We start from the raw sequence: 51812 nt of genomic DNA on the forward strand, positions 1-51812 counted from the left end.
GGATACAAATTTATCTGCCGTTTGTTTTGCTGAATGATGGCTTGCAACTGAAATCAAACTTTCGGTCGCATTCGCATAACCTGAAGCAAAAAATGATAAAGCTAATAGTGAAATAATTTTTTTCATGTGCATTTCCCTTTATGTGTCAGTGAGTTTTCTTGAACACTTAATCAAGTGAAAGATAAATTAGCACGGAAGATAAAGCATTCCCAAACACATATTCAACCAATGTGAGCTAGATTCGCACTCAATCGTTGCAACTGAGATGGATCTGCAATACCAAATCGTAGCGCATCTTGCTCATCGGTTAATCGAACATAAACAGCATTTTTACAAAGCAGCTGGTAAATCAATGCAGCATTTTCATTAAAAACAGTCACAAACAAGGCATTCGCTTTAATGTTAGAGGAAGGTAGTTGTTTCTTTAACAATTCAATCATTTTATGGCTTTGAATTTGTAGACGCTTGGTTTGTTGTTTTTGCCAACTTTTATCTTTTAACGCAAGCTCTGCCACATATAAGGCAGGACCATTAATAGACCAAGGCCCAATATTATCTTGGATTGTTTCACACCATGCTTTACTGCTACAAACAAAACCAATACGTAAACCAGCAAGGCCAAAAAACTTACCAAATGAACGTAACACAATCACATTGGCAGTATTATTTAAATGCGTGACAAAGCTAAATTCAGCTTCAAATATATCTGCAAAGGCTTCATCAACAACTAATAGAGCATGCTGTTCTTCACAGTATTTCTGTAGCTCAATAAGCTGTGTAATTGAAAAAGTATCGGTTAATGGGTTATTAGGATTAATCACCACCACCACACTGTTTTTCTCAATAAAGGTGGGCAGTTCCTCTTGATAAAAATGAAGTTGATAATCGCCTTTAAACCAGGCTTGCTGATGCTCTTTATAACCTACCTTTGGTAAATATACATGCTTTTGGGACCTTGAGTGTTCACTGTTCACTTTTTCATTCCAAAGCGCAGGTAACTTTTCAATTAATTGCTGGCTGCCAGCGACAGGCCAACAATATTCAGCTTGATAATAAGCTTTAGCAGCAGCAATTAAGCTGCTAGAAATAGTAGGAAGATCTTGCCAAATTTTATTGGGTATTTCAGGAATAGGATAACTAAAAGGTGCGATGCCCGTAGAAAGATCTAACCAGTCTTGTTCAGGTATTTGATATTGTTTTGCAACACGAGCTAATTGCCCACCATGTATAATTGCCACGCGTTTAATAACCTTTTATAAATTAAATATAGTAAGAGAAAAGCTGGAAGATGAAAACAACCATTAACCAAAGTAATACCGCTTGCTTGACTAAGGTTAAACTCGCTTTGATATGCTTGCTTTGTACAGCCTCCCCTTCTCCTAATTGTGGAGAATCGACGTTTTTCCCGAAGTAAATTGCACGGCCGCCTAAGCAAACATTTAACACAGTAGCACCAGAGGCCATTACCCAGCCACCATTATGGCTTTTGTAGTTTTTACTTTGTTGGTAAGCGTTAACTAAAGCTTGTTTGCCTGTTCTTTTAAAGAGACCAATCACCACAAATAGCAAGGCAGTTATTTTTCCGCTAACAAAACCTAACAAGTCATCCATTCGAGCACTGAATTTACCAAAGTAATTAAACTGCTCATTTCGATAACCCCACATTGCATCTAGCGTATTACTTAATCTATGTATGATAACTAATGGAGCGCCACCAAGCACAAAGTAAATAAGCGTTGCTGTCACACCATCGTGTCCATTTTCTAGCATAGACTCTGTAGTGGCTCTACTAATCGCCTGTTGATCTAATTCACTCGTATCGCGACTTACAATATAAGAACAATAATGACGCGCCTGATCTAAGTTATTTTCAGCTAAAGGTTGGTAAATTTGCATACCGTGTAAATTTAAACTGTTTAAAGCAACCGCCCAATAAACAATATAAATATTAAGCACTAACAATACAAAACTAGGCAAAATAAGCATTAACCACATATAAAGTAATGGTAGCGGCATTATTAAGACACACCAAGCCAATATTCCACTTAAAAAGCGACGGATTTTTGAACCTTGGTTTAATTTTTGTTCAATAAATTGAGCAATATTCCCAAACAAAATTAAAGGATGAAAACGCCTTGGTTCGCCAATAAAATGGTCAATAATTAACGCAAAAACTAAAGTGAGTAATATCATCATAAAACCATCATCATAAAACTATTACCTTTAAATAAGGAACTGCTGTAAAACATGGTCATAAACAATAGCGATAATCTCACCATTTTGATAATCATACCCAGTTGCAGTCTGTTTTTGTTGTTTTAAGTCAGCCATAAAACAACGTAAAATTTCACCATGAGCAATGATTAAATAAGTTTCATCTCCAACGTTTTTTTCAAGCAGATCCTTTAAAGCAACCTGGAAACGGGTAAGAGATTGGATCGCGCTTTCACCTTGATCTGGTTTGCACTCTGTTATTTGAGAAGTCATTTCCGCATATTTGCTATCTGTATTTACCTCAGAAATTAACTTTCCTTGCCAACAACCAAAATGACGCTCTTCAAAACCAGTTACTTTTTTAACGTTCAATTGTAGCTTTTCAGCACATAACTCGGCGGTTTGTAAGGCTCGACCTAGTGGTGAACTTAATACTTGTGTTATTTTTAATTGTCTACATTGCTCACCTAATAACACAGCTTGCTGCTTACCAAGATCTGTTAATGGGCTGTCCAGTTGGCCTTGAATACGACGCTCAATATTCCACTCTGTTTGGCCGTGGCGAGCAAGATAAAAGGTACTTTTTTTATTCAATGTAAACTCTTTTTTGAATGACAAAATAAAACCTAGGTCGATCATTTATCCAACCTAGGTTTTTAGCTAAATGAAAGATTTAACTAAGGTTTCTTATTTACGATGCGCTAATGCTTCGCCTTGCACACCATTCTCAATACGGTCACTTTCTTCATCTAATAACCATTGTGGGAATTGACTCATAAAGCAATTACAAATACCTTCACCAATCATGGTTCTTGGCCCTAGAGGATGTGCAATATGTTTATACACACCATGACTATGTGGCTCTACATTTTCCTGAGAATGATCGTGTGAATGGTCATGCGAGTGAGAATGTCCGTGTGCATGATCATGTGAATGGCTATGTTCATGGGAATGCTCGTGATCATGAGAGTGGCTATGATCATGTACATCTGGTGCTTGGAATTCAGCATGATGATGATGAATTTCAACTTCACCGGCAGCTAAACGGCGCTTAAAAGTAGACATTAAATCTTCATCTACTATTTTGTTATCCATAATATCGCGAACACGTACTTCAAAAGCATCAATCACTTTATCGTGGTCACGTAAATAAGGCGTATTGATAAACTCAACGTCAGGATTTTCCTTTGCCACTTTATCAATGTAACCAGAAATACGTTTAATTAAACGTCCAGTAAAAAGGAAATAAGGCGCAACCACAATGCGTTTATAATCGAGTTTTAATAGTTTTTCTAAGCCCACACCCACTGAAGGATAAGTGACACCAGAATAAACCGTATCAGCCCAACCAAATCCCATATTTTCACTCACTATACGCGTTAACTTCGCTGCTTCTGCATTCGCTTCGGTATCCGATGTACCACGACCAACCACAACCAACATGGTATCGTATAATTCCGCTGGTGGATTATCAGCATCTAATCCTAGTGATTCATAAATACGCGCTTCAAAAGCTTTGATCATTGGATCTTGTAAGCCTAATTCTTTACCGTAAGTGACCTGTAGACCTTCGTTCTTTTCTTCAAAAGTCGTTAATACAGAAGGGATATCATTTTTAGCATGCGTTGCTGCAAACAACATACCGGGTACCGCATAAATATGATTAACGCCTTGGTCGATTAAGCTATTTAATCCCATATGAATATTCGGTGCAGAATACTCTAAAAAGCCGTATTCGACAGGTAATTCAGGAAAACGTTTTCTTAGTCCTTCTGCAACTAAGGCAAACTCCACTTCTGCGTCTTTATCTCGGCTACCATGACCACAAATCATGATCCCTTTTTTAGTTTCTGTATTCATCTTTCTCTCTTTATTAGTAATGTTTAAAATTTTTCGCACAAAAAATTTAATGTAATCAATTTATTTATAAAGTTGTTTCAACTTCCTGCCATGTATTTTCAAACAGGAAACTTTCAACTTCAGCGGCTTTCGCCCAATTTTGCTCAATCAGCATAGGTTTCTCATAAAACTGCTCAACATGCCCAATGCATAAAAGTGCAATAGGTCTGCTGTCTTCTGGCATATTTAATAGGTTTGCTAATTCGATAGGGTCAAATAATGAAACCCAACCTAATCCAATACCTTCAGCTCTTGCGGCGAGCCACATATTTTGAATCGCACAGGCAACCGAAGCGAGATCCATATCTGGCATGGTTCGACGACCAAACAAATGTTTTTCTCGGCCTTCTGGTAACGCTACCACTATCAATTCGGCGCACTCGGAAATACCTTCTACTTTTAGTTTTAAAAAATCATTTTTACGTTGATTCAATAAATCAGCGGTAATGTTACGTTCCGTTTCCACTAGCGTTTTAATTGCTGCCCTTAATGTATTATCCGTAATGCGAATAAATCGCCATGGCTGCATTAATCCAACACTTGGCGCTTGGTTGGCAACGGTTAACAAACGCATTAACAAACCATCTTCAAGGGCTTCATTAGTGAAGTGGCGCATGTCGCGACGCTCTTTAATAACGCGATAAACGGCTTGTTTTTCTGATTCACTATAACTATGCTGACTTTTCATGTTTGCTTCTTATTTTGCTTCTTGCATTTCATCACACTGCAATAACAGATCTTGCAACTTTTCTTTATATTCTTCAGGGGCTTGCCACAAACCACGTTGTGCAGCTTCCATTAAACGCTCAGCCATTTCTTCCATGATTTGTGGATTATTATCTTTTAAAAATTGCTGATTAACTTGATCAAACAATAGCGTGTCAGTCACTTGTTCGTATTGATAATCCGCAATCAAATCCGTGGTCGCATCATAAGCAAAAAGATAATCAACGGTTGCGCCCATTTCAAAAGCGCCTTTATACCCATGTTCACGCATTCCTTCAATCCATTTTGGATTTAAAACACGAGAACGGATCACGCGATTTAATTCTTCTTTTAAAGTACGTATCACCGGCTTACTTGGATTACTATGATCGCTATGATAAATCGTTGGTGCTTTACCTGAATACACTTGCGCCGCGTTACTCATTCCACCTTGAAATTGATAATAATCGTCTGAATCTAATAAATCATGTTCACGGTTATCTTGGTTTTGCACCACGACTTCGATATTACTCAGTTGATGTAAAAAGGCGTCTTTGGCTTGCACACCATCTTTATCACTGTTGCCGTAAGCGTAACCGCCCCAATTTAGATAAGCTTCTGCTAAATCACTTTTCTCTTCCCAACAACGTTCATCAATCAAACCTTGTAAACCTGCGCCATAAGCGCCGGGTTTGGAGCCAAACACACGATAACTGGCTTCACGTTTAGCATCACCAATTGCCATGCCATCGGCAATCAATTGTGCTTCTCGTTGTTTAATATTTTGTTGAATTAAATTGCCATTGCCCGGTTCATTGAGTTCACTAATCGCAACCACTGCCGCATCAAAAAGTGCCATCACATTAGCAAAAGCATCTCGGAAAAAACCAGAAATTCTTAAGGTCACATCCACTCTTGGACGATTCAGTAATTGGAATGGGATAATTTCAAAATCCACCACGCGATTACTGCCTTGCGCCCAAATCGGTTTAACGCCCATCAATGCAAAAGCTTGCGCGATATCATCTCCGCCAGTACGCATGGTTGCCGTTCCCCAAACCGATAAACCGAGTTGTTTCGGATAGTCACCATGCTCTTGTAAATGACGATGAATCAATGCTTCAGCCGATTGCTGACCTAACACCCAAGCCGCTTTCGAAGGAATGGCACGATTATCAACAGAGTAAAAGTTTCGCCCCGTTGGTAAGGTATCTAATCGACCTCGTGTTGGCGCGCCACTTGGTCCCGCTTCAATAAACTTGCCATCTAAACCATCAATAATGGCGCTTAATTCGTTTTTAACACTTTGATTTAACGCGGCTTGAATGGTTGATTTTGCATAGGTTAACAATGCTTGTGTTGCTGGGTAAGCACTGAGTTCAATAAGATCGTTATCGTTAAGTAAAAAGTGTTCAACCCATTCTAATGCTAACAACTCTAAACGCTCACGCGTATCCGCATGCGTTCGCCATAGGGTTTCACTTACCTTTATTAATAACTCAGGCTTTTCACCACACCATTGTTCGCGAGTCGCTTCTAAAGGGTCAAAAGGTTGATCATTTACCCTTAGTGAAAAATCTCTTATTAATGCGTGTAAAACACCTTGATTTATAACGCCTTCGCCACGCGGTAAACGTAATAAAGCAATCAGCGTATTCGCCACTTTATGAGGTTCAGGTAATTGCCCAAGAATATGTAAACCATGACGAATTTGTGCTTCTTTAATATCACAAAGATAAGTATCTAACTCTTCCAACACTTGGTTATCGTCTTCACGCGCAGCTTCATTTAATTCATCAAGAATATGGGTATCTTGTACTTTCTCTAATATTTGGTCGCGTAACCATACTTCTCGACGTACATCTAAACCTTGTGCTTGGTAATATTCATCGACTAATCCTTCAAGTTCAGCTAATTCACCGTAAGTTTCAGCACGGGTCATCGGTGGCATTAAGTGGTCAATGATCACCGCTTGCGTGCGTCTTTTTGCTTGCGCGCCTTCGCCGGGATCATTAACTATAAAAGGATAAAAATGTGGCATTGGCCCCAAGACTGCATCTGGCCAACATTCGTTAGAAAGCGCTAGACCTTTCCCCGGTAGCCATTCTAAATTGCCGTGTTTCCCCACATGAATAACGGCGTTGACTTGATAAGTAAAACGTAGCCAAAAATAGAAGGCTAAATAATTGTGCGGCGGCACTAAATCGGGGTCATGATAATTAGCTAATAAATCGATATTAAAACCACGAGCAGGTTGAATCCCAACAAAGGTTTCACCTAAACGGATCCCCGAGATCATTAAACGTCCATCTCGACATTTAATATCATCTTCAGGTTTGCCCCAACGCTTAGTAATAGCTTGTTGACTCACTAACGGTAAATCAGCAAAAGCTTTTTTATAATCACTTAATGACAAACTCTGCCAACAGGCTAAATAGTGTAAAGTATTAGGATTATTAGTCACTGATTCTAATAAGGTTTCAATCAGTTGATTGCCGTTTTCAGGCACCACATCAATGGGATAACCCGCGTCCTTTAAGGCATTTAAAATATTCACAGTGGAATTAGGCGTATCTAATCCAACACCATTGCCGATGCGCCCATCTTTGGTTGGATAATTAGCTAAAATTAACGCGATACGTTTGTTTTTATTATCAGTAATTGAAAGCTGAATATATTTTTTAGCCAACTCAATCACAAACAAAGCGCGCTCGTGATGTAATTGATATTGTACTAATGAAATTTGTGTTTTTTCATCAAAAAAGGCTTCGGTTTTGAAGCTAATAGCGCGGGTTAATACTTTGCCATCCATCTCAGGTAACACCACCTGCATAGCAATATCACGGCTTCGTAAACCTTGTTTGTAATCCGTCCAATCCTCTAACGTACTACTAGAAAGTACTAGCTGTAAAATAGGAATATCAACGGTAAATAAACGCTTAAAACTATTCGGTTGAGAACTTAACCCAGGACTACTGACTGTATTTGCAGCAAAGCCTGTGCTGTTTAAAATCAAACGGCAATCATGCTCACTTAAAAGTTGGTTCACCACACTCATGGCTTGTTCATCTTTTAAGGAACTAATCACTATCGGTAATGGGTTTAAACCGTTCGCTGACATTAATTCGATAAACTGGTCGAACATTTCACAGTTGGCCGATTGTAAATGGCTACGATAAAAGATCAGTGCAACAACACTTTGCTCTTTTCTCCATTTTGCACTGGTTGATTGTTGGTTATAAAACTGCGCAACAGGCAAAAACTGTGGATCATTAGCTTCAAATTCTGCTTCAAAGTAAAGTTGATTCAAATAAGTAAAAAGTTGTGCGCTGTTATCAAGTCCACCAGCACGTAAATAGCGCCAGACTTGATGTTGGATTTGTTCGGATACAGTTGATAATTCAATTAACTCAGGGTCAACATTATCATCACCGGGGACTAAAATAAGGGTTCGATTCGGTTTTGCTTTTGACCAACGAACTAGGCCTTCTACGCCATATTGCCAGTAGGATTTTCCGCCTAATAACGACACAACAACCACTTCCGCTTGCTCTAAGACTTTATCTTCATAAAGATCAAAAGCCGCAGGTTTTAATAAGTTGGTCCAATTAACTAAGCGCGTTTCAACAAATCCATTACGTTCATTTATTTGTTGAAAACCAGCTGAAAGCGCCGTTAATTGGCTATCAGCAGCACTGAATACAACTAAAGGAGCTGGCGATTGTGCTAAATCGACAATGCCCTCTTCTTCAATAAATCCACCCGGTTGTGCCGCTAATAGATGCATCTTTTATTAAACCTCAGCGCTTTTTAAAATAGCGGTCACAGCAGCTTCGTCTAAGCCTTTACCAATTAATACTAATTCTGTTTTTGGTGTTTCAGTTGATTCCCATAAGCGATCAAAATGTACTTCTAAACGTTTACCAACGGCTTGTAATACTTGACGCATTGGTTTATTTGCAACGGCAGCAAACCCTTTGATACGGAATAAGTTAAATTCGTTTAATAGTTTTTCAACGCTTACCTTTAACTTGTCTGCATCAACAGTACCCAAACTAATCACCATTGAATCGAAATGGTCATGAGCATGGTCGTGATGTGCACCGTGAGCATGATGATGATCGTGATGGTTATGGACTTTATCAATAGTTTTTTCAGTGCCTGCATTAATACCGATTAATACTTCAAGTGGCACATCACCATTATTGATATAAGCGGTTTTCACCGAACTTGGTAAGCGTTTTTGCACAACTGCTTTAACGCGAGCTTGTTCTTCTTCGTTCAGTAAATCACTTTTACTTACTACCACTAAATCAGCTGAGTTAAGTTGGTCATCTAATAACTCTTGTAAGCTTGGATCGTGATCTAAGCTTTCATCTGCAGCACGTTGCTTTAAAACTTTATCTTCATCCGCAGCAAAGCGACCTGCAGCAATAGCAGGGCCATCAACCACAGTAATTACAGCATCGACAGTGCAATATTCTTTAATACCCGGCCAGTTAAAGGCTTGTACTAACGGTTTTGGTAATGCCAAACCTGATGTTTCAATTAAGATATGGTCAATTTGATCACGACGTTCAACCAGTTTTTCCATCACAGGTAAAAACTCTTCTTCAACGGTGCAACAAATACAGCCATTCGCTAACTCATAAATACCGTCTTCACCGCCGACTAATTCTGCGGCTTCGTCTTCACATTCAAGGGGACAAGTACGTAACAATTCTGAATCAATATCTAACTCACCAAATTCATTCATGATCACGGCAATACGTTTGCCTTTGGCTTTTTTAAGCAAGTTAGCTAATAAGGTTGTTTTACCGCTACCAAGAAAACCAGTAACAACCGTCGTTGGAATTTTATTTAATGAAACGTTCTTATTTGATGCTGTCATTTTTGACCTCTAATTCTTCAATGGAAAGTGTATTTTTACGACGACGGAAAATATTGGGTTTATCTTTTTTGTACAGATACGAATCTTCGAAATTGGTGGTATCTAAAACATGACCAACCAAAATAAGCGCCGTTAACTTAAAGCCTTTTGCTTCTACTTTTTCAGCAATATCAGCGAGTGTGCCAGTGACTTTATCTTGGTCAGGCCATGAACTGCGGTAACAAACAGCAACTGGACAATCTTCACCGTAATGTGGAATTAACTCAGCTACAATTTTACGGATCTTAGTGATCCCTAAATGAATAGCTAAAGTCGCGCCACTTTGTGCAAGTTGCGGTAGACGTTCACGCTCAGGGAAAGGTGTTTTACCTTCATAACGCGTCATGATCACCGTTTGCGAAACACCAGACAGTGTTAGCTCTTTACCTAAATATGCAGCAGACGCCGCCGTTGCACTTACTCCAGGAATCACTTCATAGTCGATACCATGTTTCTCTAAACGGCGAATTTGCTCAGCAATCGCGCCATATAATGCAGGATCACCACACTGTAAACGCGCTACATCTTTGCCCGCTTTTGATGCCTCAACAAAATAGGCTTCCATTTCATCAAGATTGATTTTTGCAGTATCAACGATCAACTCTGCACTATCTTCAACATCTTGCAATGTTTGACGTGGAATCAATGAACCTGCATATAGCACAACTGGACATTGCTTTAATAAACGCGCCCCTTTAATGGTCATCAATTCAGGATCACCCGGCCCTGCGCCAATAAAATAAACTTTCATAATAATTCCTTTACAATTATTTCAATTCACTAAGCCAAAAATAAATTATGGCTAAGCAATTCACGCGAGTTCAAGGCGAAAGCACGGAGCTAGGTTTACCTAGTGAGTACTTTCAACGCAGAAATCGCTTGAAGGGCGACGCTATAATTTCTTTTTATAGCCGCGAGGTGTATACACCCAATGCTTTTGGCCGTTAACAATATGTTTTGATTCGCTATTACCTACGCTCACTAAGGTAAACATATCCACGTCTTTTGCATCCAACTCATCTAAACGGATAATACGGATCGTTTCATCCTCACGAGTCAATTGACGCCCTAATAAAACTGGCGTTGATGCTGGGCGATACTTTAGTAATACATCGCGCGCATGGTTTAACTGCCAATCACGCTTTTTAGACACAGGATTATAGAAAGAGATAACAAAGTCCCCTTCGCCGGCGCTATGAATACGCTTATCAATAGTTTCCCAAGGCGTTAATAGATCCGATAAACTCACGGTACAAAAATCATGACCTAACATTGCACCAATACGGCTTGCACCTGCTTGCATCGCAGAAATTCCCGGTACGACATCGATCTCAACATCTAACCATTCAGGATGATCTTCAAGCCCTTGAAGTTGTCTATCAAGCAATTCAAACACCAGTGTTGCCATGGCATAAATACCGATATCACCACTTGAAATAAGTGATGTCGTTTTACCGCTTGCAGCTAGATCTAAGGCTAAACGAGCACGACCAATCTCTTCACCTAATGGCAAATCGTGATGTACTTTGTTATTGCACGGCTCACCTAATAGATCTAAATAGAGACCATAAGCCACTAAATCAGTACTTTCTTGCACTGCTTTTAATGCTTTTGGCGCGACTAAATCAGCATTACCTGGTCCCATACCCACAACAAAAAGTTGTTTTTTATTACTCATTTTATTCCCTATTTATTCTTTAATTTTATTGCGCATAGGAACGTGCGATTGCACACGTCGCCTGCTTATTCTTATGTTTATTCAGCAATAGTTCACTGCTGTTATTGGTTATCTGTTGTGCTTGATATAAAGCCGCTGATTCAGCAACCCCATATACACCAACAGTTTTAAAAATATAATCAGACTTAGTTGATAAACGTGCTTCCATCTCACCTAAGGCGTTTGCGTCGAAGGTTAAAAAGGGTTTATGCAACGATTTAGCGAGTGCCATTAACCCCACTTCATCAGCTTTAATATCAATACTGCAAATCGCACTAATATCATCGAATGTTAAACCAGCTTTTAATAAACACTCATCTAACAATGTTTGTAAAACTGCTTCAGGACAATTGCGTTCGCACCCCATACCCACTACATAAACAGGTTTTAAATAGCTATTCGCTGTCGTGATCACTAATTGATTTTCAAGTAACTCTGATACTTGTCGAGCAAACTCATTGGCACCGCCTTCATGACCCGACAACAGAGGAATAACAAACTTACCCATTTCATCTAAGACTAATACAGCTGGATCCTTGAGTTTATCTTGGATCACAGGCGCTAAGGTTCGCATTACAATGCCTGTGGCACAGATGAAAATAAGTCGATCGCCTTGTTGGAAAAAGCTTTGTACTGTTTCGCTAAATGAGTTTGGTTTAAAACAAACGTCAACGGATTTAGCTTTATTCGCTATTAACGCATTTTGCAAACGCCTTGCTAACTGCAAACCAACGTCTGTTAAACAAATGATTCTAATCACGCGCTTAACTCTTCACGCGTGATCAGAAACAATGAAAAATAAGGCCCTGCTTTATCTTCTAATTGATTTAAATCGGTGATCACTTTTTGATTATCACGGCTTATATACTCAAGATAGTTAGCATCATCAAAGCGGTTAGTTTCTTTTAATAACGCTAATAAGCGTGGTCTTTCAATGCCAGCTTTCATGATCACAACGGCATCGTGCTCTAATAAAGCAGCTTTAATTTTTTCATCGCTATGACGGCCAGTTATTACTGCAAAAGATTGTTTTAATACGGTTAAGGGAAGCTGTAGTTCTGCTGTTGCAGCGACAAAAGCAGGAATGCCCGGAATCACTTGTGAAGTATATTGGCTTTCTAAACGCTCTAATAGATAAGTAAAAGATCCAAAGAATAATGGGTCACCTTCACATAAAAAGGCAACAGTATTACGTAATTCAAGCTGCTCTTGAATTTGCGTAATCACTTTATCGTAAGCTAAGTTTGCAGCCACACGCTCACGCGACATAGCAAAACGAACACCTAAATGTTGCTGTTTTTTAATGGGGCTTTTTAATGCTTCAACGGCAATATCTAACGCCTGTGATTCACCTGATTCATTTTCCAAATAGCAAATGACATCGGCATTTTGAATCGCACGAAAGGCTTTTAACGTTAATAGTTCAGGATCACCGGGACCAACGCCAACACCAATAAAAGTACCTTTTTCTGTAACCCCATCTAACACGACTTTACTCACCCGATTTTCCTTTATTTAATTGTTGTTCGGTATTTTTAATAAAACTAAATAAACTTACTGGTAACGCAGGTTGGTAAGCAAGTTGCCCCGCTAAACTTCTGCTTTTATTGACTGCAATCTGCAATGTCTCTAATTCGCTATCATTAACGGCTAAGCGTTTATTATAAAAATCTAATAGCTGCGATTTGGTTTTCTCCATTACTGCTGAGACGACGATTTGTCCATTATCAGCTAGCTTTTCCCATAATGAATCTAATAGTTGAGGTAATTCACCATCGCTTCCACCAATGAATATTTTATTCGCTATAGGTAAATCTGATAACGCTTCTGGTGCACGACCAAAGGTTGTTTTTAAATTACTGACAACACCAAACTTGTGTTGGTTTTGTAGTAAACAATTAAATCGCGCTTGGTTATGTTCTATGGCATAAATACTTGCTTGAGATTGCCAATAAGCTAGCTCCACAGCAACACCACCACAACCGGCACCAATATCCCAAATAACGTCATCTCGGCTTGGTTGTAACAACGATAAAATTGCTAAACGCACTTCGCGTTTGCTGATCATGCCTTTGCTACCGAGTTCACCTGTTTCAAAATCCGCATCTTTGATCCCAGGGAATTGCGGTAAGAAACCTTTATTTTCACCACATAAAACAAACGAAACATGTAATGCATCAAACTCAAGTTCACTTTCTACTAATTCCGAAATCGTAAAACGCGATATTTTTTGTTCCTGATAACCTAAACGTTCGCACACAATAATTTCAGCATCCGTAAAGCCTGTTTGTAGGCAGACTGTAGCAATATCTTGCGGTTGGCTGTTTTTATCTGTTAGCAATAATAATGTTTGTTGTGCTTTTAATTCGACTTTTAATTTTGCTAAAGGTCGGCCGTGCAAACTCAGCACATTCACATTTTGTTGTGCAATACCTAAGCAATGACAGGCTTGTGTAATGCTTGATACTGCTGGATAGAAGTGAATTAAAGTGTCTTTAAATTGTTTGCTGAGCCAAGTTCCAATCCCGTAATAAAGGGGATCACCAGAGCCTAACACCACTACTTTTTGCTTACTTTCAATGAGCGTTTTCAACTTTGCTAATTTAGGTAGCATTGCCGTTTTTACATTGTTTAGGTGAGTTTTTACAGTTAATAATTGACGATCAGATCCAATCACTAAATCAGCTGATTGTAGTGCTTGGATTGCAGCTTCACTGAGCATGGCATCTTCAGTCACACCTAAACCAATCACGCTTATTTGTTGAGTTTTTAACATCGCCATTAGTACAATTCACCTTGAATACAGCGTAATAGTGCATTACAGGTTGCGCTAGAAACGGCACTACCACCTTCACGACCTAGTAAAGTAATACATTCAATACCTAACGCTTGATGAACATCCCACAATGCTTGTTTAGATTCAGCCGCGCCAACAAAGCCAACGGGCATGCCGATAATCAATGCGGGTTTTGGTGCACCTTTGTCAATCATTTCCAATAAACGAAATAACGCCGTTGGTGCATTGCCAATGACCACAACACTCCCTTCTAAATGCGGTAACCAAGCCGTTAAGGCCGCCATGGTACGTGTTTCGCCCGTTGCTTTTGCTTGCTCTGGCACTCCTTGTGCGTTCAAAAAGCACAAAGGTTCAGTTTTGATCATTCGTTTAGTAATGCCTTGCTTCACCATCTCCACATCACACAGGATCGCAGCTCCTTTTTTTAATGCTTCAATACCCGCATTACAGGCGTTGTCACTCAATTTGACTTGCGCTGCAACTGATGGAATACCTACACTATGTACAACACGCATCACCACTTGTTGTGCTTCTATCGATAAATGATCAAGTTCCGTTAAGGTTCTGATTTGACGAAAGCTTTCTTTTTCGATTAATGTTGGATCGTGAATATAATCAAACTTCATTAAATAAACTCATTGTTAATTCTTATGCTTAAATGTGTGTAAAAGGCTTACACAGTCGCTTTGTTGATCACACTGATAAGCTAAAGGCCTAAGTTCAGGGCGTTTGAATTGATAAACTGGAATACCTACTTCAGCCGCCGCTTGAATTTTTGCGTAAGTGGCTTCTCCACCACTATTTTTACTGATAATGACGTCGACTTTATATTGCACTAACAACGTTTTTTCATCTTCAAATGTAAAAGGTCCTATCGCTTTTAACCAAGTGACATTATCAGGCAACTCGACTTTTGCTGGCATCGCAGTACGTAACAACACATGTTTGGCTTGCGCTGCTAATGCATCAATAACGTCTTGACCAATTTGCCCTGCCGTCATAAAGACTGATTGCTTATCTGGTATTTGCTCAAGTACTTCACTCCAACTTGAGACTTCAATCCAATGATCTTGTTGGGTTTTAATCCATTGTTGACGATGAAATCGTATCGCAGTGATTGATAACTCTTCACTGACTTCTGCAATGGTATTACTCATGGTCTGCGCAAAGGGATGTGTTGCATCCACGATATGCGTTATTTTTTGTTCCGTAACGTATCGTGACAAACCACCAAATTGCGTAAAACCACCGCTAATTACAGTACAAGGCACAGTGGCTTTACGTACAATGCCTGCGATACTGTATATAACATCAAAGCCTGACTCGAATAACTCTGTCGCTAACTTGCGTCCATCAGCCGTGCCGCCAACCACTAAAATCTTCATTGATTAGACTCAATAGGAAATGTTTCACCCAAACTATTAGCGACAAATAATCCTTTTCTATCAACAGCCCAGACTTCTATTTCTATTGATTCATGCACAATTGCTTGCGCGACTTTTAATGCGTCTTTACAAATAACAGTGGCGATATCGAGGCCGGCAGCTTTAGTTTTATTAAATACTTCAATGGTGGTATTCGCTTCAAGAATTTCTTGTTGTAAAGCGTCCGTTGCGCCTAATGATTTTGCTATGTTGGCAAGCTGTTGAAAATCAATACTGGATTGACGGCTATTAAGATCTAAATGGCCATTAGCAAGCTTGGTTAATTTACCAAAACCTGCACTAATACTGAGTTTGGTCACGCCACTTGCATTCTTTTCTCGACGCAAATATTTCAGCATAGCACCGACAAAATCGCCCATTTCAATCAAACTCACTTCATTCATTTGATAATGTTCTTTAATCGCGCGTTCACTTGCAATCCCAGTTGAAGCCGCTAGATGAGTAAACCCATTCGCATTGGCAACATCAATGCCTTGGTGGATAGAGGCAATATAAGCTGCACAAGAATAAGGACGAACAATTCCAGTTGTGCCTAAAATCGATAAGCCGCCTAAAATACCTAAACGACTATTCATGGTATTCAGTGCAATCTGTTCACCATTTTCAACACCTACCGAGACTTCAAAACCACCTTGGTATTGATAAACCACAGCATAATGCTCTAGATGACTCGTTATCATTTTACGAGGAACTGGGTTGATAGCAGGCTCACCAATCTCGAGCACGAGTCCTTCTCGAGTAACCGTTCCAACCCCTTCAGCCGCTTTAAAAACAATGCCTTGTTCAGATGTTAATCGCAGCTCAACAAACAAAGTGGCACCATGAGTTGCATCGGGATCATCGCCAGCATCTTTAATGGTGGCTGTACGTATTCCGTTTTCAATATTTTGATAGTCGATGATATCAAGGTCGACTTTTTCACCGCGAGGTAGCGTAATTTCTACACTTGTAGGTTGTTTATTTGCCAATAACGCGCGAACAGCAGCTACGCAGCAAGCTGTAGCACAACTTCCTGTAGTTAAACCATTTCGTAATGGTTGCTCTGTTTCACTCGATTCTGGCCACATATTAGTTATCCACCTAGCGATTGAGTTTGCGTTGCTTCGGTTTGCACAGATGCAGATTGATAATTTTCCCAAGCAAGTAATTTTTCTTTATCTTCAACTTGTAATTGTCCTGTAAATAGATCTGCAATCAAACGTGGATTAGATGGGAAAAACAGATGTAAATAACTCGCGGTTAATTTTTTATCGCGATAAATGGCTTCACCGGGTGCTGGATGACGTTGGCGCTGTCCGTATCCCATTGCATCTATTTCCATAATAGCGCGTGATCTATGGTGTGCATGACCATGAATTTCACCTTCCGGTAAGAGTGCTTTTTGCATTCCCTGACAACCACGTTTACCCGACATACTGCCTTGACCGTTTAGCAATCCAAGCATTTTATGATGTTGATTATCTAAATCCACCAGTTCGTTTAAACAATAAAGGAAACCTCCACACTCTGCTAAAACTGGTTTTCCTGCTTGATAAAATGCAGCTATTTGTGTTTGTAACTGTGTATTTTCGGCAAGTTGTGCCGCATATAATTCAGGATAGCCACCCGGCAACCACAGCGCATCCGCTTCTGGTAGTTGAGTATCTTTTAATGGCGAGAAATAAGTTAACGTCGCGCCCATTGCTTCTAATAGACGCGTGTTTGCTTGATAAATAAAACTAAAGGCAACATCCTTGGCAACGGCAATGGTTTTACCTACTAACAAAGGTTCGACTTCTTCAATTTCGCTCGGGTAAAAATCAACACTTGCTGGTAATGTTAACAAAGGGCTTGCAGAGTCAGCGCGAGTGACTCCATCTTGTAACCATTCACAACCTAACGTGAACTTTTCTTCTAATTCATCATAGACTTCACTCGCTTGTACTAAACCTAGGTGACGCTCAGGTAACGCGACTTCAGGATCTTTTTTGAGGCAGGCTAATAATGGTAATTTATCACCTAATGCTTCTCTAATTAATTGAGCATGGCGTTCGCTACTACAGTTATTGGCAATCAAACCATAACAACTGTAATCATCACGGAAGTTTGCAAGGCCGATCGCCACGGCAGCAGCGGTTTGCGCCATGCCTTTAACATCCATCACTATCGCAACGGGAATATTAAATCGTGCGGCTAAGTCGGCACTTGATGGCTCTCCATCAAACAAACCCATGGCACCTTCAACTAAAATCAAGTCGGCTTCTAATGCAGCCTCATATAATTTTTGTTGGCAATAATTTTCACCAGCCATCCACATATCAAGCTGTTCAACATGACCATTCGATGCTTGCGCTAAAATTTGTGGATCTAAATAATCAGGGCCTGTTTTAAAAACACGTACCACTTTACCTTGCGACGTAAAATAACGCGCAATCGCTGAAGTGATTGTTGTTTTTCCCTGCCCCGATGCAGGCGCTGCTAGAAATAATGCGGGGCAACTCGCTTTGTTTTTCATTTTATTCATCAGCTTATCTTTTGTCCTTTAGCTTGCATTAATATGCTCATACTAGATTTGCCACTTCAACATATTCTGCATCTAATTGCTCTGCCAATAACTTGCCACGACCACGTTTGATTTGTGCTTTTTCAATATCAATTAGCAAGGTCGGTACATTCAATTTTAAATCATCAATATCAACGCGGCTTCGGCCATCGGTGATCAAATAGCAAAACAAGGATAACCCAGGATATTTTTGGCTTAATTGTTTAATACTTTGTGCAGCTTTTTCTAATATCAATCGTAATGGCGTTCCCCCCATGGCGTTAATATTATCCAATAAATTAACTACTTTTTTAGGCGCTCGGCCAGCTTTGATAATCGTCTCAACATTGTCATTGCCAAACCCCAATAAACTTATTTTATCACGTTGTAAATAAGCCCCATCAGTAATATTCATCACCACTGCTTTGGCAATTGAAGATAAACTATCAGTCAAGGTCGAAGCAGAAGTATCCAGTAAAATAAGATGCAACTTTTGCTCTCCAGTAGACACTTTTTTAAAAGCCAATTGTACTGGCGGCCATTGCCCTAAACTATTAGCTAAAGTATTAAACCAGTCAGGTTTAGTACTCGTTAAAGCAGACTTTCTATTACCTTTACTTGTCACACCTTGTTTATTCTTATTGTACTCTTCACTAATTTTTTTAGGCTTAAAGGCTTTACTTAGTGCATCACTTTTTAATGTTGATACTAATTGCGGTAAGTTTGCTTTGCTTTGTAAATCTGTTTTTTGCGCTTCACCTGATTGCGCAGGCATCGCGCCCCACTCTCCGGATTCTGTTTCTTGTTGGTTATGATCAGTTTGCTGTTGCGAGGATTGCTGTTGTGGCGAAGAGGCATTATTTTGAGGAGCTTGCGGTCTTGAGAATCCATGCTTTGCAGATTGATCCTTTGCAGACTGCTGATCAGAAGATGAGTCGTTATTTGAACCAGAAGAAGGCGGTGTTCCACCCGATTGCATACGATGTAACAAAACTAATGGTGCAACTTGCTCTATGTCCTCAAGTGTTACAGTCCTTCGTCCACACCAAGCAGCATGAGTGACACTCGCTCGATGCATCATGATATCAGCACGTAGGCCATCTACATTCGCTTGCTGACAACGTGTCGCGATGTCAATAAAACATGAGTCGTCACAAGTGACTTTAGGTAATAGTGTTTGCGCGTCATTTATTTGTTGTTGTAATAATATTTGTTCCGCTTGATAGTTATCGCAGAAAGCGATTTTATCTTGATCGAAACTTTGTCGTGCTTTAATAATATTGATGCGCTCTTCTAAGCTATAAATATTATCCAGTTCCACCATCAGACCAAAACGATCTTGTAGCTGTGGACGTAATTCCCCTTCATCGGGATTCATAGTACCAATCAAGGTAAAACGAGCATCATGGCTATGGCTAATACCATCTCGCTCTACAATATTAACGCCACTGCTTGCCACATCCAATAATTGATCAACTAAATGATCCGGTAATAGATTCACTTCATCCACATACAACACACCTTGATGTGCTTTTTTTAATAGGCCTGCAGAGAATTTTAAAGATTTGTCTTTTAAAACATGGTCTAAATCTAAGGTACCAATCAACATCTCTTCACTGGCACCAAGGGGTAATGAAACAAACTGCGGAGTAACATTTTCTTTTATTGGTAATAAGTCTGCAACTGCACGCGCTAAGGTCGATTTAGCACAACCACGAGGGCCTGAAATTAATACGCCACCGATTAACGGATTAACTGTTGCTAACAATAATGCCAACTTAAATAGTGGCTGACCTTGTACTGCACTAAAAGGGAAAATAGATTTTTCTTGAGCTTGTTGATTCATTATACTTTCCTCACGCCTTATGCCACTGCAATACTAGGAATAGGTTGTTCGGTTAATAGCCCATCGCTTAATGTTAATTGACGCGTTGCTAATTGATTTGAAAATAGCTTATCGTGAGAAATGATGATCATTGCCTGTGGTAATGTTTGTAACACGTTCAGTAAACGCATTTTGGCTTTTTCGTCTAACGCGTTAGTTGGCTCATCTAGAATTAACACTTCAGGCTCCATCACCAACACACTGGCTAAGGTGATCATACGTTTTTCTCCACCAGAAAGCTGATGAGTAATACGAGATTCAAACCCTTGCATACCTAATGTATTTAATGTTTCCAATGACTTTTCTATTGCTTGTTGCTTTGTAAAACCAAGATTTAAAGGTCCAAACATCACATCTTCTAATACCGTTGGACAAAATAGCTGATCATCGGGATCTTGAAATAATAATCCCGCTTTAGCACGTAATTTATTGAACTGCTTTTCGGTTTTGCATAATTCACCAAAACCAGTGATATCACCTTTTTTCGCTTTTTTAAGCCCAACAATCAAATGTAATAATGTTGTTTTTCCAACGCCATTATCGCCGTTGATCACCACGCGTTCGCCATCATGCAAGGCAAAGTCGATATTATTCAATACGCTGCCACGCCTTGGATAAGCATAACTAAGGGCTTCTATTTTTATAAGCGGTTTACTTGAATAAGTCATTAATATTCAGCCCTATTAGCAATGATAAAAAACATAAAAAAACGACACTAAAGACTAGGTCTGATCGCCCCATTTTCATCTCATCATTAAGATAATAACGGCCACAAAAACCACGACATTTCATCGCATCAGAAATTCGTTCTGCACGCTCAACTGAACGTATTAATAGCATGCCAAATAAATAACCAATACTTTTCCAAGTATGCCTATTTGTACGCATTACAAAAGCACGAGCTTGCATTGCACGTCGCATTTTTTTGTATTCTTGGCTTATTACATCTAAATAACGCACCATAAATAACATTAAATGAACTAGCTTATCAGGCACTTTTAAATGTGCTAGTGCATGGCCTAGTGTTGAAGCCGACATAGTGGCAACTAATGAAAATAGAACCAATAAAACGGCATTGGCTTTGATTGTGATTAACAATGCATGCAACAAACCTTGCCAACTTGCCTGCAATCCAAACACGGTAAACATAGCATCACCGGGTGTGGTAAAAGGCAGAATACAAATCAGCGTTAGCATAAAAAAGTCCATTGCAATCACGCGGCGCAAAGTTCTTTTTATATTTAGCTTACTCGCTTTCACTAAAATAAATGCACATAACAAACCTAATAGTGCAGGTATAAAATGATGGCTTAACACCACGACTAATGCAAAGAGTCCAGAGCACACAACACGCACACGCGCATCAAGATCATCTATCCATGATGCTTGATGCTTTAATGCTTGCCCAGACCATGAGGTCAGGCTGTGCTCTAAGCCTTGTGACATTACTGTTTAGCCTTTAATTTTCGTTCTCTTAAAAAAGCAACCAATCCGAGTAATCCAAAAATATAACCAATACCACCTAGAATATCACGTAAGCCTGATTTTTCTTTCAAGCTTTGTATCTCTTTGCGTAGTGGTTTTATTTGTTTAGCAATCGCTTTCTCTAACATTAAGACTGATATTTGTTCGACATTAGCAGGCGTGTCATTATTAACCGATACCAACCGATTATTAGTGTATTGTTCGCTTGAAGGTCCTGCACTTAAACTTTCAGGTAACTCTTCAGCAGGCAATTGCATTGTTAGCTGATGGCCCGCTCCCATATCAATTTCGAATACATGGGTAATACGTTTTTTAGCTGTAAAGGTAAAAAATCCTTCATCATCGGTTTCAACTTCCCCTAAAGGTAATCCCGATTGGTCGAAAATTTTAACGATGGTGCCAGCGTTTGCCATTGAGCCATTTGAAAACCCCGCTTCACCTTCAATTTCAAAGCCCGTTGCATACACACCACCGACTACATTATGTGCAATGGCTGCCATACTAAATAGACTTGATAACAGTAAAATAACAGGAGAAATAATCCTTTTCATTAAACTGATTCCTTATTAATAAATTCAGGTTTAACCCTATGAATTAAATATACAGCAGCATAGGAAACAAAACCTTCTAGCACCATAATGGGAATATGTGCAGGTAATACGGCTTTTGCAGCTAATACAAATGATTCACCAGATAATGCCAGTGAAAAAGCAACCATCAATGAAGTGATCACAATCGCGCCTGCGCCACCAATTGCTCCCCAAATAGCCGCAACTTTAGGGTTTTCACTACGTATACCTTTATAACAAAGGTAATAAATAATCACCGCGGGTAATGCGATATTCAACGTATTAACGCCTAACACCAATAAACCGCCAAAGCCAAAGAAGATCACTTGTAATAACAAAGCCACCAGCAAGGCAGGAAAAGCAACCCAGCCCAATAAAATGCCTAATAAACCATTCATAATTAAATGAACGCTTGAAAATCCCAAAGGTAAATGAATATAAGAGGCAATAAAAAATACAGATGCTAATACGCCCACTAATGGCAAATTATCGTAATCCATCTTTTTCAAGCCAATAGCGATACCTACAACAGATAACACTGCGCCGCTAACTAATACGGGTACAGATAATGCGCCATCAACAATATGCATAATTCACCCTCTTAAATAATCTACAAGTTATTGGTTATGGAAGCTTAGTTGCTTCAACCCAAATCACCGCATCCTGTGATAACTCTTTACCTTGATAGGTTTTCTGCTCACCGACACCCAATGCAGCAAATCCCCAATGACCTGCTTTTAATAATGAGAAATGGAAGGTACCGTTGGCATCTGCATAAATTGTTTGCGTCACAAACACATCTGCAGGTGGAGTCATGATTGGCTCTTTAGCAAATTGATTTTTTTGCATATCAGGTACGTAATTCATAAACTCGACTTCAACAGCTGCGAAAGGAACAGGCTCACCTTTAGATTTAATCACCGCGCTAAAAATACCACCTTCATAAATCGCATAAGGTTTAGTTAATGGCACAATCTCAGCGGTTAATCCTAAGTCATGATTCCAATCTGTGGGTAAGTTACCCACGTTCACGATGGTTTTAGTAATTTGTTGAATATAAAGATCTTCTTCCGGTTCAAAATAAGGGGAAGGTTGTGCAATAAATACATAATCGCCTAATCCACGTAACTTAACATCAGCTTGGTAAGCAGTTCCTTTATCAACAGCACTTTCCCACTCAATTTCTGTAATACTATGAAGTAAATCTGTTTTTTTACTTTTTTTAACCATATAAAAAGCTTCTGGTTTTTCAACAACCATTACATGCCCACTAGCAGCAGGATGAGTAAAAGGCATTTTAAAGGTGATAGCACCGCTTTTTGCATGTAATAAATCAGGTGTGTAAAGCATTTGGAAATGAGCTTGGGCAGAAAACGAAAGCAAGCAGCTAACGATTAAGGTCAGTGGATTATAAAAATATTTTAATTTAGTAAGGTTTAACACAGAAAAATCTCCGTCTGAGTAATTAACAGGCGAAGTTGTGGAGGAGATGGCACACTTTATTCAAGGAATAACAATCCCTTTAAAAAGCAGACCAGCCGGTGAAGCCCTCCGCAACACCACGGTACTTGCTTCAACAGCAAGTATCATCCTAAGGTTTGGTATCCGGGCTTAACAAACATCAAATGAGCTTGCTCTACCGTTGCGGGGGCAGCCTGGTATTTCACCAAGTTCCCAAACATTTATGATTAAAACCGAATTAATTCTATTAATAGCAGTAATCGAAATGCATCGTTTTAACTGACGATATCCAAAGGAAACAGAACAATAACTTGTTACTAGTTACACAGTCAATATAAAGCACGTTTTTTGCGCTTTCTTTTATATATAACCGCGTTCATATTTCTCAACCTTGAGTATCTTAATGTTTTCAAGGCCATGTTTGCTTCTTTCTGGACTATTGTTTTCGATGTAGTCAATCATGTTAATAATGACTTTAAGAATATATCCTTTCAACTTGACGCCTACAGTTAAAGCACTTAAAGTTGAAATTAATATACGCGTATTTTTAAGCCACTTATGTTAACCATTCAAACATTAACAAAAAATAATATCAAAGACGTTCATTTTTGGGTTCCTCCGTGTCCAGCCAGCATACTACTAGTACTCACGCTTCAATCATTAGAGAAAATAGATATTAAAATTAGAGAGGATGAAGATGATTACGATGACTCCATTCCTTTAAATTTAATTCCAAGACGTATTTATATTAACGACCAACTGATTAACTCGGAATCAGAAGAAGCTAAAGTTGTTTGGCTATTATCGTATTTAATAGAGTATGATTTATTAGGGCATAAAGAAGGGATAGCGGTATTCGCTGCAAAAGAGAGTATCGAATATTTTACGCGATCTTGGAATGAGGATATATAAAGCATCGTCAACGTGCTTGTTCACCAGCAAACATTAAAGAGAATCACTAAGAATGAGTAATACAAAACGCTGGATGATATCCACAAAATTAAAAGCTCAGAATAATTACAAAAATAAAATAAAAGCCAATGAGCTTGTTTTTGTTACCACAGTTATTCAAGCAAATACTGAACAAGATGCACTCCAACAACTCAAGCTTACCTTGAAAGTGCTTGAATTTGAGATTGTCACAGTCATATCGACAATACTTTACAGTGATGAAGCTGTACTAAATTTAGCACCATGTGAAAGATACGGTGTCGAAGAGGCTATTAATTCGATTGAAGTAGGATTGAGCAAGGTTGCTTTTGGAACTTTTATAACGGAAGAACATATTAAGCAACAATCTAGAGTTTGGTTTGCCTATACACAATCACAGCCTAAGTTTGAAGGCCCTTTAGCAACAGACGGTTCTGAACTATTCATTGACTGTTTGCTTATACCAGCTTCCACAAAAGAATATGCACAAGCGCAAATAAACGAAACTCTTCTCTTACAAGGCCAAGAATCAATCAGCTTATTATTGTTAGAAGAAATCGAACAAGAAAATAACGCAGATATTGTAAACCTTGAAAAAATCCTCTCTCAAATTGATAATTCAAACTTGCATATCCTTATTGAGAACAATATTGATAACGCATTAATGGAAATAAGAAAAATAAAACAAGTAGCATCAGTATGCAGTGTCATAATTCAGCAATGATCTTATTGAATTAAACATAGAGACTTAGGGTTATTTAATATCCTTTTTAAGTAGAGCTAAATTTTCCCTCTATATAAATCTTCAACCGTAAAAATCATTCTATAATCATCCCAATTAAGATTACCGTCAATAAGCTTGTAGTTTAAAAACATATCTTCATTTTTATATTGCTCATAGTCAGGATGCCTATTTGAAAAAATAAAAGAAGAGAAATCAACTCTCTGAATGTGTCTATTATTAAACCTTAACTCCAAGAGATAAGACTCAATATGTTTAACAGAAACAATTGATAGTTCAGCTACATCGTCTACATTCATCATATTAATTATACCCTGCTGGCACAAAACGATAATGCCCGGTAATTTTATAATCAAACAACATATCTTGGATTTCGGGTCCTCTACCGATATTGTGAACGATTAAAGGGTTACCTGTTTGCGGTGATATACGATCAATTAACATACCGACATGAGGTAAGTTTCCAGGAAGCATCCAAGTGACGATATCTCCTGTTTTATAATCTTTAGCATTCTCTGATTTTTTTAATACTTGCCCATGCCGAGCTAAAAAGGCTTGCAAATTAGGCACTCTACGATGGTCGATATTTTTATCAGTTCTACTTAACCCCCAAATACGTTTAGAAGGATAGGCATTAAAATCCTTCACCATATCTTCATGGATTAATTTTTGTAGATCCACTCCTAAATGTCTATATGCGCGGATCACAACATCAGTACATACACCAATATCATTAGGCACATCTCCATTAGGATAAGAAATTGAAAGATAAGAACCATCATATCTAACATCATGAGTTGTTCTTTCTATTAACGCAGAAACAATATCTTCCTCAAAACTAGCTGTGTAAGCAGCGAAAGAAAAGCAATATCCCAATAAACACAACAAAGAAAATTTCATACGTCCTCTTTAACAAAAAAGGGAGCAAGCTAAGCCTGATCCCTTTTATAATATTTTAAAAATAGATTAAGAAAAAGAGATTACCAGCCTTTAACAACGCCACCTTTAAAGATTTCCATTGCAGCTTGGTATACTTCTTCAGATTGATACGCTTTCACAAAATTTCGGATATTTTCTGCTTGAACATTGTCTTCACGTGCAACGATTAAGTTTACGTATGGAGATTCTTTATCTTCAACAAATAAACCATCTTGCTCAGGTGAGAGATCAATAGAGCTTGCGTAAGTTGTATTAATAATTGCAAGGCTAACGTCATCTAATGAACGAGGTAGTTGCGCTGCTTCTAATTCAACAATTTTCAGTTCTTTATCGTTACCAACGATGTCTAATACCGTTGCTTTAAGACCAACGCCTTCTTTTAATGTTAATAAACCTTGTTGCTGTAATAAGATTAAAGAACGGCCTAAATTAGTTGGGTCACTTGGCACTGCAATTTGGTCACCAAACTCTAATTCGCTAAGAGCTTGAATTTTGTTTGAATAACCTGCAATTGGATAAACAAATGTATTTCCTGCTACTGCAAACTTGTAACCTCGGTCAGCAACTTGCTGATCTAAGTAAGGTTTGTGTTGAAATGCATTTGCATCAATTGAACCTTCATCAAGTGCAGCATTAGGTGTGATGTAATCAGAAAAAGTCACTAATTTAACATCAAGCCCGTATTTTTCTTTTGCAACTTTAGCTGCAATTTCAGCAACCTGCGCTTCAGCACCAGCAATCACACCAATCGTTACTTTGCTATTATCAACAACAGCTTCTTTTTCACCACAACCAAATAATGCAACAGTTGATGCTAAGCCTAAAGCAGCGAGTACTTTTTTAATATTAAAGTTCATAAGTTTTCCTTTTGAAAGTAACTTCATTTCCTAGACACTTTAATAAGTGCCCAAGAATACATTGTAAAAATAAAAAATTAACGATGATCAACACGCTTAACGAGATAATCACCCACCGATTGAATAAGTTGTACCAATAAGACCAAGATCACTATGGTAATAATCATCACTGTGGCATCAAAACGCTGATAACCATAACGAATACCAACATCACCAAGGCCACCACCACCAACGGTTCCAGCCATAGCAGAATAACCAACGAGGGTCACTAAAGTGATGGTTGCAGCATTAATAATGCCAGGTAATGCTTCAGGTAATAAAACTTTGTTAATAATTTGAATCGGTTTTGCTCCCATAGCTTGTGCAGCTTCAACAAGACCAGATGGCACTTCTAATAACGCTCCTTCGACTAAACGAGCAATAAATGGAATTGCACCTATGGTCAAAGGCACGATCGCCGCAGGAGTACCAATAGAAGAGCCAACAATAAAGCGAGTAATAGGAATTAACGCAACTAATAAAATAATAAAAGGAATAGAGCGCCCTATATTAACAACAACACCTAAGCTTTTATTTAATACAGTGTTTTCTAACAACCCATTTTTTTTACTTAAATGTAATAACACACCAAGTGGTATTCCCACAGCAAAGCCAATAAAACCAGATGTAAATACCATCACTATGGTTTGCCATAAAGAATCCACCAACAATTCAATAAGACGTGTATTTTCAGCCCACCATGTAACAACTGTATTAAGCGACATAACCTAGCACCTCTAGTTCTATTTTCTGTTCTTTTAAATATTGAATTGCTTTATCTGCACAGGCTTCTGAACCAATAAACTCAGCTAACATTAGACCAAATTTCACTCCACCGACATAATCCATATTGGAGCTTAAGATGCTGATATCGATATTAAATTCACGTGCTACATGGCTTATCACAGGTGCATCAACTGATGCGCCAGTAAATTCCAAACGGATTAAAGGATAGCTATTTTCAACTCTCGTCGCTTGTAAACGTTCTTTATAATCTGCTGGAATAGATAAATCTAAGGTTGAACGAATAAATTCACGGGCAAGATCCGTTTTCGGATGTGCAAAAATATCCCCCACTTTGCCATTTTCAACTAATTTACCATCACCTATAATAGCAACATCTTCACATATTCCTTTTACTACCGCCATTTCATGCGTGATCAATAGAATAGTTAAATTGAGTTCTTTATTAATTTTTCGTAATAATTCTAAAATAGAAATAGTCGTAGCAGGATCTAAGGCACTCGTTGCTTCATCACATAATAGAACTTTAGGATCCGAGGCTAATGCTCGCGCAATAGCAACACGTTGTTTTTGACCACCACTTAAATTAGCAGGGTAAACATCACGCTTATCTTCTAAACCAACTAGCTTTAATAAGCTTTCCACTTTTTGTTTGATTTTCTGTTTATCAACACCAGCAAGCTCTAATGGTAGCGCCACATTATTAAACACGGTACGTGATGACAGTAAATTAAAGTGTTGAAAAATCATGCCTATTTTACGACGAGTTTGCGTTAATTCTTGTTCAGATAACCTTGTTAAATCAACACCATCAACGACCACTTGGCCATTCGTTGGACGCTCTAATAAATTAACACAGCGTATTAGAGTACTTTTACCTGCACCCGATGAACCAATCACACCAAAGATACTGCCCTGCTCTATTTTTAAGTTGATCTCAGATAGCGCATGAATCTCTTTGTCGCCCTGATAAAACACTTTGTTTACATTTTTTATTTCTATCATCTGTATTCCTGACTGAATTCGCCTAATAGCGAGGACGGTATGTTACTTCACCCTACTCACAATTCAAATGAAACGTGATCTATCTCGTTATTATTTACATGACGCACAATAAGACGTCTAGACGTCCAAGTCAAACGTTATTTATAATAATCCAATTATAAAACATTAATCATTGATTCTGCAGAACTGAAGTTGTAACGATTTCTTATTTCAGACAATGAAATTAATCGCTTAATCGAACTGACTATAGGAGATAATTTACTAGGGAGTTATATAGATTAGTAACAATCTTTTTAAAGACCTTGAGATAATTACGCTAAAGGTCTTTGCTCATTATTGATTTTATTGTTTTAAACGCTTTAAAAAGGCAGCTGCCATTTCATTGGCTTTATCACCCCATAGACCTAAGACTATTTGTTGAATTTGTTCATCTTGGATAAAAGCGTTAACAACATTGCTTTTAATATGATTGTCAACATTAGTATCAGTGTATGGTCCAAACCCAGGGATTTGAAAATGGCTAGAAAAAAGACCAAGTTTTCTATCTTCAGATGTAATATTAACCACCTCAATATTCATTAGATACCCATTAAGATCTGGATCTTCTTTTAAACTAAGGAAAACAGAAGCTAAAACGACATTTGTTAAAAAGCATTCCAACTCATAACAATCTTCTTCATTAACAGGCCATTCATTACGTTCAAATTCAATGGCATATTCACAGCCATCTTCTTGGTCATATTCGGTATCAGGAATATTTTCTAATTGTTTATAAATGGCAGTTAATCTAACCTCTTCATACCATGCTGTATCAGCATCTAAATATTCATGCTCCTCGCCTTCAGAATTAACTCCTAGGCCCAATGCGAAATTAGCATCAAAACGATGAAGCTGGATAGATTTATAGGCTTGCACTGGATACTTAGCTAACATGTCTTGTTTAAATGCATGGAATAACCTTAACCTTAGGTTTTCAAACCACTTGCCTCTTAACACATCATTATCTTTTAACAATGTATAACCTTGCTTAATTTTTTCTTCTATTAATTTTTCTTCATTTTGAAATCGTTCTTCATCGGAATCAAACTCTTGTGTATCAGCCTGACCATTAGTTCCTACTTCACCAGAATAAATAGTATGTGTGTAATAATCATCGACAAAAAGACTGCAAAAACTTGCAGGTTTAGTAGTAGAGTTAATGAGATACTTTTGCATTTTAGAATGATTCCTTAATTTATCGAGTATAAATTTTAGTACAAACTTGTATACTAAACAAAAATATTTCGAGTGATTGACAGAGTTGGTAAAAATGAAACTTTATTTAAAAGGAAGGCTGTTACTGCTCACTGTATTTACTTTATTAATAGCCTGCTCAAATGAAAATAGAAATGCATATGAGGATAAAATAATGCCCAATTTATCTAAAAGCGCCATAATAGAAATATTACTAGCACAAAAAAAATCAATGACTTCCTTAACTGAAGAAGAACTCACTCAAATAATTCTAGAATTAGACAAGGATGAATTCGATAGAGGTGAATTGCCGACATCAAGCAAGCTATGGATTCTTGTTCCAAAAGAAATCAATAAATATAATCACTATCTGTTAAGTGGGCATATAACAACAGGATCACGTGCTTGGCAAGTGAACCCAAAAAGAAATACTTTTTTGCTTTTAAGAGATCAGAAAACTGGAGCTATTTCGGTAAAAAAAACTTCTCGCTTAAAAGGGCAACAACAAGCTATTAGGAAGCAACAAATTACACCTTTATCAGCTCAGGGAGAAGCCCCCAATGAATTGAATGCTTCAGCTTGGCGTCATTCTTTAGAAAAAATAGATATTTTATATAATTTCAGTGAAGCATTAACGGCTGGGAACTACACTATTACTCAAGTTTATTATGATCAAAAAACAAGTAGCGAGCATTTTATTTTTCACTCAGAATCTAACGAACAACTTATTTTCCCAAAGGTGTCTAATGCAAAAGTTAATACACATTCAGTGGAACTTAAATTTGTAAAAAACAAAAGCAATATAAGCAACTGGAAGTTAAACCTTATCGCCTTTAAATTAGATGAAGAGCCAATAATAATGCCTTTAAAAATTGACTTAACAAGCAATAAAGATAGTTTAACTTTCCCTTTCGATAAGGTTAATTTCGAAAATGGTATTTACCAAATATATATCGATACAGGCAATGAACTAGAAGGCCCATTTGAACTTATTTTATAGCGCAATTAAAAATTAATATCGTTTAATTTAATAGACTTTACTATTCCTTATCCAGATCAATATTATGAAGCACTAAGCCTGATTTTTTAAATCGCTATTCATCAGTTACAAAGCAAGCGATATAGCAATACTGATAAATATTAAACCAAATATGAAATTGACGTTTCGCATTGCCTTTTCTTTTGAAAAGAACGATTTAAATGAATTCGCACCAAAACAATAGAAAAACATAACAAAGGTATCCACCAAAACAACAGTACAGCCTAGTAACAGGTATTGAACACCTGCATCGGCATTCTCATTCACAAATTGCGGTAAAAAAGCAGTTAAAAAAATGATCGATTTAGGATTGGTTAAATTAACAGTAAATCCTTCTTTCATTAACACCCGCTTATTTTTTTTATCTCCAATAAGTACGAAGAAATTCTGATTTTTAAGACTCGTTCTTATCTTATCGATACCAAGGTAAAGCAAATAAATAATACCAAGGTATTTAATGCTGTTATATAACATAGGTGATTGTGACACTAACACGCCAATACCGAGATAGATGAAAGTTAAATGCATGGCTAACGCAGATTGTAAGCCTAACACTCCATAACTCGCGCCTTTCATTCCATTAGTAATGACATTATTGATTGATACTGCAGCACCAGATCCTGGTGAAATACTAAATAAAACACAAGCAATGATAAATGCGATAAAGTCCATTAACAGCCCCTTAAATTATGCACGTTTTCTAACTCAGAATTGGTTAATCCAAATCGTCTTTTAATTGCACTTTCAGAATTTAAATTAGTAAATGAAATATGTAATACATCCCTATTTGCATAATCTACATTGCTATTGATATCGCTAACAGCATGTAACATGCGCAAATCATCAATGAGCATCATATCCCCAGGAAAGGCTAAGGTTGTTTCTCCTACTAGCTCTAAATCACTGGTATAAATTGAACTTATCCCTCCTTCTATATTTTTTCTATCAACAAGCATTAGAAGAAAGTAGGAAGTGCCGTCACTGTGGATCCCTTCGGGTGTCGGCTTACCATTGGTAGATGCATTCGCTTCAATACGATATTGATCAACCTCTATAAACCATTCTGGGTTAGCGTTACCAGCAGTTATTTCACATTGATCAAACACACTGGCAGCTAAGGAAAGCGCTTTCTTAAAATATTGATTTTTATATAGAATAGGATCAGTTTTATCAAAGTAACGGAAAATATCTCCCGCAAAATGATTGTATTCTTTAGACTTATAAAGAGGCATATAAGGCTTTATCAAAACTTTCTCTGACTGCGAGGAGTAGTACATTGTGGAATAACTTCGTTTACGATATTTTCCTTTATCTTGCATATATTGATCAGTACTCAACGTATCCCAAGTTGCGCTAAAACTATGCCACGTTGAACTTAAATCCAAAAAATGAGGCCCCAACTCTTTAGAACCAATATAAAATCCGGTTGATAGTAAAGTTGAAGCAATATTTTGTATTTTTTCTGGGTTGAATGCGCCTAATGTTATTTCATCAACGGTTTCGTGAGGCTTAACTAACCACCCCATTTTCTCCGATGCTTCGCTAATGGATGATTCTTTCAAGAGCACTTTTCTTTCCTTACAACAAAATTAGTTTTTAATAGTTAACTAGTAATATCATTTTGTTGTATGGTTAGAGTATTCAGAATTTATAAATTCAAAGTAAAGGAAAGTTTAATGCTGTCTTCATTAGACCTACATTTTTTTTATATTGTGGCCACAAGTAAGAGCTTATCTGCGGCCGCTAAAAGGTTAAATGTAACGCCTCCAACAGTGACTCAAAGATTACAAGCATTAGAAGCAAAGTTATCATTGAAATTAGTGGAAAGAGATTTTAGGAATTCTAGATTAACAGAAAATGGAAAGAAGCTAGCAAGCCGCTGTCAATCGATACTAAATGAGATTGATTTATTAACTAATGAATTAAAAGAAGATCAATCATCACTTTCAGGAACATTGACTGTACTTGCCCCAATAGGCTTTGGCGAAAAACACATTGCCCCTATTATCGGAGACTTCTCTATTCAGTACCCTGAGTTGGATATTAGGTTATTGCTATCTGACCACCCTGATAAAGATGCTTCTCCTGAAGCTGATATTATTATTTATATAGGAGAATTAAAGAACTCTTCTATGCGTCGGATTTTATTATCAAAGAATCGACGCCTTGTATGCGCATCTCCCTCTTATTTAACGAGTATTGATAAAATCACAACACCCGAAGCGTTAATCAATCATCACTGTATTGCACTAATAGAAAACAATGAAGACACTATGTTATGGTCTTTTACCCATAACATAAGCAATGAAGTTTGTAATATTCGTATTAAACCTAAATTAGTATGCAATATTGCTGATGCGATAAAAATTTGGGCCTTAAAAGGATTAGGTATTATTCACCGCTCCGAATGGGATGTTGCTCAAGAACTTAAAGACGGCAAGTTACAAGAAATCTTAACCGAATATCGATTACCAGATGCTGATATTGTAGCTCTTTTAAGTGACTCAGAAAAAAATAGACCCGAGCGAACCAATGTTTTTCTCAAATATTTAAAATCATCGTTAAAGCATTTAAATGATAGAAATACTGGAACTTAAGGTCTTTATATTATTGGTAAGTTACTTCGAAACGTAGAATGAAGCTAGCTTTTAGGTAGGGAGAAATTGGCAAAAATCATCATCCCCACGCCAAAGAATAATGAAAGCATAGCCAACCCTACTCTTGCATTACTAACGTAACCAACTGTTAATAAAACAATACTTAAAGTAACCAACACCATGCCTAATAAAATAAAAAGTCGAGGATAACGGCTTAATAACGATGCTGCTTTTTTCTTCTCATAATGATTATGTTTTACCGCTTTGCGTTTATGCTTCTTAACCGACATATTAACTTCACCTTTAATGTTAATTAGAGAAGTTTCATATTACAAAATAGCCATTTATGAAATATTACGTTAGATCACAGCATGGTCATTAATTTGGTTTTTAAAGGAGCTCTGAGCGCACCTATAGAAATCAGTTCATTTGAATATATAGTTATTTGAAGGCGCTTATTACTAACAAACTATAATTAACTTAAAGCGGGGTACTTGTTTTTTTATCAAACTCTTTACTCCATAGCGTTACTTTATTACGCCCGAGCAATTTCGACTGATAAAGTGCAATGTCAGCTTGATTAATTAATTCTAAGTATGATTTGGCATTAAACTTAATCGACGACACACCAAAACAACAAGTGATTGAAATATCTCCAAATCGACTCTCTTCAACTTGACGACGCATGTTTTCAGCAATTTCAATCGCTTGCTCTTCCGTTTCTCTGTGCAAGTAAACACAAAACTCTTCACCACCGAAACGTGAAACAATATCATTATCGCTAATGTAAGTTTGTAGAATCTCCGCAACACCACAAATTACAGAGTCACCTGCATTATGCCCATAGGTATCGTTAACTTCTTTAAAGTGGTCGATATCAACCATGATAATACAATATTCATCGAGTGAATCTGACTTTTCCAAGTCTCGATACATATGTTCAAACAAAGCTCGACGGTTGTAACAATGCGTTAAAGGATCACGAGCAGCTAAATAATCGAGTTCTTTATTACGTTTTTTTGAAGCTATAAATAACCGATAAATAAAAACAACTAGCAATATTGATAACCCTAATAACAGCCCCAAAGTAATATTGGCATATTTATTTTTGGTAAGCTGTAGCTCGGTAATCATTCTTGTTTTTTCAGCGATTTCAATTTCATTATTTTTCTTAGCTAGCTCAAGCTGATCCAACTTGGTTTTTTCTCTCAAAGCATCTAGCTCTATCTCTCTAGTTTGTGAATATAATTTAGCTTTTATTAAAGTCAGTTCTTTTTCATCTTTTTCTTTTTGGATAATTTCAGAGAGTTTAATTTCTTCTTCTGCATAGCGTAAAGATTCACTAATATTGCCTAATACCTTTTCAGCTTGTCTTAACTTACGATAAGCGTATAAAGCTTGTACTTTATTATCTATTTTAAGTGATAATTCTACAGACTCTTTTAATTGCTCAATGGCTTCTTTTGTTTTGCTATTAATTAAAAGCCCAGCTAAAGCAGCTTGCGCTTTTACCTCATAAGTTTTATTGCCTGATTCTTTTGCAAAGAACAAGGACTCTTTATAATAAGGTATCGCTTGCTCATATTTTTTCTGATCTCGATAAATATTGGCAATAATACGTGCTGTGATTGACCTTTTTAATTTATCATTTTCTTTTATGTATATTTTGTGGGCTTGTTCCACCATTAATAACGCAGACTCATAGTCTTCATCATTCAGATAAATAACAGCCATTTCTCTTAATGAAGATGCCAGTGTTTTCCGTTTTATTTTATCTCCAGATACATCAATCGCGAGTTGGTAGAAATCTCTAGCCTCATCAAATTGCTTCAATCTTGTATAAATAAACCCTAATTGATTAGCCGTTTCAGCAATACCATTAATATTGTTAACTTTTTTATAATATAGGTGGGCTTCATAAACATGCTCTAGTGACTTTTCATAGCGTCCAATGTGGCGATAAATAATACCCGCCCCCATTGATGCTTTCGCATAGCCTTCTTGATCATTTATTTGCTTGTGTATTTCCAGACCACGGAGAGAATAATCGAGAGCGACGAGGAGATGATCCAAATAACGTTCAGCTTCGGCTAATGTATTTAAAGTACGCGCCATATTTTTTTTATCTTTCAAAGCGGTGAATACATCTAATGCTTTTTTATAATAGCTCGCCGTTTGCTCTCTATCTTTTAATCGTTTGTATGACTGCGCAAGTTTTTTATAAGTTTCACCTAATTTTTTCTGCGTTGTTTTGTCTTTAGCGACAAGGATATTAACTGCTTGCTTATATTGATCGTTTGCCTTTTTATACTCTTTTTGTAGGTAGTGACTGTCCGCTTTAGCAATTAACGTTAAAGCTAACGGCCATGGCTTTTTGTATTCCTGTGCAATAGGAAGTAGTTCAGCAAGGTGTTCATCAGCTTGTTGATAGTGCTTTAAGGATAACAGTAGATTGATATAGTCTACAGAAGCAACGATTTGATTTCTTGTTTCATTGATATTTTTATGTATTTTTGAAGCTTGCAAAAAATAATTTAATGCCTGCTCTTTATTTTCTGATTTCAGAAACAATTTACCTAATAAACTATGAACCTGCGCAGTAACATGAGGGTTATTATTTTGTATCGATAACTCAAGGGCTTGGTTAGCTAATTTTAAACTATTTTCAGGGTCTTTTTTTCTGAGAGCTTTAGCTTCACTTAGCAAGTCTTTTTCTGACAACCGTTCAGCAGTAGCAGTATTTGATTGAGTAGATGTATTACTTACCACTGCATTCACATATGGAAAGCTAAAAAGGAGGAGTGCTAACAATAAAATTCGCATTATATATCTATTAACCAGTAACTATTTTACATAAGAAGGTAATACGACCAATGCAGTATGAAGAAAAGGTAATATTTTCTTTTATACATCCATTATTTTTTTTAATTGTCAAAAAACTCACGATCCCCTCCTTATATTATTCATATTGATAATTTTCATGCTCGAAAGTAGCAAAAAATTATATCAAGAAAACATTATAAACGCATTTATTTAATTATAACGACAAGCACTTACTTATTTAAATGAATCGCTTTATTGTTAAGTTGATTCATGGCAAGAGCAGTAAACTAGTAAGAAAAATATTCTAAAGAAGTACTTTCAATAATAGTCTGTAACTTCTTAAAGTCTATTTTTGTACTATCAATTAACTCACTATTAAATATAAATGCAGGAATATTACCTTTAGGATCCAGCCAAGTCTTATATTTGACTTCAACGAGACCATCACTTACGTTTTTGATGCTCCAACTTGAGACGACTTGTGGTAAACGTAAATAGAGCTCACTTTCTGCAACTTGCTCACTACAGGAATAAATATCGATGGTTATCATTGACTCTTCAAATCCTGTATTGACACAGGTTATTAATTCACGATCTTGAAAAGGCCAAGGCATAGCGATAATTGTTCGTAATAAATATTTTTGATTATTATAAATTTCCAAGACTTCTAAACTATCAACTCTCTCTAGCCACTCCGATGTTTTATCAATATCAGATAACACTCTAAAAACTAATTCTTTAGACTTAGCAGTAAAAAAACTAGCCTCTACCTGTTTAAACGCACTTTGTTCATATTGTGTTAATTCAACTTGAATATGACTTTTAAAGCTATCTGGCTCTTCCATTTTTTGTTTGGTAAGCATGCAACCAGATAACAATAGAGGCACAAAAATAACAAAACAGAAACTAACTGATCTCAAAAAGCATTTCATGAATAGCTCGCTATAAAAACAAGTACGGGTTAAGGAAATAACGATAAGCATACTATAAGCATAAACCTATAGGTCGATAATATCTCTATATTAAAAATATCGAACTAGCGATAATGAAGATGGCAAAGTAAGTCGTTAAATCGACTATACAGGCCGAAGCTATAAAAGAAAGTATGTTTTCTTGCTTCGATACAAGTTTAATATTAACTAGATGACTCGCTTTATACTCAGGTTTGAAGAATAACAATATGATGGATACAAAAAAGCCTTAACAAAAATGCTAAGGCTTTTTTAAATATGGTGCCCGAGGACGGACTTGAACCGTCACTCCTCTCGGAAACGGATTTTGAATCCGTCGCGTCTACCAATTTCACCACTCGGGCTGAGTGCAGAAGATTATACCTATGCATTTATCACACACAAGAGTTTTCAGTCACAAACTTTATAAGCGATTAAAAACACGGCAATTTAACTAATTAATTGATTAAAAAGTCTTCAGTTAAGCATTCCAAATAAATAAAATGCAATTAATATAAGCCATTTGATATACTGTTTTTTCATTTTTTAAGGACTCATCATGGCCAATAATACTAATCCTAAAACGCCACAATTACTCTTAGCTGAACGATATCAAGCCTGTGAACGCGCTTCATTTTTTAAACGCTTAGGAGCTTATATTTATGATCTATTTGCACTAGGAGCAATACTAATGCTCGCAGCAATATTGGCATTACTCGTTGTAACTATTAGCAATAAGGTCGGGCTCATAGATTTAAGCCTTTATGAAGATACAGCTCAATATTTAGGGCAAAGCCCTATTTATCTCGCTTATTTATGCATTGTCATTATCGGATTTTATGCTTACTTTTGGACCCAAGCGGGGCAAACCATTGGTATGAAAGCTTGGCGATTACGTGTTCAAAATAGCGATGGGAGCAATATTACCTTCACCCAATCTCTGATTCGAATGGCGACCTCAGCATTTGGCTTAGGCAACATAATGGCTTTATTAACAAGTCGTAATGCTTTTCAAGATCTATGGGCAGAAAGTGAGGTCGTTGTCTTGAGTAAAGAATTAAACAACTGGAAAGGTTTTAAAGGAATGGCTTTTATGGATGAAGATAAAAATAATGGTTAGTTGGTAACTAACCATTAGCTTTTTTAACTTTGCTTCTTAAGTAAATACATCGCAATAATGAGGACTAACAAACTAGGTAAAACAGCCCCTAAAATAGGAGGTAAGCCGAAGACTAAACTTGCAGGACCAAATAACTCTCCTGAAACATGGAACGCAAACCCACTAGCAATACCAAAGATTAATCGTGTTCCCATCGTTACCGTTCTTAAGCCACCAAAGATAAACGAAACCGATAGCAACATCATTACAATCACAGTAAAAGGCAATACTGCTTTACGCCAAAAAGTAAGCCAATAACGACTTGCATCTTGATCGTTCTCTTCTAAATAAGTCGTGTAATCATAAATATCACGCATCGACATTTTGTCAGGATCACTGATAATCACTTCAAGTTTTTTAGGCGTTAATTCTGTTTCCCAATTTAATTGTGCAAAACTCGTTACTTCTGTTTTATTATTGAGAAAAGCAGTTTGACTCACATTTTGTAATAGCCAGTAACCTTCTTTATAAACGGCTTTTCTAGCGACAATGGCATGATCTAACTTTAGATCTTTGGAAAAGTAATATAACTGCACATTAAATAATTCGGCTTTGCTATTCATCCGTCCAATACTGACAAAGGAGTCTGCATCTTTAGCCCATACACCATATTTATTTTCAACACGTGCACTACCACTACGCGCTTGATCACGCATAAAATAAGCTTCTTTATCTGTTTTTGGTGCAACAAATTCACCTAACAACATAACAGCAATAACCATAGGGATGGCTGTTTTTAATACGGAAAGAGAAATTCTAAACTTAGATAAACCAGCCGCTTGCATCACCACGAGCTCACTACTACTGGCTAATGATCCCAAACCAATTAAAGCGCCAATTAAAGCTGCCATAGGAAAGAATAAACTAATTTCAACAGGCATTTTTAACAACACAAAATAAGCAGCAGAAATGATATCGTAATCGCCTTTACCCACATGCTTCATTTGCTCTACAAATTTAATAATATTACTTAAACCCACTAAGACAAATAAACTTAAAAAAGTAGCTGCAAAAATGGTGCGTCCAATGTATCTATCGAGAATCCCCATTTATTTAACCACCTCCACAAGCTTTGGTTTAGTCACCTTGAAATTAAACTTACCAATTGTCTTTAAATGCAATATAAGTCCAATACTAAAAAAGACAATTTGCACTACCCATATTGAATGAGGCGAGACAGCACCATCTTCAATCAAGCTTTTTGAAGCACTTAATAGTAAGAAAAAAGTTAAATAGAGAGCAAGAGCTGGCAGTAATTTGGCATATCGTCCTTGGCGAGGATTTACCTTCGCCATTGGTACAGCCATAAATGTGATCAATAAAATAGAAACAGGTATAGCAATACGCCACTGTAATTCAGCTTGATATTTAGGGTCTTTAACTCCTATTAATTGTGCTGTTGGCAAAGCTTCTACCCCACGTTGTTTTCTTTCGGCTTCAACATTGGCAATATGCACTTGGTAACTCGAAAATTCTGTATTTTCAAATTCATTTTTACCGACAATCCCAGCATAACGTTGTCCATTATCTAACGTTAGCCAAGTGCCATCTTTTTTATTTTCGAGGTTACCCGCTGTTGATGTGATCACCGAAGGTGATTGCCCTTCTTCTTTCGGCCAATGCGCAGCAAAGACATTCACTAAGTTTCTTCCTCGCTCATATTTTTCGACATAAACCACACCACCATCATCGGAAGTTTTGTGAAAACGCCCTTCAATTAATGTAGCGGTACCAGAGTCTGCTTCTGCTTTTTCAATCACAGCAACCATCTGGTCTTCTGCGCTAGGCGCTAGATATAAACTATTAAAACTTGCAAATGCAAAAGTAAATAATGATAAGGTCAGAGTTGCTTGTAATACTTTGTTGGGACTATAACCACAGGAAGTTAATGCAACCATTTCGCTTTCACTGTGTAATCGGCCATGAGCAAACAAAACCGCAAGATAAAAACTAATAGGCAGCATCAAGGTGCCTAAAGTCGGAAGATTTAAAAATAGGATAGTTAAAACAAGATCAGCAGGGATTACACCATTGATGGCCTGCGCTAGAATTGTTATAAATTTTTGGCTAACAAATATAAGCAATAAAACAAAAAGAATACCAATTTGGCTTTTAAATGTTTCCAACATTAAATAACGAAGAATTATCAACCTGTTCACCAGTATAAAATAAGATGTTACAAAAGACCCTAAAATAGTGGATTAAGCAAGCAATTGCGGTAAAATTGCTATTTATATAAGTTTATATTACGTTTCAAGATCCACAATAGCTTATGATAACTGCATTTTTACAAAAATAGCACAGTTAATGTCAATATAATTGTCTTAAGGATACATATGGAATTTTTAGTTAAGAGCGGTAGCCCAGAAAAGCAACGCAGCGCATGTATTGTTGTCGGTGTATTTGAACCTAGACGCTTGTCTCACGCAGCTGAAGTATTAGATGAAATTAGTGAGGGCTACTTAAGCGCATTATTACGCCGAGGCGATATTGAAGGTAAAGTTGGCCAAGTTTTATTTTTGCATAATGTACCAAATGTGGTCAGTGAAAGAGTATTATTAGTTGGTTGCGGTAAAGAGCGTGAATTAACTGAAACACAATATAAACAAATCATTGAAAAAACAATTACAACGTTAAACGATACAGGGGCACTTGAAGCAGTTTGCTGTTTAACAGAATTACATATTAAAGGGCGTGATAGTTATTGGGCTGTGCGTCAAGCGATTGAAGCCACGCAAGATAGCTTATATAGCTTTGACCAATTCAAGACTAATAAAGACAATACGCGTCGACCATTACGTAAATTAACTTTTAACATTTCAAGCCGTAAAGAATTAGCTCGTGCTGAATTAGCACTACAACATGGTTCTGCTATCGCTTCGGGTATGAAGTTTTGTAAAGACTTAGCAAATATGCCACCGAACATTTGCACACCATACTATTTAAGCCAGCAAGCACAAGAGCTTGATCAACGCTTCGATAAAATTACCACAGAAGTACTGGATACTGCACAAATGCAAGCATTAGAGATGAACAGCTATTTAGCGGTTGCTCAAGGCTCTGCGAATCCAGCTTATATGTCGATTATTAATTATCAAGGCGGCCCTTCAGATCAAAAACCGATTGTATTAGTTGGTAAAGGACTTACTTTTGACTCAGGCGGTATTTCATTAAAACCAGGCGCAGGCATGGATGAAATGAAATATGATATGGGTGGCGCAGCCTCTGTATTCGGTGCAATGAAAGCCATTGCTAAACTAGATTTACCTATTAACGTGATTGGTGTTATTGCTGGCGCTGAAAATATGCCATCAAGCAAAGCTTATCGTCCAGGCGATATTTTAACCACTATGTCAGGCCAAACCGTTGAAGTATTAAATACTGATGCAGAAGGCCGTTTGGTATTGTGTGATGCATTAACCTACGTTGAACGTTTTGAACCTGAATGCGTGGTTGATATCGCGACGTTAACTGGCGCGTGTATTATGGCACTAGGTCATAATATCAGTGCATTAATGAGCCCACATAAAGGGTTAACGCATGAAATTTTAAGTGCTTCAACACAATCAGGTGATAAAGCTTGGCAGTTACCAATGGACGAAGATTACCAAAAACAATTAGATAGCCCATTTGCTGATATGGCAAACATTGGTGGTCGTCCGGCCGGCTCAATTACTGCCGCTTGTTTTTTATCTCGTTTCACTAAAGCTTACACTTGGGCACACTTGGATATCGCAGGTACTGCTTGGCGTTCAGGTCCGACCAAAGGAGCAACTGGCCGCCCTGTTTCACTACTAACACAATTTGTGATCAACCGTAGTGGACAAGAATTAGCGGATGTAGATGCTTAATGGATTTAATCATTCTCAGAATAAACATAAACAGTAGTAAGCAATGAGCGACGTCCTCTTTTATGTTTATTCAGAAGCTGGGCATGATGAAAAAAGCTCGACAGGCTTGCCTGCCTATTTTGTGCAAGCTTGTCAGCTAGCGGCTTATTACTACAAGCAAAATAAAAAAGTATTCATATATACTGAAAATCAACAAGACGCTTTTACTGTTGATGAATACTTATGGCAATTTGATGGTGATAGTTTTGTACCTCATAATTTAATAGGTGAAGGCCCTCGTTATGGCTCACCAGTTGAGATTAGTTGGCTTGCACCGCAACATCCACGTGCAATCTTAATTAATCTAAGCCAAAACATTCCGGAGTTTAATTTAAACTTCCAACAAATTATTGATTTTGTGCCTGCACAAGAACAACTAAAAATTAATGCGCGTATGCGTTATAGTGCCTATAAGAAATTAGGCCACACCCTATCTACTCAAGATGTTGCAACAACATCGCAAGAGTCAACTAACCAGACAGAAGATAAATGATGGAAAAGACATACAACCCTAGTGCAATTGAGCAAAAAAATTACCAAACTTGGGAAGAAAAAGGTTACTTCAAACCGCACGGCGATACTGATAAAGAAAGTTACTGCATCATGATCCCACCACCAAATGTTACGGGTAGTTTGCACATGGGACATGCTTTCCAAGATACCATCATGGATACGTTAATTCGTTACCAACGTATGCAAGGTAAAAACACATTATGGCAAATGGGTACAGACCATGCTGGTATCGCGACACAAATGGTTGTTGAACGTAAATTAGCCGCTGAAACAGGTGAAACTCGTCAACAATTAGGCCGTGAAAAATTTATCGAAAAAATCTGGGATTGGAAAGCGGAATCTGGCGGTAATATTTCTCGTCAAATGCGCCGTTTAGGAACTTCAGTAGACTGGGATCGTGAACGTTTTACTATGGATGATGGCCTTTCTGAAGCGGTTAAAAAAACCTTTGTTGATTTATACAACGACGACTTAATTTACCGTGGCAAACGATTAGTTAACTGGGATCCTAAATTACATACCGCAATTTCTGATCTAGAAGTAGAAAACAAAGACGTTAAAGGATTTATGTGGCACTTCCGTTACCCGCTGGCTAACGGTGCAACAACAGCTGATGGCAAAAACTATATTGTGATTGCGACTACGCGTCCAGAAACATTATTAGGCGATACAGGTGTTGCAGTAAACCCAGAAGATCCTCGTTACAAAGACTTAATTGGCCAAAGCATTGTGCTACCTTTCACCAACCGTGAAATCCCAATTATTGGCGATGAACATGCTGATATGGAAAAAGGCACAGGTTGTGTAAAAATTACACCCGCTCATGACTTTAATGACTACGAAGTAGGTAAACGCAATAATTTACCTATGATCAACATCTTAACTTTTGATGCTTGTATTCGTGAGAGCGCAGAAGTGTTTAACACTAACGGTGAAAAAAGCGAAGATTACCCAACAGGTTTACCCGTTCAATTCCAAGGGCTAACACGTGAAGATGCGCGTAAATTAGTCGTCAGTGAATTAGAAACATTAGGTTTATTAGAAGAAGTTAAAGATCACGACTTAACCGTACCTTATGGTGATCGTGGTGGTGTTGTGATTGAACCAATGCTAACAGACCAATGGTATGTACGTGTTGCACCTTTAGCTAAAACAGCAACAGAAGCGGTTGCTAATGGCGATATCAAATTTGTACCGCAACAATATGAAAACATGTACAACTCATGGATGAATGACTTAAATGATTGGTGTGTTTCTCGTCAATTATGGTGGGGACATCGCATTCCAGCTTGGTATGACGAAGCGGGTAAAGTGTATGTTGGACATGATGAAGCAGAAGTACGTGCTAAACATAATTTAGATGATAGCGTGGTATTACGCCAAGATGACGATGTACTGGATACATGGTTCTCATCTGGTCTATGGACATTCTCTACATTAGGTTGGCCAAACAAAACTATGGATCTTAAAACCTTCCATTCTACAGATGTATTGGTAACCGGTTTTGACATCATTTTCTTCTGGGTTGCTCGTATGATCATGATGACCATGCACTTTATGAAGAATGAAGATGGCACACCACAAGTACCGTTTAAAACCGTTTATGTAACCGGCCTGATTCGTGATGAAAATGGCGATAAAATGTCTAAATCTAAAGGTAACGTATTAGATCCTTTAGATATGATCGATGGCTTAGATCTTGAAAGCTTAGTAACCAAACGTACTGGCAACATGATGCAGCCACAACTTGCTAAGAAAATTGAAAAAGACACCCGTAAAACATTCGCCGATGGTATCGAAGCACATGGTACGGATGCATTACGCTTTACCTTAGCCGCGATGGCTTCAACAGGTCGCGATATCAACTGGGATATGAATCGTCTTGAAGGTTACCGTAATTTCTGTAACAAATTATGGAATGCAAGTCGTTATGTATTAATGGACGCGGAAGAACAAGATTTTGGTTTTGGTGATAATAAAGCCATGCAATTTAGCCTTGCAGACCGTTGGATTCAAGGTCAATTGCAAAATATGATCAAAGAGTTCCGCCAAGCATTAGATACTTATCGTTTTGATATTGCAGCAAACATTCTTTACGATTTTATCTGGAATGAATTCTGTGGATGGTACTTAGAATTAACTAAACCAGTATTATTCAAAGGTAGCGAAGAGGAGCAGCGCGGTACTCGACATACATTAATCAGCGTATTAGAAACCTTGCTACGTGTTGCGCACCCAATGCTTCCGTTTATGACCGAAGAAATCTGGCAACGTGTTAAAAGTATCACTGGTCAAGGTGGCGAGACGATCATGCTTGAAGCTTACCCTGAATATGATGCTGCACAAGTTGATGAAAAAGCCGTTGCTGACCTTGAATGGGTTAAGCAAGTGATTGATGCAGTGCGTAACATTCGTGGTGAAATGGATATCAGTCCGAAAGTGCCATTGAATGTATTAGTTAAAAATGCAAGTACTGAAGACACGCGCCGTTTCGCTGAAAATGAAGCTTTCCTAGCTGCATTAGCAAAATTAGAAACCGTTACCTTTGTTGCTGAAGGCTCAGAAACACCCGCTTCTGTTACCGCGCTAATTGGTGAATTAGAGTTATTAATTCCAATGGCAGGTTTGATTGATGCTGAAGCTGAATTAGCACGTTTAGCAAAACAGCTTGAAAAAGCTAAGAAAGAGCTAGATAAAGTATCAGGTAAACTAAGTAATGAGCGTTTTGTTAGTAATGCACCAGAAGCTGTTATTACTAAAGAAAAAGCAAAACAAGCTGAATACCAAACGACTTGTGACAAGTTAAACGAACAAATTGAAACAATTAAAGCACTATAATCTTATATAAGGTTTTATAGCATTTTAACTTTTCAATATTGATTTAACATTCAAAAAAGAGGCTTATTTAAGCCTCTTTTTTTATGTGAAAAATTAAAAATCGGCATTAATAAGCTTCCTGAAAACTAGTTAATAAACGATCCATTGCTCGATAACTTAATGCTTCAGATAGGTGTGCTTTCAAAATCCTTGGTTGATCATCCAGATCCGCAATACTTCTCGCCACTTTGAGTAAGCTATGCCAAGCTCGAATAGAAAGCCCCATTTTTTCAATCGCTTGCTCTAAAAAAAGCGCATCCTCTTCAGTTAAAATACAATATTCATTAATTTCTTGGCTAGATAAATAATGATTCAGTTTACCTTGTCGTTGAAATTGAAGCTGCCTTGCTTTTAAAACTCGGGCTTTAATATCAACACTTTTTTCTGCTACATTTTGTCTCCCCTGTTGCGATATAGCGAGCATCCCCTTAGGCAATAACGGCACCATAATAGACAACGCAAAACGATCTAAAAAAGGTCCCGATAATCGATTTAAATAGCGCAAAATTTGATCTGGCGTACTACGTCTTAAGTTTCCAGAAATATGTCCACAAGGGCTGGGATTCATCGCTGCAATTAATTGAAAATGAGCTGGAAAAGTAACTTGGTTTGCAGCCCGTGAAATTGTCACGTTATGGGTTTCCATTGGTTGACGTAAGCTATCTAACACTGAACGAGGAAACTCTGGTAACTCATCCAAAAATAAAACACCATGATGAGATAAAGAAATCTCACCCGGTTTCGGCTTCCCACCGCCCCCCACTAATGCAACAGCCGAAGCACTATGATGTGGAGCCCGATAAGGTGGTGCAAACCAGTTTTTTCGCTGTTTTCCACACACTGAATAAACCGCAGCAGTTTGTAACGCTTGCTGTTCTTCTAAATTGGGTAATAAGGTCATAAAGCGCTCCGCTAACATACTCTTACCTGTACCGGGTGGACCAATAAGTAATAAATTATGCGAACCCGCAGCGGCGACTTCCAATACCCTTTTCGCTTGCTCTTGCCCTAATACATCGGAAAAATCGAGCTGATGCGTATCTTGATCTTGTATTTCCTTTTGAACAGCAGCTTGTAACTCTAACTGTTGCTGTAAAAAAGCACACACATCGAGTAAATGTCGCGCGACAAATCCTTGCGCACCAGTTAAAGCACACTCATGTTGATTATCGGGACAAACAATAATTTTTCTCTGCTGTGTTTTTGCAGCTAACGCACAAGGGATAATGCCATCGACACTGCGCAATTCTCCAGATAAAGAAAGCTCACCATAACACTCGTAATTTAATATCTCTGCGCACTGAATTTGCTCAGAAGCAATTAAGATCCCTAAGGCGATTGCGAGATCAAACCGCCCTCCTTCTTTTGGCAAATTTGCTGGGCCTAAATTAACGGTTATTTTTTTACTAGGAAACTTAAAATTGCTATTTAAAATAGCACTACGAACGCGATCTTTAGCTTCTTTCACTGAGGTTTCAGGTAATCCAACTAAAGAAAAGCCCGGTAATCCAGTACCAAGATGAACTTCGACTTCAACCTCCGGCGCATCAACGCCCGAGATTGCCCTACAAACTAATCTCGACAGTGCCATATCAACTCCCAACATATTGATAATAATTGGACATTAACAAAGTATAGTGGTCAAAAAACAATCAGCAAAAAACAAACAAGTTAAAGTTCACATAGCGGATAAATATAAACGAATAATAAAAGCGTTGAAAAGTTGCTTAAAAATGTGACAAAAGTTGTTTGATAAGCCGTTTTTTGCTATAAAGAGCACCCATTTTCTAAATCGTTCAGTGCTTTTAAAAAGAGTACGATTAACCATCATGAACTTCAGGAAGAATCTATGAATGGTGCACACTTTGTTGTACAAGCTTTAAAAGAACAGAACATCACACAGGTATTTGGATATCCTGGTGGTGCCATCATGCCTCTTTACGATGCTTTATTTGATGGCGGTGTTGAACATTTATTATGTCGCCACGAACAAGGTGCGGCAATGGCTGCCATTGGTTATGCGCGCGCAACAGGAAAAGTGGGTGTGTGTATTGCAACATCAGGACCAGGTGCAACAAACCTGATCACAGGGTTAGCGGATGCATTACTTGATTCTATTCCAATCATAGCCATTACAGGACAAGTACCAACGCATTTAATCGGTACCGATGCGTTTCAAGAAGTTGATGTATTAGGTTTATCCCTAGCCTGCACTAAACATAGTTTCATGGTTCAAAGCGCCGAAGAATTAGGTCCGATTATTGAGCAAGCTTTTGAAATTGCAACTACTGGGCGCCCCGGACCCGTATTAATTGATATTCCTAAAGACATTCAGGTTGGTCCAAGCGTCGCGCATGCATTAGCTAAATTAGTTAACAGCGACAAACAACTCAATAGCAAACGTATTGAGCAAGCCAAATCAATGATTGAGTCAGCAAAACAACCACTACTTTATATTGGTGGCGGAGTAGGAATGGCAAATGCCGTTGAAGAGTTACGTGACTTTATTCAAGAAACTAAAATTCCAAGTGTTTGTACGTTAAAAGCGATTGGCTGTGTTCCTCATCATTCACCTTATTTTATGGGAATGGTCGGTATGCACGGCAGCAAAGCGTCTAATTTAGCGATTCAAGAATGTGATTTATTAATCGCTGTAGGCGCTCGATTTGATGATCGTGTGACTGGCAAATTAGATGAGTTTGCACCTAATGCTAAAGTGATCCATTTAGATATCGATGCCGCTGAAATTGATAAATTACGTCAGGTGACGTTATCTATGACAGATAACTTAAAACAAGTGTTACCGGCAATAAAAGCTAAAACAAATATTGCGCCATGGCAAAAGCAAGTTGCCAAAATGAAAATAGATTATGCAAATCGTTATGATCACCCCGGCGAGCCTATCTTCGCTCCAGCTTTATTAAGAAAGCTAGCTGAGATTATGCCAACAGATACTGTCATTTGTAGTGATGTAGGCCAGCATCAAATGTGGGTGGCACAGCATATGTTTGTGGATCGACCTGAAAACCATATTTCAAGCTCAGGCTTAGGGACCATGGGGTTTGGTGTTCCTGCGGCCGTTGGCGCACAAGTTGCTCGCCCTAACGATACCGTGATTGCAGTTTCTGGTGATGGCTCTTTTATGATGAATGTACAAGAGTTAGGCACGATTAAACGTAAGCAACTGCCAGTTAAAATATTACTGATTGATAACCAACGTTTGGGAATGGTACGTCAATGGCAAGAGCTATTCTTTAATGGCCGTTATAGCGAAACCATTTTAACTGATAACCCAGACTTTGTAACACTAGCCAGCGCCTTTGATATTCCTGGTGAAACGATTGTCACTAAATCGCAAATAGACCAAGCCTTACAACGCTTGTTAAAAAGTGAAGGCCCTTATTTATTACATGTTTCAATTTCTGAAGAAGAAAATGTATGGCCGTTAGTGCCACCAGGTGCCGCTAATGACCAAATGATGGAGAGTGTAGGGTGAAATCATTATTAATTATTGAGGCGAAAAAAAGCCCTGAATTTTTAGAACGTTTATTACGTGTTTGCCGTCACCGAGGTTTTACTGTTGATAGCATAAACGCAGAAACAGGCAGTGTAAAACAAGTTTCGCATATTACATTAACCGTATGTAGTGAACGTGATATTAGTTTATTGACCAAACAAATTGAAAAAATTGTCGGCGTGTTACAAGTCGCCACCTTACAACAAGAACAAAATATTAAAGCAACAGCGTAAATCGAGATTGCCCAATAAAGGCAACTCTGTTTTACTGTTATTAACCATTATTTATATCAAGCCAGTGATTTGGCTAGCAGCAATTTAAGGAAATTAAAATGCCAGTTTATCGTTCAAAAACATCAACACATGGTCGTAACATGGCAGGTGCTCGTGCATTATGGCGCGCAACTGGTGTAAAAGATGATGATTTCGGAAAACCAATCATTGCCATTGCAAACTCATTTACTCAATTTGTTCCGGGTCATGTTCATTTAAAAGATATGGGCCAATTAGTTGCCCGTGAAGTTGAAAAAGCCGGCGGTATTGCTAAAGAGTTTAATACTATCGCTATTGATGATGGTATCGCAATGGGACACTCAGGCATGTTATACAGTCTGCCTTCTCGTGACTTAATTGCTGATTCAATTGAATACATGGTCAACGCTCACTGTGCAGATGCACTGGTTTGTATTTCTAACTGTGACAAAATCACACCGGGAATGTTGATGGCAGCACTTCGTCTAAACATCCCAGTTATTTTTGTGTCAGGTGGCCCGATGGAAGCCGGTAAAACTAAGCTTTCAGATCAACTCATCAAACTAGACTTAGTCGATGCCATGGTAATGGGTCCAGATAAAGATGTGTCTGATGAAGATCTTGAAAAAGTAGAGCGTAGTGCTTGTCCAACTTGTGGCTCTTGTTCTGGTATGTTTACAGCTAACTCAATGAACTGTTTAACAGAAGCATTAGGTTTATCATTACCAGGTAATGGTTCAATGCTTGCAACACATTCAGACCGTGAAAACCTATTCCTAGAAGCAGGTCGTCGTATTGTTGAAATCACAAAACGTCATTATCAAGAAGACGATTATTCAGTATTACCTCGTTCAATTGCGAACCGTGGCGCCTTTGAAAATGCAATGGCGTTAGATATTGCAATGGGTGGTTCAACCAATACTATTCTTCACTTATTAGCTTGTGCACAAGAAGCGGAATTAGACTTTACAGTTGCCGATATGGATGAGATGTCTCGCCGTATTCCACAACTTTGTAAAGTAGCACCATCGACACCTGAATATCATATGGAAGACGTACATCGCGCTGGTGGTGTAATGGCTATCTTAGGTGAGCTAGATAGAGCGGGTTTATTAAATAGCGATATCCCAACCATTCTAAGCCCAACAATGAAAGAGCAGCTTGCTAAATACGATATTATGCAAACGGAAGACCCAGCTATTATCGACTTCTACCGCGCAGGTCCTGCAGGGATCCGTACTGTAAAAGCATTTAGTCAATCTTGTCGTTGGGATACTGTCGATAATGACCGTAAGAATGGTTGTGTACGTTCAATAGATAACGCTTTCAGTACTGAAGGTGGTTTAGCGGTATTATTTGGTAACATGGCCGTAGATGGCGCTGTTGTTAAAACTGCCGGTGTTGATGACAGTAACTTAACCTTCACCGGTCCAGCTAAAATCTATGAAAGCCAAGATGATGCTGTTGAAGCTATCTTAGGCGGAAAAGTAGTAGAAGGTGATGTGGTTGTTATCCGCTATGAAGGCCCACAAGGTGGCCCAGGTATGCAGGAAATGCTTTACCCAACTTCATACCTTAAATCAATGGGGCTAGGTAAGAAATGTGCATTAATTACTGATGGTCGTTTCTCTGGTGGTACATCAGGTCTTTCAATCGGTCACGTTTCACCAGAAGCAGCAGCTGGCGGTGTGATTGGCTTAATTGAAAATGGCGATATTATCGACATTAACATTCCAACACGTGAAATGAACTTAAAAGTATCTGATGATGTACTAGCAGCACGTCGCATCAAACAAGATGTATTTGGATGGAAGCCAGTTTCTCGTGACCGCCCTATTTCAGCTGCATTAAAAGTATATGCAATGATGGCAACATCAGCTGACAAAGGCGCAGTACGTGATTTAAGTAAACTTAAATAAATACCGCTCAATACTGAATAAAAAACCGGCATTGATAGCTAATGCCGATCAGTTAAGAAAAATTAGTTGATTTTTAACGTAAGAAGATCAAAATCCTATGACTCAAAAGGTCATGGGATTTTTTTATGGAACTTTCAGAAGCACTCGCTCGCACATCAAT

General features: G+C 37.9%; 48 protein-coding genes, 1 tRNA gene and 1 riboswitch (1 of these 50 only partly in view). Of the genes, 11 read left to right on the forward strand and 38 right to left on the reverse strand.

The annotated features are described in order from the left end of the window. The 23 genes from E2R67_RS03325 to E2R67_RS03435 form a co-directional block, all read right to left on the reverse strand. Window positions 1–126: the 5' end (the start) of a DUF302 domain-containing protein gene (locus E2R67_RS03325; RefSeq protein WP_134289518.1), read on the reverse strand. Its footprint begins 324 nt before the window's first position; 126 of the gene's 450 nt are visible here — the first part of the coding sequence; its start codon is at window positions 124–126; its stop codon lies off the left edge, out of view. A gap of 95 nt (window positions 127–221) precedes the next feature. Then, window positions 222–1238, reverse strand: coding sequence for a threonine-phosphate decarboxylase (locus tag E2R67_RS03330; RefSeq protein WP_166739301.1), 1017 nt, complete (start codon window positions 1236–1238; stop codon window positions 222–224). Between the two features lie 22 nt (window positions 1239–1260). Then, window positions 1261–2196, reverse strand: coding sequence for an adenosylcobinamide-phosphate synthase CbiB (gene cbiB / locus E2R67_RS03335; RefSeq protein WP_134289520.1), 936 nt, complete (start codon window positions 2194–2196; stop codon window positions 1261–1263). Between the two features lie 27 nt (window positions 2197–2223). Then, the gene (locus E2R67_RS03340) at window positions 2224–2853 is read right to left on the reverse strand and encodes a histidine phosphatase family protein (RefSeq protein ID WP_134289521.1); all 630 of its coding nucleotides are present in this window, start codon (window positions 2851–2853) and stop codon (window positions 2224–2226) included. A 48-nt stretch (window positions 2854–2901) separates the two neighbouring features. Beyond that, entirely contained in the window at window positions 2902–4074 is a 1173-nt protein-coding gene (locus tag E2R67_RS03345) for a sirohydrochlorin chelatase (RefSeq protein WP_134289522.1), read from the reverse strand. Between the two features lie 64 nt (window positions 4075–4138). Continuing rightward, window positions 4139–4801 carry a 5,6-dimethylbenzimidazole synthase gene (gene bluB / locus E2R67_RS03350; RefSeq protein WP_134289523.1) on the reverse strand — a complete coding sequence of 221 codons (663 nt, stop codon included), beginning with the start codon at window positions 4799–4801 and terminating at the stop codon, window positions 4139–4141. 9 nt (window positions 4802–4810) lie between these two features. Continuing rightward, window positions 4811–8605, reverse strand: coding sequence for a cobaltochelatase subunit CobN (gene cobN, locus E2R67_RS03355; RefSeq protein ID WP_134289524.1), 3795 nt, complete (start codon window positions 8603–8605; stop codon window positions 4811–4813). Between the two features lie 6 nt (window positions 8606–8611). Then, window positions 8612–9709, reverse strand: coding sequence for a cobalamin biosynthesis protein CobW (gene cobW, locus E2R67_RS03360; protein ID WP_134289525.1), 1098 nt, complete (start codon window positions 9707–9709; stop codon window positions 8612–8614). Then, window positions 9693–10499, reverse strand: coding sequence for a precorrin-4 C(11)-methyltransferase (gene cobM / locus E2R67_RS03365; protein WP_134289526.1), 807 nt, complete (start codon window positions 10497–10499; stop codon window positions 9693–9695). The genes cobW and cobM overlap by 17 nt, the downstream gene beginning before the upstream one ends. A gap of 141 nt (window positions 10500–10640) precedes the next feature. After that, entirely contained in the window at window positions 10641–11426 is a 786-nt protein-coding gene (gene cobJ / locus E2R67_RS03370; RefSeq protein ID WP_134289527.1) for a precorrin-3B C(17)-methyltransferase, read from the reverse strand. A gap of 25 nt (window positions 11427–11451) precedes the next feature. Next, window positions 11452–12225 (reverse strand): cobalt-precorrin 5A hydrolase, encoded by a 774-nt coding sequence (locus E2R67_RS03375; protein WP_134289528.1) that lies wholly within the window; start codon window positions 12223–12225, stop codon window positions 11452–11454. Further along, window positions 12222–12965: a precorrin-2 C(20)-methyltransferase gene (gene cobI, locus E2R67_RS03380; protein WP_243836940.1), complete on the reverse strand. Its 744-nt coding sequence runs from the start codon at window positions 12963–12965 to the stop codon at window positions 12222–12224. Before cobI ends, E2R67_RS03375 begins: the two co-directional genes overlap by 4 nt. After that, entirely contained in the window at window positions 12958–14247 is a 1290-nt protein-coding gene (cbiE, locus tag E2R67_RS03385; protein WP_208379450.1) for a precorrin-6y C5,15-methyltransferase (decarboxylating) subunit CbiE, read from the reverse strand. The genes cobI and cbiE overlap by 8 nt, the downstream gene beginning before the upstream one ends. Beyond that, window positions 14247–14888: a precorrin-8X methylmutase gene (locus tag E2R67_RS03390; RefSeq protein ID WP_134289529.1), complete on the reverse strand. Its 642-nt coding sequence runs from the start codon at window positions 14886–14888 to the stop codon at window positions 14247–14249. The genes cbiE and E2R67_RS03390 overlap by 1 nt, the downstream gene beginning before the upstream one ends. A gap of 15 nt (window positions 14889–14903) precedes the next feature. Continuing rightward, a complete protein-coding gene (gene cobK, locus E2R67_RS03395; protein WP_134289530.1) occupies window positions 14904–15647 on the reverse strand; it encodes a precorrin-6A reductase in 744 nt (247 codons plus the stop codon). Further along, entirely contained in the window at window positions 15644–16774 is a 1131-nt protein-coding gene (locus E2R67_RS03400; RefSeq protein WP_134289531.1) for a cobalt-precorrin-5B (C(1))-methyltransferase, read from the reverse strand. The genes cobK and E2R67_RS03400 overlap by 4 nt, the downstream gene beginning before the upstream one ends. Before the next feature lie 5 nt (window positions 16775–16779). Next, the gene (locus tag E2R67_RS03405) at window positions 16780–18210 is read right to left on the reverse strand and encodes a cobyrinic acid a,c-diamide synthase CobB (protein ID WP_243836941.1); all 1431 of its coding nucleotides are present in this window, start codon (window positions 18208–18210) and stop codon (window positions 16780–16782) included. A 37-nt stretch (window positions 18211–18247) separates the two neighbouring features. Further along, window positions 18248–20074 carry an AAA family ATPase gene (locus E2R67_RS03410; protein WP_134289532.1) on the reverse strand — a complete coding sequence of 609 codons (1827 nt, stop codon included), beginning with the start codon at window positions 20072–20074 and terminating at the stop codon, window positions 18248–18250. 17 nt (window positions 20075–20091) lie between these two features. Further along, a complete protein-coding gene (locus tag E2R67_RS03415) occupies window positions 20092–20781 on the reverse strand; it encodes an energy-coupling factor ABC transporter ATP-binding protein (RefSeq protein ID WP_134289533.1) in 690 nt (229 codons plus the stop codon). Further along, window positions 20765–21559 carry a cobalt ECF transporter T component CbiQ gene (gene cbiQ / locus E2R67_RS03420; protein WP_134289534.1) on the reverse strand — a complete coding sequence of 265 codons (795 nt, stop codon included), beginning with the start codon at window positions 21557–21559 and terminating at the stop codon, window positions 20765–20767. The genes E2R67_RS03415 and cbiQ overlap by 17 nt, the downstream gene beginning before the upstream one ends. Beyond that, window positions 21559–22149, reverse strand: coding sequence for a NikL family nickel/cobalt ECF transporter subunit (locus E2R67_RS03425; protein ID WP_134289535.1), 591 nt, complete (start codon window positions 22147–22149; stop codon window positions 21559–21561). Before E2R67_RS03425 ends, cbiQ begins: the two co-directional genes overlap by 1 nt. After that, window positions 22149–22757: a cobalt transporter CbiM gene (cbiM, locus tag E2R67_RS03430; protein ID WP_134289536.1), complete on the reverse strand. Its 609-nt coding sequence runs from the start codon at window positions 22755–22757 to the stop codon at window positions 22149–22151. Before cbiM ends, E2R67_RS03425 begins: the two co-directional genes overlap by 1 nt. A 34-nt stretch (window positions 22758–22791) precedes the next feature. Further along, window positions 22792–23610 carry a DUF4198 domain-containing protein gene (locus E2R67_RS03435; RefSeq protein WP_208379451.1) on the reverse strand — a complete coding sequence of 273 codons (819 nt, stop codon included), beginning with the start codon at window positions 23608–23610 and terminating at the stop codon, window positions 22792–22794. Between the two features lie 136 nt (window positions 23611–23746). Next, a riboswitch (cobalamin riboswitch) is annotated at window positions 23747–23880 on the reverse strand. 306 nt (window positions 23881–24186) lie between these two features. Between E2R67_RS03435 and E2R67_RS03440 the strand changes: the two genes are divergently transcribed. Together E2R67_RS03440 and E2R67_RS03445 are read left to right on the forward strand one after the other, a co-directional pair. Further along, window positions 24187–24540 carry a hypothetical protein gene (locus tag E2R67_RS03440; protein ID WP_134289537.1) on the forward strand — a complete coding sequence of 118 codons (354 nt, stop codon included), beginning with the start codon at window positions 24187–24189 and terminating at the stop codon, window positions 24538–24540. Window positions 24541–24592: 52 nt separating this feature from the next. Then, window positions 24593–25282, forward strand: coding sequence for a hypothetical protein (locus E2R67_RS03445; protein ID WP_134289538.1), 690 nt, complete (start codon window positions 24593–24595; stop codon window positions 25280–25282). A 56-nt stretch (window positions 25283–25338) separates the two neighbouring features. Here the strand turns inward: E2R67_RS03445 and E2R67_RS03450 are convergent, their stop codons facing one another. From E2R67_RS03450 to E2R67_RS03475, 6 genes are all read right to left on the reverse strand, one after another. Further along, window positions 25339–25602 (reverse strand): DUF2442 domain-containing protein, encoded by a 264-nt coding sequence (locus E2R67_RS03450; protein WP_208379452.1) that lies wholly within the window; start codon window positions 25600–25602, stop codon window positions 25339–25341. A gap of 1 nt (window position 25603) precedes the next feature. Further along, window positions 25604–26200 (reverse strand): DUF1287 domain-containing protein, encoded by a 597-nt coding sequence (locus E2R67_RS03455; protein WP_134289539.1) that lies wholly within the window; start codon window positions 26198–26200, stop codon window positions 25604–25606. Between the two features lie 80 nt (window positions 26201–26280). Beyond that, window positions 26281–27096 (reverse strand): MetQ/NlpA family lipoprotein, encoded by an 816-nt coding sequence (locus tag E2R67_RS03460; RefSeq protein WP_134289540.1) that lies wholly within the window; start codon window positions 27094–27096, stop codon window positions 26281–26283. A 77-nt stretch (window positions 27097–27173) separates the two neighbouring features. Beyond that, a complete protein-coding gene (locus tag E2R67_RS03465) occupies window positions 27174–27860 on the reverse strand; it encodes a methionine ABC transporter permease (protein WP_134289541.1) in 687 nt (228 codons plus the stop codon). Continuing rightward, a complete protein-coding gene (gene metN / locus E2R67_RS03470) occupies window positions 27850–28884 on the reverse strand; it encodes a methionine ABC transporter ATP-binding protein MetN (RefSeq protein ID WP_134289542.1) in 1035 nt (344 codons plus the stop codon). Before metN ends, E2R67_RS03465 begins: the two co-directional genes overlap by 11 nt. Before the next feature lie 342 nt (window positions 28885–29226). Then, entirely contained in the window at window positions 29227–30099 is an 873-nt protein-coding gene (locus E2R67_RS03475; protein ID WP_134289543.1) for a WGR domain-containing protein, read from the reverse strand. A gap of 94 nt (window positions 30100–30193) precedes the next feature. Between E2R67_RS03475 and E2R67_RS03480 the strand changes: the two genes are divergently transcribed. Continuing rightward, window positions 30194–31117 (forward strand): hypothetical protein, encoded by a 924-nt coding sequence (locus tag E2R67_RS03480; RefSeq protein WP_134289544.1) that lies wholly within the window; start codon window positions 30194–30196, stop codon window positions 31115–31117. 105 nt (window positions 31118–31222) lie between these two features. On the opposite strand, the gene E2R67_RS03485 is transcribed toward E2R67_RS03480, so the two are convergent. Both E2R67_RS03485 and E2R67_RS03490 read right to left on the reverse strand, forming a co-directional pair. After that, the gene (locus tag E2R67_RS03485; RefSeq protein WP_134289545.1) at window positions 31223–31828 is read right to left on the reverse strand and encodes a LysE family transporter; all 606 of its coding nucleotides are present in this window, start codon (window positions 31826–31828) and stop codon (window positions 31223–31225) included. Then, the gene (locus E2R67_RS03490) at window positions 31828–32724 is read right to left on the reverse strand and encodes a 2OG-Fe dioxygenase family protein (RefSeq protein WP_134289546.1); all 897 of its coding nucleotides are present in this window, start codon (window positions 32722–32724) and stop codon (window positions 31828–31830) included. Before E2R67_RS03490 ends, E2R67_RS03485 begins: the two co-directional genes overlap by 1 nt. Before the next feature lie 108 nt (window positions 32725–32832). Between E2R67_RS03490 and E2R67_RS03495 the strand changes: the two genes are divergently transcribed. After that, the gene (locus E2R67_RS03495; protein WP_134289547.1) at window positions 32833–33753 is read left to right on the forward strand and encodes a LysR family transcriptional regulator; all 921 of its coding nucleotides are present in this window, start codon (window positions 32833–32835) and stop codon (window positions 33751–33753) included. Window positions 33754–33797: 44 nt separating this feature from the next. Here the strand turns inward: E2R67_RS03495 and E2R67_RS03500 are convergent, their stop codons facing one another. From E2R67_RS03500 to E2R67_RS03515, 4 genes are all read right to left on the reverse strand, one after another. Beyond that, the gene (locus tag E2R67_RS03500; protein ID WP_134289548.1) at window positions 33798–34043 is read right to left on the reverse strand and encodes a hypothetical protein; all 246 of its coding nucleotides are present in this window, start codon (window positions 34041–34043) and stop codon (window positions 33798–33800) included. A 190-nt stretch (window positions 34044–34233) separates the two neighbouring features. Next, a complete protein-coding gene (locus E2R67_RS03505; protein WP_134289549.1) occupies window positions 34234–36576 on the reverse strand; it encodes a tetratricopeptide repeat-containing diguanylate cyclase in 2343 nt (780 codons plus the stop codon). A 287-nt stretch (window positions 36577–36863) separates the two neighbouring features. After that, the gene (locus tag E2R67_RS03510; protein WP_166739302.1) at window positions 36864–37508 is read right to left on the reverse strand and encodes an SRPBCC family protein; all 645 of its coding nucleotides are present in this window, start codon (window positions 37506–37508) and stop codon (window positions 36864–36866) included. 298 nt (window positions 37509–37806) lie between these two features. After that, window positions 37807–37891 (reverse strand) — tRNA-Leu (locus E2R67_RS03515). Between the two features lie 194 nt (window positions 37892–38085). On the opposite strand from E2R67_RS03515, the gene E2R67_RS03520 reads away from it, so the two are divergent. Then, window positions 38086–38646 carry an RDD family protein gene (locus tag E2R67_RS03520; protein WP_134289551.1) on the forward strand — a complete coding sequence of 187 codons (561 nt, stop codon included), beginning with the start codon at window positions 38086–38088 and terminating at the stop codon, window positions 38644–38646. Between the two features lie 23 nt (window positions 38647–38669). Here E2R67_RS03520 and lptG read toward each other — a convergent pair whose 3' ends face one another. Beyond that, on the reverse strand, window positions 38670–39734 hold the full coding sequence (lptG, locus tag E2R67_RS03525; RefSeq protein WP_134289552.1) for an LPS export ABC transporter permease LptG: 1065 nt from the start codon (window positions 39732–39734) through the stop codon (window positions 38670–38672). After that, the gene (gene lptF, locus E2R67_RS03530; protein WP_279587485.1) at window positions 39735–40844 is read right to left on the reverse strand and encodes an LPS export ABC transporter permease LptF; all 1110 of its coding nucleotides are present in this window, start codon (window positions 40842–40844) and stop codon (window positions 39735–39737) included. Between the two features lie 177 nt (window positions 40845–41021). On the opposite strand from lptF, the gene pepA reads away from it, so the two are divergent. From pepA to E2R67_RS03545, 3 genes are read left to right on the forward strand one after another with little or no spacing between them, the layout of a single operon-like run. Further along, entirely contained in the window at window positions 41022–42536 is a 1515-nt protein-coding gene (gene pepA / locus E2R67_RS03535) for a leucyl aminopeptidase (protein WP_134289554.1), read from the forward strand. Between the two features lie 43 nt (window positions 42537–42579). Then, the gene (locus tag E2R67_RS03540; RefSeq protein WP_134289555.1) at window positions 42580–43068 is read left to right on the forward strand and encodes a DNA polymerase III subunit chi; all 489 of its coding nucleotides are present in this window, start codon (window positions 42580–42582) and stop codon (window positions 43066–43068) included. Then, entirely contained in the window at window positions 43068–45926 is a 2859-nt protein-coding gene (locus E2R67_RS03545) for a valine--tRNA ligase (RefSeq protein ID WP_134289571.1), read from the forward strand. Before E2R67_RS03540 ends, E2R67_RS03545 begins: the two co-directional genes overlap by 1 nt. Before the next feature lie 106 nt (window positions 45927–46032). Here E2R67_RS03545 and E2R67_RS03550 read toward each other — a convergent pair whose 3' ends face one another. After that, a complete protein-coding gene (locus E2R67_RS03550; RefSeq protein WP_134289556.1) occupies window positions 46033–47556 on the reverse strand; it encodes a YifB family Mg chelatase-like AAA ATPase in 1524 nt (507 codons plus the stop codon). A gap of 258 nt (window positions 47557–47814) precedes the next feature. On the opposite strand from E2R67_RS03550, the gene ilvG reads away from it, so the two are divergent. The 3 genes from ilvG to ilvD all read left to right on the forward strand — a co-directional run bounded on the left by ilvG (window position 47815) and on the right by ilvD (window position 51652). Further along, window positions 47815–49461, forward strand: coding sequence for an acetolactate synthase 2 catalytic subunit (ilvG, locus tag E2R67_RS03555; RefSeq protein WP_134289557.1), 1647 nt, complete (start codon window positions 47815–47817; stop codon window positions 49459–49461). After that, a complete protein-coding gene (gene ilvM, locus E2R67_RS03560) occupies window positions 49458–49715 on the forward strand; it encodes an acetolactate synthase 2 small subunit (RefSeq protein ID WP_134289558.1) in 258 nt (85 codons plus the stop codon). Before ilvG ends, ilvM begins: the two co-directional genes overlap by 4 nt. Before the next feature lie 98 nt (window positions 49716–49813). Continuing rightward, window positions 49814–51652: a dihydroxy-acid dehydratase gene (gene ilvD / locus E2R67_RS03565; RefSeq protein ID WP_134289559.1), complete on the forward strand. Its 1839-nt coding sequence runs from the start codon at window positions 49814–49816 to the stop codon at window positions 51650–51652. Window positions 51653–51812 lie beyond the last annotated feature (160 nt).

It is taken from the genome of Psychromonas algicola, from assembly GCF_004378355.1.
Classification (GTDB): domain Bacteria; phylum Pseudomonadota; class Gammaproteobacteria; order Enterobacterales; family Psychromonadaceae; genus Psychromonas.

Excerpts from the sequence above, each read along its gene's own strand:
- E2R67_RS03445 (WP_134289538.1), top strand. The coding sequence starts at position 24,593 with ATGAGTAATACAAAACGCTGGATGATATCCACAAAATTAAAAGCTCAG.
- E2R67_RS03550 (WP_134289556.1), bottom strand. The coding sequence starts at position 47,556 with ATGGCACTGTCGAGATTAGTTTGTAGGGCAATCTCGGGCGTTGATGCG.
- E2R67_RS03485 (WP_134289545.1), bottom strand. The coding sequence starts at position 31,828 with ATGGACTTTATCGCATTTATCATTGCTTGTGTTTTATTTAGTATTTCA.
- ilvD (WP_134289559.1), top strand. The coding sequence starts at position 49,814 with ATGCCAGTTTATCGTTCAAAAACATCAACACATGGTCGTAACATGGCA.
- E2R67_RS03520 (WP_134289551.1), top strand. The coding sequence starts at position 38,086 with ATGGCCAATAATACTAATCCTAAAACGCCACAATTACTCTTAGCTGAA.
- metN (WP_134289542.1), bottom strand. The coding sequence starts at position 28,884 with ATGATAGAAATAAAAAATGTAAACAAAGTGTTTTATCAGGGCGACAAA.
- cobK (WP_134289530.1), bottom strand. The coding sequence starts at position 15,647 with ATGAAGATTTTAGTGGTTGGCGGCACGGCTGATGGACGCAAGTTAGCG.
- cobN (WP_134289524.1), bottom strand. The coding sequence starts at position 8,605 with ATGCATCTATTAGCGGCACAACCGGGTGGATTTATTGAAGAAGAGGGC.
- E2R67_RS03390 (WP_134289529.1), bottom strand. The coding sequence starts at position 14,888 with ATGAAGTTTGATTATATTCACGATCCAACATTAATCGAAAAAGAAAGC.
- cobJ (WP_134289527.1), bottom strand. The coding sequence starts at position 11,426 with ATGAGTAATAAAAAACAACTTTTTGTTGTGGGTATGGGACCAGGTAAT.
- E2R67_RS03510 (WP_166739302.1), bottom strand. The coding sequence starts at position 37,508 with ATGAAATGCTTTTTGAGATCAGTTAGTTTCTGTTTTGTTATTTTTGTG.
- E2R67_RS03410 (WP_134289532.1), bottom strand. The coding sequence starts at position 20,074 with ATGAATCAACAAGCTCAAGAAAAATCTATTTTCCCTTTTAGTGCAGTA.
- pepA (WP_134289554.1), top strand. The coding sequence starts at position 41,022 with ATGGAATTTTTAGTTAAGAGCGGTAGCCCAGAAAAGCAACGCAGCGCA.
- E2R67_RS03425 (WP_134289535.1), bottom strand. The coding sequence starts at position 22,149 with ATGAAAAGGATTATTTCTCCTGTTATTTTACTGTTATCAAGTCTATTT.
- cbiM (WP_134289536.1), bottom strand. The coding sequence starts at position 22,757 with ATGCATATTGTTGATGGCGCATTATCTGTACCCGTATTAGTTAGCGGC.
- E2R67_RS03345 (WP_134289522.1), bottom strand. The coding sequence starts at position 4,074 with ATGAATACAGAAACTAAAAAAGGGATCATGATTTGTGGTCATGGTAGC.
- E2R67_RS03465 (WP_134289541.1), bottom strand. The coding sequence starts at position 27,860 with ATGTCGCTTAATACAGTTGTTACATGGTGGGCTGAAAATACACGTCTT.
- cobM (WP_134289526.1), bottom strand. The coding sequence starts at position 10,499 with ATGAAAGTTTATTTTATTGGCGCAGGGCCGGGTGATCCTGAATTGATG.
- E2R67_RS03340 (WP_134289521.1), bottom strand. The coding sequence starts at position 2,853 with ATGATCGACCTAGGTTTTATTTTGTCATTCAAAAAAGAGTTTACATTG.
- E2R67_RS03505 (WP_134289549.1), bottom strand. The coding sequence starts at position 36,576 with ATGCGAATTTTATTGTTAGCACTCCTCCTTTTTAGCTTTCCATATGTG.
- E2R67_RS03460 (WP_134289540.1), bottom strand. The coding sequence starts at position 27,096 with ATGAACTTTAATATTAAAAAAGTACTCGCTGCTTTAGGCTTAGCATCA.
- E2R67_RS03415 (WP_134289533.1), bottom strand. The coding sequence starts at position 20,781 with ATGACTTATTCAAGTAAACCGCTTATAAAAATAGAAGCCCTTAGTTAT.
- E2R67_RS03450 (WP_208379452.1), bottom strand. The coding sequence starts at position 25,602 with ATGATGAATGTAGACGATGTAGCTGAACTATCAATTGTTTCTGTTAAA.
- E2R67_RS03545 (WP_134289571.1), top strand. The coding sequence starts at position 43,068 with ATGGAAAAGACATACAACCCTAGTGCAATTGAGCAAAAAAATTACCAA.
- cobW (WP_134289525.1), bottom strand. The coding sequence starts at position 9,709 with ATGACAGCATCAAATAAGAACGTTTCATTAAATAAAATTCCAACGACG.
- E2R67_RS03480 (WP_134289544.1), top strand. The coding sequence starts at position 30,194 with ATGAAACTTTATTTAAAAGGAAGGCTGTTACTGCTCACTGTATTTACT.
- E2R67_RS03405 (WP_243836941.1), bottom strand. The coding sequence starts at position 18,210 with ATGAATAAAATGAAAAACAAAGCGAGTTGCCCCGCATTATTTCTAGCA.
- E2R67_RS03500 (WP_134289548.1), bottom strand. The coding sequence starts at position 34,043 with ATGTCGGTTAAGAAGCATAAACGCAAAGCGGTAAAACATAATCATTAT.
- bluB (WP_134289523.1), bottom strand. The coding sequence starts at position 4,801 with ATGAAAAGTCAGCATAGTTATAGTGAATCAGAAAAACAAGCCGTTTAT.
- E2R67_RS03475 (WP_134289543.1), bottom strand. The coding sequence starts at position 30,099 with ATGCAAAAGTATCTCATTAACTCTACTACTAAACCTGCAAGTTTTTGC.
- ilvG (WP_134289557.1), top strand. The coding sequence starts at position 47,815 with ATGAATGGTGCACACTTTGTTGTACAAGCTTTAAAAGAACAGAACATC.
- cbiB (WP_134289520.1), bottom strand. The coding sequence starts at position 2,196 with ATGATGATATTACTCACTTTAGTTTTTGCGTTAATTATTGACCATTTT.
- E2R67_RS03400 (WP_134289531.1), bottom strand. The coding sequence starts at position 16,774 with ATGTGGCCAGAATCGAGTGAAACAGAGCAACCATTACGAAATGGTTTA.
- E2R67_RS03455 (WP_134289539.1), bottom strand. The coding sequence starts at position 26,200 with ATGAAATTTTCTTTGTTGTGTTTATTGGGATATTGCTTTTCTTTCGCT.
- E2R67_RS03440 (WP_134289537.1), top strand. The coding sequence starts at position 24,187 with ATGTTAACCATTCAAACATTAACAAAAAATAATATCAAAGACGTTCAT.
- E2R67_RS03540 (WP_134289555.1), top strand. The coding sequence starts at position 42,580 with ATGAGCGACGTCCTCTTTTATGTTTATTCAGAAGCTGGGCATGATGAA.
- cbiQ (WP_134289534.1), bottom strand. The coding sequence starts at position 21,559 with ATGTCACAAGGCTTAGAGCACAGCCTGACCTCATGGTCTGGGCAAGCA.
- lptG (WP_134289552.1), bottom strand. The coding sequence starts at position 39,734 with ATGGGGATTCTCGATAGATACATTGGACGCACCATTTTTGCAGCTACT.
- E2R67_RS03495 (WP_134289547.1), top strand. The coding sequence starts at position 32,833 with ATGCTGTCTTCATTAGACCTACATTTTTTTTATATTGTGGCCACAAGT.
- cbiE (WP_208379450.1), bottom strand. The coding sequence starts at position 14,247 with ATGGCGATGTTAAAAACTCAACAAATAAGCGTGATTGGTTTAGGTGTG.